This window comes from Variovorax paradoxus (assembly GCF_030811855.1).
Classification (GTDB): Bacteria; Pseudomonadota; Gammaproteobacteria; order Burkholderiales; family Burkholderiaceae_C; genus Variovorax; species Variovorax paradoxus_L.
In genome coordinates this window covers 1-54570 of record NZ_JAUSRN010000002.1, presented here as the reverse complement: position 1 = coordinate 54570, position 54570 = coordinate 1, and the positions used below count along the sequence as shown (strand labels likewise).

The following is a 54570-nucleotide window of genomic DNA, read 5'->3' as shown; positions in this document are numbered from 1 at the left end:
AACCGGTGAGGAAGCCGGCCAGCGGACCGGCATAGTCGGCCAGGCTGTCGGGCCAGACCGGAACGCCGAATGATTCGTAGGCGGACAGGTTGCGGTTGGCGTTGATCATGACTTCGCCGACCTGCATGCCCAAGCGCAGCACGGCATGCATGGCAAGCGGCGAGCCATTGAAGTTCTGCAGGCCCTTGTCGATGCCGCCCATGCGTGAGCCGCGTCCGCCGGCCAGCAGCAGGCCGGTGATCTCGCTGGGGGAAATGGAATCTTGTGTGGAGGTCATCCGCCGATATAGCTCATTTCGACGCGGCGCGGCGCCTTGTTGTTGTCGTTGCCGTCGGACTCAGCGCTGTCGGGGCCACGGAGTGCGCGCAATTCGGAATATCGGTCGGCCCGGCCCTGCCAGATGTGGCCGATGGCCGAGGCAATGTCTTCGTCGGTGGCGGTGCCGCGCAGCAGGGGCCGCAGGTCGTGGCCCGCGCTGGCAAAAAGGCAGAGGTAGAGCTTGCCCTCGGTCGACAGGCGAGCGCGGCTGCAGTCGTGGCAGAAGGCCTGCGTGACGCTGCTGATTACGCCAATTTCACCGCCGCCGTCGGCATAGGCCCACCTTTGGGCTGTTTCGCCCGGCGCGCTGGGCTCCAGCGGCACGAGCGGAAACTCGGCGCCAATGCGCGCGATGACTTCGGCCGAGGGCAGCACCTCGTCCATGCGCCAGCCGTTGGTGGCGCCGACGTCCATGTATTCGATGAAGCGCAACACCACCTTGCCGCCGTGGTTGTCGCGAAAGTAGCGCGCCATCGGCAGGATTTCCTGCTCGTTGGTACCGCGCTTGACCACCATGTTCACCTTCAGGGGGCCGAGGCCGGCGGCCAGCGCCGCGTCGATGCCGGCGAGCACGTCGGCCACCGGGAAATCGACGTCGTTCATGTGGCGGAACACCGCATCGTCCAGGCTGTCGAGGCTCACGGTCACGCGCTGCAAGCCGGCGGCACGCAGCGCGGCCGCCTTGCGCTGCAGCAGCGAGCCGTTGGTGGTGAGCGTGAGCGCGAGCGGCTCGCCGGCCGGGGTGCGGAGCTCGGAGAGCTGCTCGATCAGCCCCTCGATGTTCTTGCGCAACAGCGGTTCGCCGCCGGTGAGCCGGATCTTGCGCACGCCATGGGAGGCGAACAGGCGCGCGAGCCGGGTCATTTCCTCAAAGCTCAGCAGCGCGCTATGCGGCAGGTATTGGTAGTCCTTGTCGAACACGTCCTTCGGCATGCAGTAGCTGCAGCGGAAGTTGCAGCGGTCGGTCACGCTGATGCGCAGGTCGGTCAGCGGGCGGCCCAGGCGGTCGAGCAGGCTCCCCGTGGCGGGCACGGCAGTCTCCGGCACCGAGACGGCCGGGCGCGCGCGGCCGACCTCGGATAGCGGGATGACGGTGGTGCTTTTGCTGTTCATGGGGGCAGCGGCCAATTTACTCCATGGCGCAAGGGTCGACCCGGAAAGGGCTACTCGGCGGGGCGGCCTTGCCTGGACTAGACGCAGCGCGCGCCGTCGACCTCGATGCACACGCCGCTGATGAAGGCGGCTTCGTCGCTGGCCAGGTACAGCGCGGCGTTGGCCACGTCCAGGGCGGTGGAGAAGCGGCCGAGCGGAATGGTGGCGCGGAACTTGGCCTTGCGCTCTTCGGTCAGCGGGCCGCCCGCGAATTCGGCGGCCAGGCCGGTGTCCGGGTTGAACACCGGGTTGATGCAGTTGACCCGGATGTTGTCGGGGCCGAGTTCGGCAGCCAGCGACTTGCTGGTCGTGATGACCGCGCCCTTGGAGCCGTTGTACCAGGTGAGGCCCGGGCGCGGGCGCACGCCGGCCGTCGACGCGATGTTGATGAACGAGCCCCCGCCATTGGCGCGGAACGCCGGCACCGCGTGCACGGTGGCCAGATAGATGCTCTTCACGTTGACGGCATAGCACTTGTCGAACTCGTCTTCGCCCACTTCAAGGGCGGGGCGGTTGCGGTGCGTCCAGCCGGCGTTGTTGACCATGACGTCGAGCTTGCCGTGGCGCTCCACCGCGGCCTCGACCAGCGCCTTGACCTCGGCCGACTTGGTGACGTCGGCCGCAAAGAAAGAGGCCTTGCCGCCGTCACGCAGGATCGCTTCCACCACCTGCTGGCCCGCCGCCGGGTTGATGTCGTTCACGAGCACCTGGGCGCCCTCGGCCGCAAGCCGCTTGGCGATGCCTTCGCCGATGCCGCCGCCGGCACCGGTCACGATGATGGATTTGTCCTTGACGCGCACGGTTTTGTCTCCTGGAAAGGTACAGCGGGGCAGTGTATCGGGCGATGGCGCCGAGCGCCCCGCGAAGCGGCTGCCGATTCGGCTTCAGCCGTGCTTTATGGCAACGGTCTTGAGGGTGGTGAAGCCGTACAGCGCCTCAAAACCCTTTTCGCGGCCATAGCCGGACGACTTGACGCCGCCGAACGGCAGTTCCACGCCGCCACCGGCGCCGTAGTTGTTGATGAAAACCTGCCCGCTGCGCAACCGCTTGGCCATGCGGAACTGGCGCGCGCCGTCGGCTGTCCACACGCCGGCGACAAGGCCGAACTGCGTGGCATTGGCGAGCGCCACCGCTTCGTCTTCGTCGGCGAACTGCATCGCCGCAAGCACCGGCCCGAACACTTCTTCCTGCGCCAGGCGATGGTCGACGGGCACGTCGCGCAGCAGGGTGGGGGCCTGGTAGAAGCCGGTTTCGGGCGCTTCGTCGACCACGACGCCGTGGGCCACCATGGGAATGCCGGCGACCTGGGCATCGCTTAAGAAATCCCAAACGCGCTGCTGCTGCGTCTGGCGGATGAGGGGGCCGACGTCCAGGTCCATGGCCGCGGGGCCGACGCGCAGGGCCGCAAAGGCGTGGCCGAGGCGCTCCAGCAGCGGCTCGTAGATGCCGCGCTGGATCAGCACGCGCGAGCCGGCCGAGCAGGTCTGGCCGGCGTTCTGCACGATGGCATTGATGATCACCGGAATGGCCGCGTCCAGGTCGGCGTCGGCAAAGATGATTTGCGGGCTCTTGCCGCCGAGCTCGAGCGTGACCGGGCAATGCCGCTCGGCCGCCACCTGCTGGATCAGCGTGCCGATCTTGGGACTCCCGGTGAAGCTGATGTGGTCGATGCCCTCGTGCCGGGCGAGGGCGTCGCCCACTTCGTGGCCGTAGCCTGTCACGATGTTGAGCGCACCGGGCGGAAAGCCGACTTCGGCCGCCAGCTGGGCGACGCGGATCAGCGACAGGCAGGCGTCCTCGGCCGGCTTCACCACGCACACGTTGCCCGCCGCCAGTGCGCCGCCCACACTGCGCCCGAAGATCTGCATCGGGTAGTTCCAGGGAATGATGTGCCCCGTGACGCCGTGCGGCTCGCGCCAGGTGAACACGCTGTAGCCGTCCTGGTAGGGAATGGTCTCGCCGTGCAGCTTGTCGCAGGCGCCGGCATAGAACTCGAAATAGCGCACCAGCGCCAGCGCGTCGGCGCGTGCCTGCTTCACGGGCTTGCCGCAATCGCGCTGCTCGATCAGCGCGAGTTCATCGACGTGCTCGGCGATCTTCTGCGACAGCTTGTAGAGCAGGCGGCCGCGGTCGGCCGCGCTTACCTTGTGCCAGACGCCATCGAAACAATCGCGCGCCGCACGCACCGCCGAGTCGATGTCGGCGGCATTGCTGCGCTGGATCTCGTCGAAGGGCTGGCCGTCGGACGGGTCGAGCACCTGCAGGGTGCGGCCAGAGGAAGACGGGACGTCGGCGTTGGCGATGAAGTTGAGTTGCATGGGACGGGATTTTGCGCGAAGCGGTCAAACCCGCCCGCGCACACGGCTACCTGGGCGGCCGCGGCCGCGGCAGCGCCCGCAGCGCATTCAGCATGCGCTCCACGTGCTTGTCCGGATTCAGGTTCTGGTAGTAGTACGCCACCTTGCCGTCCGGCGAGATCACGTACGAGAGACGGTTGGCGAAGTCCGGCCGGGTCTGCATCAGGGCGTCGAACCCGTTGATCACCGACTTCGATTCGTCCGAGGCCACGGGAAAGCGGTTTTGGCAGGACTTGACCGAAAACTTGGAGAGGGTGTCGATGTCGTCGGCCGACACGCCGATCACTGTGGCGCCCAGCGCGGCGAATTGGTCGACGGCTTCGGCGAAGGCGTGAGCTTCTATCGAGCAGTCGCTGGAGTCGGCCGCTGGAAAGAAGTACAACACCACCGGCCCCTTGGCCAGAGCATCGGCCAGCGAGTAGCGGAAGGTCTTGCCGGCGAGGGCGGCATTGGCGGTGAACTTGGGTACCGGGTCGCCGATGTCGAGGGCGGCCCAGGCGGGCAGCGCCATCCCGGCGGCGACCAGCACCGCTGCGATGCGTGAGAGGATCGGTCTTGCCATGGCGTAACTCCGGACGGGGATGGGACGAATTCTAGGACGGGGAGCCAGTTTTTTTGGACTGCAGCCCGGCTGAAACCGAAACCGACATGGACTGGCGGGCGTACCCATGACAGGGAGCCAAAAAACAATTAGGTCTGCGAGATCGATCATCATGAATGCCTGGACTCGACTTTTGCGAATTTGCCTTGCCGGCGCCATGCTCGCAGCGCTGACGGCCTGCGGCTCGCTACCCCCAGCGCGCGAGCGGGCGGCGGTGCATGCGGCGGCGGTCGATCCGACCACCACGCTGGCCAAGATCGCGGCGGACTCGACGCCGCCGGGTGAGCACTCTGGCTTCCGGCTGATGCCGCTCGGCGTGTATTCGCTGGATGCGCGAGTGCAGCTTGCGCAGCGTGCCCAGCGGTCGCTGGTGGTGCAGTACTACCAGTTCGAGAACGACGCCACGGGACGTCTCTTGATGCGGGCGCTGCGCGAGGCGGGCGCGCGCGGGGTGAAGGTGCGTCTGCTCGTGGACGACCTTTACACGGTCAAGAGCCAGCAGCTGCTGCTGGCGCTATCTCAGACCCCCAATGTGGAGGTTCGGCTGTTCAACCCCTTCTGCTGCGGGCGCAACGGATTCTTGTCGCGCTTCGCGGCGTCGCCGCACGAGATCGGGCGGCTGAACCACCGCATGCACAACAAGCTTTTCGTCGCCGACGGAGTGATGGCGGTGGTTGGCGGGCGCAACATTGCCGACGAATACTTCGTGCTCAGCGAAGCGCAGAACTTCATCGACATGGATGCGCTGGTGGTGGGCAAGGTGCTGCCGCAACTCGAGTCGATCTTCGATGCTTACTGGAACAGCGAGCAGGTCTGGCCCGTGACCGACATCGTCCGGGGCGAGGGCGGCCGGATGCCAACAGCGGCAGACTTCGATTCCTGGATCGGCATGGCGGCGGCGCCGCCGAAGATCGTGCTTCCGCCTTCCGACGTCCTGGGTTACGGGCCCATTGCCGAGGAGCTCGACGGCGGCCGCATGGGACTCTTGTGGGGCGAGGCCCATGCCATTGCCGATCCGCCCACCAAGCCGACCACCATGACGGCCGACGAGGCCATTGCCACCAGCGTGACGATGAAGGTCTGGACGCTGCTGATGGACGCCAAGTTCGAGGTCGACCTGACCTCTCCCTATCTGGTGCCCGGCGAGCGCGGCATGGCAGCGTTCGAAGATCTGGCGAAGCGAAAGGTCAAGCTCACTTTGCTGACCAATTCGCTGGCTGCCAACGACGAGCCGCTGGTGCACACTGGTTACGCGCGTTACCGCGAGCGGCTGCTCAGGAGTGGCGCCGACCTGTACGAGCTGAGCCCGCAGCGCACCACCGCGGGAGAGCGCTTCGGCATGTTCGGTAAGTCGCTGGGACGGCTGCACTCCAAGACCGCCGCCATCGACAAGACGCGCATCTTCGTAGGTTCGATGAACCTCGATCCGCGCTCGGCGAGCCAGAACACCGAGATGGGCGTGGTGGTCGACAGCCCGCAATTGGCGCGCGAAATGCTGCGCGTCATCAACATCAGCAAGCTGCAGAACTCCTACCGCCTGCGCCTCGCCAAGGACACCGGCGTGCTGCAATGGCTCACGAACGATGGCGAAAAAGAAGTCATCCTGACGTCGGAGCCTGAATCGAGCTTTTTTCAACGGCTCCACAACCTGATCCTTGCGCCCCTGGTTCCCGAAATGCTGCTGTAGCCTCGGGGGATGGCGCAAACCTTTACTTCGTTGTCGGCACTCCAGGTGATGTTGTGGGGGTTGGTGTTTTTCGGCGGCATCTATCTAGGGTTCGGCGCTCTCAATTGGCTGCTGACCCATCGCGTGCTGCCGGCGCTCGGCGTCGGACGCGTGCTCGACCCGCGGCCGCTGCAGCCCGGGCAGGTACGCCGAGAATTGGCGCAGTCGGGGGTGTCGGTGCTCGTATTCGGGCTGGGCATGGTGTTTCCCTGGGGCCTGCTTCAATTGGGGTGGGCGCGGCTCGACGCCGACGCGGGCTGGCGCCAGATCGTGGCTGAAGTCCTGGTTCTCGCGATCTGGAACGACGTTCATTTCTGGCTCAACCATCGCCTGCTGCACACGCGCTGGCTGCGGCGCTTTCACGGGCCGCATCACCGCTCGGTCGTGACCACGCCCTGGGCAACGTACAGCTTTCATCCGATCGAAGCGGCAATGCTCGGCAACGTGATCCTGCTGCCCATGCTGCTGCACGATTTCAGCTTCTGGTCGCTCGCCTCGGTGCCGCTGTTCAGCCTGTTTTTCAACAGCGTCGGGCACTCGAACTACGACTTCTTTCCCCGGGTCTCTTACAGCCACTGGTTTGCCGCCAGCCGCCGCCACCATTTGCACCATGCCTGCCACGGCGGCAACTACGGATTCCAGTTCACTTTCATGGACCGGCTGTTCGGCACGCGCATTGCCGCCGATGCGGCGGAGCCGCAGTTCCAGGCATTTCGCTCGAAGCAGCAACGCCAGCAACAGCATGGCACGCCGGCCTGAGGGGCCCCGCTGGCTGGCACGGCTGCGCCATTGGCGCGACTGGCAGAGCCTTGCGTATCTGGCAGCGCTTCCGGCATTGGCGGCATGGCAATGGACGCATGGCTTCTCCGTGCTGCTCTATGGGCCGATGCTGTTCCTCACGCTTGGCGTGGGCGTGATCCACCACAACCACGTGCACCTACGCATGTGGCGGGGGCGGCGCATGAACCGCCTCACCGACTTCTGGATCACGCTGCTGCAGGGGCATCCGACCTTTGTTTTCTGGCCCGCGCACGTGGCCAATCACCATCGCCACCGGCACGGTCCGCGGGACGTGGCGCGCACCTATCGCTTCGGTGGCGACACCAATCATTTGCGAGGCTACCTGCTGCATCCGTTCCAGGCCGTGTGGGTGCTCATGCCGGTGTTCTTCGGTTGGCTGGGGCGGCTTCGCAGGTACCGGCCGGGCCCGTGGCGCTACTGCATGGCGCAGTACGCGCTGTGGCTCGGCAGCTGGAGCGCGCTGCTGCTGCTCGACTGGCGCAAGGCCATCCTGCTCGTGATCTTGCCGCAGTTGCACGGGCTGCATTGGCTGCTGGCCACCAACTATCTGCAGCACGCGCATGCCGACGGACGCCGGCCCGTGGCGGATGCGGAGGCGCCGCGCGATACCGCAGGTACCCGCCTGAACTACGCGCGCAATTTCGAGGGGCTGGTGAACCCGTTGCTGTTCAACATCGGTCTGCACACCGCACACCACGAGAACCCGCATGTCCATTGGTCCGAGCTCACGCAATTGCACCGCACGCTCTATCGCGCTCGGGTCGATCCCGCGCTCAACGAGCAAGGGCTGGTGGCCTACATGGTTCGCGTGTTCGTGCTGGGAGCGCTGTGGCCGCGTTTTTGCAGCCGCTCGCTGATGCCACCTGTGCCTCCCGAGTCTTCAACCCACTGAACCATGCCTGTTCCATTTCAACGCGTCTATATCGAGAGCACCGGCTATTTCATGCCCGGCGAGCCCATTCCCAACGAGCGCATGGATGCCTACATCGCGCCGCTCAACCGCATGTCGGAGCGCATCAAGCGGCGCATCCTGGCCGAGAACGGCATCCTCACGCGGCACTATGCGATCGACGAAGAGGGCGTGACGCGCCATACCAATGCGCAACTGGCCGCAGGTGCGATTCGCGATTGCCTGCAGCGCGGCGGGGCCGAGCTGTCGCGCGTGTCGTTGCTGGCCAGCGGATCTTCGGGCGGCGACACATTGATGCCGGGCTTTGCCAACATGATCCAGGGCGAGCTGGCGGCGCCGCCAATGGAAACGCTGTCGGTGCACGGCATCTGCGCCGCGGGCGTGTCGGCCATCCAGTCGGCTGCGCAGGGCATCGAACTGGGCGCGCACCGCACCGCGCTCGCGGTGGCCAGCGAAATGCCGTCGCGTCTTTTCAAGCGCTCGCGCTTCGCGGCGCGCGGCTACGAAACCGACTTCGATTCGCACTTTCTTCGCTGGATGCTTTCCGACGGCGCGGGCGCACTGCTGCTGTCCGACGGCGTGCCCGCGCTGGCCGGCAACCCCGGGCTGCGCCTGAGGCTGAAATGGGTGCACCAGCGCGCGTTCTCGGGCGACTACCCCGTGTGCATGCAGTTAGGGCTGACCGAAGACCGCGCCCGCGGCCATCTCGACTTCGGCTCCTGGGCCGAGGCGGAAGCGGCCGGTGCCCTGTCGCTGCGGCAGGACATTCGCCTGCTGCCGCACCTGTTCGACATCGGCATCCATGAATACGCGACGCTGGTGCGAGACGGATGGGTCGATCCGAAGCGGGTCGACCATTTCCTGTGCCACTACTCGTCGGAAAAGTTCATTCCGGTGGTCGAAGACCTGATGACGAAGGCCGACCTCGCCATTCCGCGCGAGCGGTGGTGGAGCAATCTGGCCTGGCGCGGCAACACCGGTGCGGCGTCGATCCTGATCATGCTGTCAGAGTTCTTGCACACCAAGGCGCTGACGCCTGGTGAGCAGATCTTCTGCTACGTACCGGAATCGGGGCGCTTCATGGCGGCTTACATGCTGCTGGAGGTCGAGGCGTCCGATGCGCCTGCCCGGGCGGTGGCCGTATCTCACAAGACGGCCGAGGCAGCGCCCGACGAAGAGATTGCAATTGCACCGCCGCACGATCCAGCCGCCGCGCCCGAAGGCCTGGGCGCACTGCTGACCGAGCTGGCCGGCATCTGGCACGACTACCGCTCGCGCGTCTGGCGCACGCCGCTGATCCGCCAGATCCGCGAGCGCCGCTTTGCAGCGCCCGACTACCTGAACTGGATGGAGCAGTGGGTTCCGCAGGTGCGCGAAGGCAGCCGCTGGATGCGCGAAGGCGCCGCTTCGCTGACCGGTCCGTACAAGACTCTCGCCGCGCTGATCGACGTGCATGCGGGCGAGGAGCAGGACGACTTCAACATCCTCTTCAGCGACTACAGGAAAGCGGGCGGCACCGTGGCGCGGATCGACGACCTGCGCCGCAACCCCGGCGGGGAGGCGCTCAATGCCTACCTGCACGGGCTGGCGGCTACGCGCGACCCCATCGGCCTGCTGGGTGCCATCTACATCATCGAAGGCACGGGCCAGCGCATCGTGCCCGCGCTGCTGCCGCTCATCAAGGCCGGCCTGAGGCTGCCGCCCGATGCATTCCGCTTTCTCGAGTACCACGGCCACAACGACGAGAACCACCTGAACCGCTGGCTCGCCGCTGTCGAGATGGTGATGGCGGTGGAGGCCGGCAAAGGCGGCCAGGACGGCCAGGACGGCCAGGACGCCACCGGACGGAGGAGGGCGGCCCGCCAGATCATCGATACCGCGCGCCATACGGCTGCGCTGTACCTGATGCAGTTTCAGCACATCACGGAGCGGATGCCACATGAGCCGAATGCCTGATTTCCTTGCGCAGGGGCACGACGAGCGCGATCCCAGTCCCTGGCTCGCGCTCTATCTCGACCAGAGCACACCGCTGCCGGACGAGGTCAAGGCGGCATGGCTCGCCGATTCCAGTTCGGGTTCACGCCAGTACCTGCTGCCGTTCCTGCGGCCGGTGGCGCGGCTGACGATCGTCCTGATCCAGGTGGTGAAGGTGTTCGTGCCGCGCAACTGGTCGCATTCGAAGCTGCTGCACCGGCTGCTGGCCTGGGGGCTGAAACGCTTTGTGTCGCCGGAGGCCAACTGGCTGATCCTGCGGCACTTTCACCTGGGGTCGCAGGTGCTGGGCTTCATCGGGCGCAATTCGCCCGCGCCGGTGAGCACCTCCCCGCTGGAGCCGGCCGACATCGATGCGCTCAAGGACGATATGTTCCTGAAGCACGACCTGAACCTCTTCAACTTCGTGATCCGCTTGAATCAGGCTCTGCGCGACAAGGGGCTGGTGCTGGGCAAGGCGCCGGCTGTCGACTTCTCGATGATCAAGGACCCTGGGTTGCGGCTATCGGACATGCCGCACGGTCGGCTCAATTTTTTGGACCTGCAGAGCGCCATCGAACTGTTCACGCCGCTGTACCAGCTGATGTTGACGGACAACGACTTCTGGCGCGCAGCCAATTCGCTGCAACTGGATGAAACCATCGGCATCTACGCGGCCACCCTGCTGGGTGCACCGGAGCACCTGATCCTGGTGAACAACAAGCATCCGCTGGTACCGCTGTCGACACTGCGCGCCGGCCACCGGCTGGTGATCCACGGGCTGTCGACAGAAATGCTCCACAGCCTGCTCCAGCGCATGCGGACTGCTCAGGAGACGGCCCCACCGCCGGAGCAGTCACTTGCATAAGCGTATGCTGCCCCCAGATGCAAACCATGAACACGACCGACCATCCGTCTCCCAAGACCGATCTGGCAGTGACCCACGTGCTGGCTCAATTGCTGGAACGGCTCGAGCACAGCGCCGTTCCCGTAAGCGCCGAGCAGTACCGCTCGGTGGTCGAGCATTTGGTGCACGAATTCAGCGACGTCGAACCGGGCGCCGACCTTGGGCGCCTGCTCGATGCTTATCCGGCCGCCGCCCAGGTGTACGAAAATCTCAATTACCAGCATGCTGGCCTGTGCCGCTCGGCGCTCGACGCCGCGCTTGCCGCCGAAGTCAGCGCCAGGAAAGCCATTGAACGCGCAATGCGCATTACCGAACCCAAAAAGGATAAAGCCGATGGCCAAAGCTGAGGTCAAGACTGCCGTTGTGGCCGACGGCCTGCGTTACAAGTCGAAAACACCGGGCTCCCCGTTCCGCGCCTCGGCGTCTTTCAGCGGCGCCACCATGTCCTGTTTCATGTGCGGCAAGCACCGGGTGCGCTCGCAACTGCGTACCCGCCAGGTGCTCGGCAAGTCCCAGACGGTGTGCGCGCCTTCGTGCAAGGCACTGGACGAATCGCTCGAATAAGTCGGAATTATTTCCGCTTGGGCCGTGCGTCGCATTTGCGACATGGCCGTGCACGCGTTGCAGATTTTCTTTCCAAAATGGTTGGAATCGATATACAGTTAGAAACAAATGATGCATCTAATTGCATAATTAAAAAGTTCTAAGTTGTGGTCGACGACAAATGATTTTGTACACAGGCAAAGACGTCCAGCGCCGGGCGATCTGCGGAAGGACTTGCAATGAGTAAGCCGCGTCATGTCGTGATGCAGGTGGTCAAGCGCTCCTCGGGCAGCGCGACGCACCATGTCGAATTCCTCATGGACGACAACTTTGCCGAGCGCTTGCGCCAGCTGCGTTCGCTGGTTCCGCCCCTTGGCAGTCTCAACAGACAGCGCGACCTTGTGATCGACAAGGTGCGCGTGCGGCTACCGAATGCCATCTGGCGCACCGGAAGCCAAGTCGACCATGGCGTGGAGGGCTCCTGCATCGTCATTGCGTCGGAGGGCTTTTTCAATTGCGGCGGAAAAGACCGCAATACGCGCGAAAAGCTCGTGACCTACAACTTCTCGATTTCGCGCCTCGTCGAACTTCATGCTGAGCGGGCAGAAGGCGAAACCCTCTACATCCGCGATGGCAACTTCGCGAACGACGAACCCGCCGACTCGCCCGCGGGCCTGTGGGTTGCCTCGTTGACCGAGGAGGAGACGGTGATGCGCGTTCCGGACGCTCCGTCTGACTTCGACACTCTGCACGAACTCACCCTGCGTCCCGAGCAGCGCGCAGGCTCGGGCGCATCCACGCAGCGAGCCACGTTCTACTGAAGCGCGGTTGCCGCCTCGGGCGCAGCGCCCACCGAGGTGAACTGCGCGCGGTTGTCTTCGAGCCAGAGCACTGAAAGGCTGCTGTCCTGCTGCGCCGGATGGAAGTCCGCGCGGAAATAGCTGCGCCACGCACTCCAGTTGCCACGAAGGAGGCCGCCCCGGCTCAGCAGAATTCTTGCGGCGCTTTTCCAGGTCGCCCATTGCCACAACTGCCCTTCGTGGCGCAGGTTGGCGACTGTTTGTCGCATCAGATCGCCCAGAAACATGAGCGTCACGCTCCGAAACCATCGTGTGCGCCACGGGTGCGAACCTCCCGCTGCCTTGTAGAGGTCGAAGGCGACAGCCTTGTGCTCCAGCTCTTCGGCGCTGTGCCAGAGCCACATGGTCCGTAGCCGTGGTTCGGCACCATCGAGCACTCCAGGGTGGGCCAGCAGCCACTCGCCAAACATGGCCGTGAAATGCTCCGTGGCCGCAGTAATTGCCAATGCGTGGCGGGGGTCGGTACCTTCCAGGAGCTGCATCCGCTTGGCGGCTCGTGGCGACCACCGGTCCGTCAAGCCTTGGCTCTCGAGGTGCTCGTTGAAAAGCGAATGGATGCGGCGATGCGTCGCCTCCTGGCCGATGAAGCCGCGCACGTCGGCTCGGTATTGTTCCTGCGCTTCGGGCGGCAGCGTGGCCGTGACGTCGCGCACGGCATCGATGAAGAACTGTTCGCCGAAGGGAAAGCTCATCGACAACGCATTGAAGAAGGCGGTCGAGAATGCGTCGCCCCCGCACCAGTTGCGGCCGAACGGTGTCTGCAAGTCGATCAAGAGGCGGCGTACGACAAGGTCGGTCATGAAAAGCGGTCCTCGAAATCAGCTGGTACACATTCGTACCGCTGCGTCGAATGGTGCGCACAACCGCTGGTACCGTCAAGTACCAAGACGTAGGAAAATGTCGTCCACATGAGCGCAGCTACTGAAGCCCTGGCCCGGCCCACCCTTTCCGGGGAAATGGCCCATGAGCACTATTCGCGACTGCTGGAAGGCATGGCACGTGCCGTGGCGGCCAAAGGCTACGCCGACACGACCATTGCCGACATCGTGCGAGAGGCAGGGGTATCGCGCCGCACCTTTTATGAGCATTTCACGACCAAGGCCGAATGCTTGGTATCACTCTACGAAGCTGCGAGCAAGCTGGCGTTGCGGGCGGTGGCCGAGGCCTTCGACTCCGCGCAACCTTGGCATCAGCAGGTGGAGCGGGCCATGACGGCGTACCTCGACTATCTTGCACAGGATCCGGTGCTGCTGCGCACGCTGTTCGTCGAGATCCTGGGCCTTGGAATGCCGGGGCTTGCCGCTCGGCGCCGGGTGAACGGCGAAATCGCCAGCTTCATCCAGGCGGCCATCAACAACACCACAAGTGGTGATGCACAGGGACCTGCTGCGCACCTGACGAGTGAAATGGCCATGACCGTGGTGGGCGGCGTCAACGAACTGGTGCTCCAGGCTATCGAACAGGACCGCGTCGGCGATCTGCGGCAGTTGGTCTCGCCAGCCACGCGCCTGGTGCGCGCGGTGGCGGCTGAAAGCCTCAGATAGTGTGCTTGCTGGGGCGGAGCAGGTTTCGGGTCCAGTTGCCGGTCAAGCCGGTTTGTTTTGCGCGGGGTCGTAGAAAAACTCTTCCTCCGCGATGCGGTCGCCCGCCCAGCGCTGCCACGCGAGTTCTTCCATGCGCATGGCCTTGCCGCCCTTGAAGCGGAAATCGAAAACCCAGCGGATCACCACGTGATCGCCGTTCACGAACGCGGGGCGCACGCAAGTGGAGACGACGGATTCGGTACGGTCGAGCACCGCCTGTTCGTGAGCAACCAGCGTGCCGCGGCCGCGCCGGGGCTCGGCCTGGTTCTCCCGCATGGTCGCGTCCTCGGTGTAGTAGTTCTCGATGGCCTTGGCATGCGCGCCGCTTTCGACGGCGGCGATGAAGGCCTCGAGTCGTTCCGCAGTTGGCATCAGGTCGTGCCTTTCACTTCACGGCACCTGACGCCACGGCCGCCGCCGGCGCAGCAGGTGCAAGTGCCGCAGGTGCTGCCGATGCAGCTGGGGCGGTTGCGGCCGGAGGCGTCTCGATCTTGTGCGGTACGGCCGCGCCTGCGTCGCCGGCATGGAACTTGACCACCAGCGGCACGATCAGCAGCGCCACGATGTTGATGATCTTGATGAGCGGATTGACCGCGGGGCCGGCCGTGTCCTTGTAAGGGTCGCCTACGGTATCGCCGGTGACGGCCGCCTTGTGCGCCTCAGAACCCTTGCCGCCATGGTGCCCGTCCTCGATGAACTTCTTTGCGTTGTCCCAGGCGCCGCCGCCCGTGCACATCGAGATGGCGACGAACAGCCCGGTGACGATGGTGCCCATCAGCAGGCCGCCCAAGGCCTTCGGCCCGAGCACGAGGCCGACGACGATCGGCACCACCACCGGAAGCAGTGAGGGAATCATCATTTCCTTGATGGCGGCGCCGGTGAGCATGCCGACGGCCTTGCCGTACTCGGGCTTGCCTGTTCCTTCCATGATGCCGGGGATCTCGCGAAACTGCCTGCGCACCTCTTCGACCACGGCGCCGGCCGCGCGGCCCACGGCTTCCATGGCCATGGCGCCGAACAGGTAGGGAATCAACCCGCCGATGAAGAGGCCGACGATCACCATCGGATCGCTCAGGTTGAAGCTGATGTTCAGCCCGAAGCTCTCCAGCTTGTGGGTGTAGTCGGCAAAGAGCACCAGCGAAGCCAGGCCTGCGGAGCCAATGGCGTAGCCCTTGGTCACGGCCTTGGTGGTGTTGCCGACTGCATCGAGAGGGTCGGTGATGTCGCGCACGCTGGCCGGCATTTCGCTCATTTCGGCGATGCCGCCTGCGTTGTCGGTGATGGGGCCGTAGGCGTCCAGCGCCACCACGATGCCCGCCATGCTGAGCATGGCCGTCGCGGCCACAGCGATGCCGAACAGCCCCGCGAGCATGTACGAGGCCATGATCGCGATGCAGACGAAGATCACCGGCCACGCCGTCGAGCGCATCGAGACCCCGAGGCCCGCGATGATGTTGGTGCCGTGGCCTGTGGTGGAGGCCTGCGCGATGTGCTGCACCGGCTTGTACTGGGTGCCTGTGTAGTACTCGGTGATCCACACCAGCGCGGCCGTGAGCGCCAGGCCCACGAAGCAGGCGCCGAACAGCTTCAGCTGGCTGCCGCTCGGGGCGATGGCGTTGTCGGGAATGAGCCAGCGCGTGACGAACCAGAACGCGATGAGCGACAGGATGCCCGCCACCGCCAGGCCCTTGTAGAGCGCCGGCATCACGTTGACCATGCCCGGCGAGGCCTTGACGAAGAAGCAGCCGATGATCGAGGCAATGATCGATACGCCGCCCAATGCCAGCGGGTAGAGCACCGCATTGACAGGCGCCGATGTGACCATCAACGCACCCAGCACCATGGTGGCGATGAGCGTGACCGCGTAGGTCTCGAACAGGTCGGCTGCCATGCCGGCGCAATCGCCTACGTTGTCGCCCACGTTGTCCGCAATCACGGCGGGGTTGCGCGGATCGTCTTCGGGAATGCCCGCTTCAACCTTGCCCACCAGGTCGGCGCCCACGTCGGCGCCCTTGGTGAAGATGCCGCCTCCCAGCCGCGCGAAGATCGAGATCAGCGAGGAGCCGAAGGCAAAGCCGATCAGCGGATTGAGGATGTTCGAAAGGCTCCGGTCCGGCGTGAGATTGCCGTTGCCCGCCAGGAACCAGTAGAAGACCGAGACGCCCAGGAGCCCGAGGCCGACCACCAGCATGCCGGTGATGGCACCTCCGCGAAACGCGACGTCGAGCGCCGGCCCAATGCCTTGCGTGGCCGCCTGCGCAGTGCGCACGTTGGCCCGCACCGACACGTTCATGCCGATGAACCCGCAGGCGCCCGAGAGCACCGCGCCCACCACGAAGCCGACGGCCGTGGTCACGTCGAGAAAGATGGCAATGAGGATGGCCAACACCACGCCCACCACCGCGATGGTGGTGTACTGCTTGGCAAGGTAGGCCGATGCGCCGGCTTGGATGGCCGCCGCGATCTCCTGCATGCGCGCATTGCCGGGGTCCTTGGCGAGAATCCAACTTCGTGCCCAGAAACCGTAGCCGACGGCCACGAGGCCGCAGACGATGGCGAGTATCAGGGGGGTGTTGCCGATCATGCTTTGCTTCTCCATTCGTTCGTTGTGACTTGTGGAGACGGACAGCATGGGTCCTGCGCGCAACGCGTACGGGACCCAGGTTTTCCGTCGCGTTGCTTCCTCGAAGCTCGCTGCACAAAGTGCGGAGCCGATTGGCCAACGGTTGCAATTTACAGGCAAAAACGTGTGCGTGTGCGACCCTGCCGTGACACGGAAAGTAAACTCCGGGTTTGTCCCCATCTCTCCTCATACTTTTCAACTACCCGAAAACGTCATGTCCTTCGACAAAGTCTCCCCCGGCAAGAACATCCCCGACGCCTTCAATGTCGTGATCGAAATCCCGATGAACGCCGACCCGATCAAGTACGAAGTCGACAAGGAATCGGGCGCGATCTTCGTGGACCGCTTCATGACGACGGCGATGTACTACCCGGCCAACTACGGCTACGTGCCGCAGACGCTGTCGGGCGACGGCGACCCGGTCGACGTGCTGGTGATCGCGCCTTATCCGCTGCTGCCCGGGGTCGTGGTGCCTTGCCGCCCGCTCGGCATTCTGATGATGGAAGACGAAGCCGGCGTGGACGGCAAGGTGCTGGCCGTGCCCACCGACAAGGTGCTGCCGATCTACAGCCACTGGAAGTCGGTCGACGACGTGAACCCGATGCGCCTGAAGGCCATCAGCCACTTCTTCGAGCACTACAAGGACCTGGAAGCCGGCAAGTGGGTCAAGGTGCTCGGCTGGGAAGGCATCGACGCGGCCAAGAAGGAAGTGATCGACGGCATTGCTGCCTACAAGAAGTAAGAAAAGCTTCAGTCCGCAAGGCGCGCCGCAGCCGCGGCGCCTTGCAATGGCGGTCGCCCGACTGCCTTTCAACCAGCCTTGAAGGGGCTGCGTTCGCCCAGGTGGTCCATGTAGTTCTCGATGCCTTCGCCCTCACCCTCGAGAAAGCGCTCGACCGCGTTGGCGAACGCGGGGTGCGCGAGCCAATGGGCGCTGGTGGTCTTCACTGGCATCAATGCGCGCGCCATCTTGTGCTCGCCCTGCGCGCCTCCCTCGAATCGCCTGGCGCCGTGTGCAATGCACCAGGCCAGTGGCTGGTAGTAGCACGCCTCGAAATGCAGGCAGTCGACGCGCTCGAGCGCACCCCAGTAGCGGCCATAGGCCACCAGCGCGTCGTCCGCGTGCGTTGACAGCGCAATCAGGCTCGCGGCAATCGGCTTGCCCGCACGCTCTGCGACGAAAAGCAGCCAGGCCTCGGGCATGGTGTCGGCCATGCGCCGGAAGAAGTCGCGTGAAAGGTAGGGCGGATTGCCATGCTCGCGATAGGTGCGTGCATAGCAGCGGTAAAAAAAATCCCAATCCGAAGGGGCGATGTCGGCCCCGCGAGACCAGCGAAAAGTCACGCCGGCCTCGGCCACCTTGCGGCGCTCCTGGCGGATCTTCTTGCGCTTGTCGTGGGACAGGCTGGCAAGGAAGGATTCGAAGTCTCTGTAGCCGGTTGTTCCGTCCGGCGCTTCCGGCGCGGCGTTCGTCCAGTGAAACTGCACCGTGTTGCGCAGCATCAGGCCCGCTTCGGTGCAGGCAGCGATGTCGGCCTCGGCGCCAAACAGCAAATGGAGCGACGAAAGTTCTTCCTTCTTGCACCAGGCTACCAATGCTTGCACCAGCAGCGTGCGAGCCTGCGCGTTGCGTGCCAGCAGCCGCGCGCCGGGCACTGGTGTGAACGGCACCGCCACCACCGCCTTGGGATAGTAGGCCAGCCAATGCTGCTCGTAGGCATTGGCCCAGGCCCAGTCGAAGACGTATTCACCGTACGAGTGGGTCTTGATGTACGCCGGGCAGGCGGCCTGCAGTTCGTCGCCGCGCCACAGGGTGATGAACTGCGGGGTCCATCCGCTCTCGGGCGTGGCGCTGCCGCTCTCGTGCAGCGCCGCGAGGTATTCGTAGCGCATGAAAGGCGACGGCTCCACTTCGGCCGAAAGCAGCCCGTTCCACGCTTTCGGGCTCAGGTCCGACAGCGACGCTGCCACCCGAATGACATAATCGTTCAAGCCTTGTTCTTCCTTCCGTAGTGACGCTCAGGTGCGCCGTCGCGCGATTCGATTTTGTGGTGGGCGAGTTCGCCGGCGCATTCACCGAAGGCTGTGATGATGCCGTGAAAGCCGGCATGCCGAACGGCCTCCTGGCACGCTACATGCAGGACGATGCGGGCATCCACAAGGTCGAGTGGGTGTGCGGCTCAACAAGATCAATGAATACGAACGGCGCCAGGCGCCAGTGGGTATCCGGGTGACACATCGAAGCTTCGGCAAGGATTGGCGTTACCCTATCACCAGAAAATTCAATGAAACCGCCGGAGCGCAAAAACCATGAAGCAGATCACCGCCATCGTCAAACCCTTCAAGCTCGAGGACGTGCGCGAAGCCTTGGCCGAAGTCGGCGTTACCGGCCTCACCGTCACCGAAGTGAAAGGCTTTGGCCGCCAGAAAGGCCACACGGAGCTCTATCGCGGTGCCGAGTACGTGGTCGACTTCCTGCCGAAGATGAAGGTCGAAGTGGTCGTCAACGAGGACGACGTGGAGCGCTGCATCGAAGCCATCGTCAATTCGGCGCGCACCGGCAAGATCGGCGACGGAAAGATCTTCGTCACCAGCGTGGACCGCATCGTGCGCATCCGCACCGGCGAAGAGAACGAAAACGCCGTCTGACGGCTCGCCGCCAATCGTCGCGCGGATGGACTGACTGCCGGACTAGAGGTTTTCGGCCAGTTTGTCGCCGCGGGGATGGAGCGGTACTTCGGCGCGCAGCGCGCTGAGCAGTTCGGTGGCGTCGGTGCCGCTGCGGATCAGTTCCATCTGCCATTCGCCCATGAAGCCTTCGCGCACGCTGTGCGCAAGAAAGCCCAGCAGGCCGTCGTAGTAGCCGGCGGTATTCAAAATGCCGGTTGGCTTGTCGTGGTAGCCGAGCTGGCGCCAGGTCCAGATCTCGAACAATTCCTCGAAGGTGCCGATGCCGCCGGGCAGCGCGATGAAGGCGTCGGCGCGCTCGCCCATCATGGCCTTGCGCTCGTGCATGGTGCCGACCACGTGGAGTTCGTCGCACAGCGGGTTGGCCAGTTCGCGGTCGACCAGTGCCTTGGGGATGATGCCGACGACGCGGCCGCCGGCGTTGCGAGTGGCCTCGGCCACAGTGCCCATCAGCCCGGTGCGTCCGCCACCGTAGACCAGTTGGCCGCGGTGCGCGCCGATCCACTGGCCGACCGCTTCCGCGGCCTTGGAAAACTCAAGCCGTTCGCCGGGGCGCGAGCCGCAATACACACAGATCGAAAATTCAGGATTCATGCCGCCATCATGCCTCGTGCGGCCGGCATCCTCATGACGCGAAGCGCTGCCACAAAGCCGCCAGCCAGATGCCGCCACACAGGGCGAGCGATAGCAATACGGCGGCGCTGCCCATGTCCTTGGCACGCTTGGAGAGGTCGTGCCATTCGGGCCCGATGCGGTCGATGGCTGCTTCGACCGCCGTGTTGAGCAACTCGACGATCATCACCAGGATGGCACTCCCGGCGAGCAGAGCCACCTCGACCCAGCCGCGGCCGAGCCAGAACGACGCTGGAATCATCACGATGGCCATCACCGCTTCTTGGCGGAAGGCCGGCTCGCTCCACCCCGCGCGAAGTCCGTGCAGCGAAATCAGCGTGGCATGCCACACGCGGTCCAGGCCCTTGCGGGTTTTCTGCGGGTTGACGGCGGGATCAGGAAGCTTGGGCAAGGCACTCATTGGCGGCTCATGGGCTTGGAGGTGATGAGCCGCGTGCCGGCCCAGGCGTCATGCCAGAACTGGCGCTCGGGGTGAAAGCGCGCCAGCAATGCCCAGACGGCGACCCATCCGAAGATCAGCACCGCCGATTCTCCTCCCGACAGCTTGAAAGGTGCGATGGCCGCCAAGGGCGGCAGGAACCAGATCCAGCTCAGCAGGTAGCGCACCAGGGCGCGGCGCTGGGTGAGGGGGCGCCCGTGCAGGTCGACGATGCGGATGTTCCAGGTCTTCATGGCCAGCGTCTGTCCGCGGGTCCAGAACCAGACGAAGTAGACGCCGAAAACCACGAAGAGAAACGCCTGCAGCAGGTGCCGGCGGGAGTCCATGGCGTCGCGCATCTGGCCGAGCGTGCTGAACAGCCAGCCCGCCATAAACACCACGGCAAACAGCAGCATGCCTTCATACAACCAACAAGCCATGCGGCGCCACAGGCCGGGCACTATTGAACGAGGAGCGCTGCTTGGAGATTCTGCGGACGATGAAGTGGGATCCGATTCCGAGCTCTCGGACGCATTTGAAACCATCGAAACCTTGGGAATCAGGGGGGCGTAGGCTGCTCGGCAGTCCGGCCTGAAGAATTGGAAGACGTCGGACCGGGGCCAGGCGGTGGCACCAGCACTTGGGCCTCGGCCGGGGGAACCGGCTGCGACGCCACGCCGGACGAGCCGGACGGGGCGGGCGCGGTCACGAGGGCTGGAACGCGCTCCGGCGGCGACGCCACCATGACGGCGGCCGCAGGCGACGTGGCCGGCATGGCCGAGAGTGTGGGCGGTGGGGCCAGCATGATGCGCGGCGTGTGCTGCCCCGCGGGCGTGACGGCGGGCACCGTCACGAGCTTCTGGGCGGGAACGGGACGCACCGGAATGGCCGCGCCGCGCGGCTTGGCTGGGGCGCGCTCCGCGAGCCGGCGCTTTTCTTCCTCGCTCAATGCCTGGTACTGCTCCCACTTGGCCTTGCGCTCGTCGGCAGGCACGCGCTTGACCTCGGCAAAGTTGAGGCGGGCCTGTGCGCGCTGCTGGTTGCTGAGGGCCGCCCATTCGATCATGCGGCTGTGCAGGGTTGTTCGGTCATCGGCCGACATGTTCGCGTAGTTGCGTGACAGTGCCAGCCATTTGCGCTTCTGGCCCGCGTTCAGGGTGTGCCAATGCGACGCGAGCGGGTGCAGCGCCTGCTGCTGCTCGGCCGTAAGTTCGCTCCAGTACGGTCTGGTTGCCTTTGGCGCGGAGGGGCTCGAGGCGGCCACTGGTGTAGCCTGGGCGGTCTCGGCCGGCTTGACTGACGGGGATTGGGGCTGGGCGCTGGCCAGCGTCAGGCCGAACGCCGCAACAGCGAGCGCGAACGCCCAAATGACTGCGCCCGACGTTTGCGGGCGCAGCGGCTGGGACGCGTCGGTGCGGGAAACGGAAGTGCGTCGCATGCGTTCGGCGGGATTTCAGTCGGAGGCGCCGTCAGCCTTGACCTTGAGGAACTGCGCGAACCCCGGATCGGTGTACGCGGCGGGCGGGAGGTCGTCCGTCAGCAGGGCCGAGTCGACTTCGGCCAGTTCGCTGGCGCGGTCTTCGTCCTGCATCACGCTGATGGTGATGAGGCCCGCGACCAGTGCGATCAGAGGGACCACCGAGCCAATGCGTGTCCACCAGCCGCCACCCATGGTGGCCACATGACCCGATTGCATGATGACCGAGGCCGCTCGCAACTGAGGAGCCTGCTTGCGCATGGCAACCGCCTGCGCCCGCGCCACGCGCAGCCGTTCGCCGATGTCATGCGGCAGCTCTTGGGTGCCGGCCGAAAGCCGCGCAGCCACTCGCTGGCCGAATTGATCTTCGACGGCGAAAGAAGAGGTTGAAACCTTAGTGTTCATAGCGAAATTCCCTTGGCTTTGAGCGCCTTGCTCAGGGCGTGCACGGCCCGCGAACAATGGGTTTTGACGCTGCCTTCGGAGCAGCCCATTGCAGCGGCCGTCTCCGCCACATCCATTTCTTCCCAGTAACGCATCAGGAAAGCCTCGCGTTGACGTCCCGGCAAAGCGGCGATCTGTTCTTCGATCTCGTGGAACACCTGGGCGCGTCGGGTGGTGTCCTCCGCGCTCTCCGTTTCTCTAGAGTCGGTTGGCGAGACGAAGTTCTCCAGCAGGTCGAAATCGCCTTCGTCGCCGGCGGCCTCGAAGTCGCCGAGGTTCGAGAACAGGGCGCGGCGGGTCTTTTGCCGGCGAAACCAGTCGAGCGTGCAATTCGAAAGAATGCGCTGGAACAGCATCGGCAGCTCTTCCGGCGGTTTGTCGCCGTAGTGCTGCGCCAGCTTCATCATGCTGTCCTGCACGATGTCGAGTGCCGCTTCCTCGTCTCGCACGTGGTAGACCGAGCGTTTGAAAGCGCGCCGTTCGACGCTCTTCAGAAAGTCGGAAAGTTCTTGTTCAGTGGCCAAACGAGAGGGGGCACCGTGGCGCCGCGTGGGAATGGGGTGTCTGGGAAACGCTTGTTTTTCTGTCGCGGATTATGCCCCGGGGCCTTTTCGCAAGGGTTTTCGCGTGGCGGGCGCCGCATCAATGTCATAATCCGCGCTGCAAGTCAAAAGGCAAACGGGTCACGGTCCGGCGGAACATCAGTCCGCTCATGGCTTTGGCCTCAAGTCCTGGCGCGGCCCCACAAGGGCTGGCAAGGGGCACCCAAGGTTTTTCGTTCCCGAAAAAACTCCAAAGGTTGATCATGGAAATCTCTAAGGCGGAACTCGCTTCCGCAGCAGCCGCGTCCTCTGGCGCCGGCAACCAAACGCAAGAACTCATGGGCGCTGAAGTGCTGGTCAAGGCACTGCAGGCCGAAGGCGTCCAGTACGTCTGGGGCTATCCTGGCGGCGCGGTTCTGTACATCTACGACGCCTTCTACAAGCAGGACACCATCCAGCATGTGCTGGTGCGCCACGAGCAGGCGGCCGTCCACGCGGCCGACGGCTATGCGCGCGCCACCGGCGACGTCGGCGTGGCGCTGGTCACTTCCGGCCCGGGCCTGACCAATGCGGTCACCGGCATCGCCACGGCGTACATGGACTCGATCCCGATGGTGATCATCTCGGGCCAAGTACCTACGGCGGCCATTGGCCTCGATGCCTTCCAGGAATGCGACACCGTGGGCATCACGCGCCCCATCGTTAAGCACAACTTCCTCGTCAAGGATCCCAAGGATCTGGCCATGACGATGAAAAAGGCCTTCCACATCGCACGCAGCGGCCGTCCCGGCCCGGTGGTGGTGGATGTGCCCAAGGACGTCTCCTTCAAGAAGACGCCGTATTCCGGCTATCCCGACAAGGTCGAGATGCGTTCTTACAACCCAGTGCGCAAGGGCCATGGCGGACAGATCCGCAAGGCGTTGCAGCTGTTGCTGAACGCAAAGCGCCCTTACATCTACACGGGCGGCGGCGTGCTGCTCGGCAACGCCTGCAACGAACTGCGCACGCTGGTCGACATGCTCGGTTACCCGGTCACCAACACGCTGATGGGCCTGGGCGCCTATCCGGCGAGCGACCGCAAGTTCCTGGGCATGCTGGGCATGCACGGCACCATCGAAGCCAACAACGCGATGCAGAACTGCGACGTGCTGCTGGCCGTAGGCGCGCGCTTCGACGACCGGGTGATCGGCAACCCGAAACACTTTGCGATGAACGATCGCAAGATCATCCACGTCGACATCGACCCGTCGAGCATCTCCAAGCGCGTAAAGGTCGACATTCCGATCGTCGGCGACGTGAAGGATGTGCTCACCGAACTGATCTCGATGATCCGCGAGAGCACCACCAAGCCCGATGCCGGCGCTCTCGCCGACTGGTGGAAGACCATCGAGGCCTGGCGTTCGCGCGACTGCCTCAAGTACGACCGCGGCAACAAGGACGTGATCAAGCCGCAGTACGTCGTCGAAACCCTCTGGAACATGACCAAGGACGCCGACGCGTACATCACGTCGGACGTGGGCCAACACCAGATGTGGGCCGCGCAGTACTACCGCTTCGACGAGCCGCGCCGCTGGATCAACTCGGGCGGCCTGGGCACCATGGGCGTGGGCATTCCCTATGCCATGGGCATCAAGCTCGCGAAGCCCGATTCGGAAGTGTTCACCATCACGGGCGAGGGTTCGGTGCAGATGTGCATCCAGGAGCTCTCCACCTGCCTGCAGTACAACACGCCGATCAAGATCTGCTCGCTCAACAACCGCTACCTGGGCATGGTGCGCCAGTGGCAGGAGATCGAATACTCCGGCCGCTACAGCCACAGCTACATGGATGCGCTCCCCAACTTCGTGAAGCTGGCCGAGGCCTATGGCCACGTCGGCATGCTGATCGAGCGTCCCCAGGACGTGGAGCCGGCGCTGCGCGAAGCGCGCAAGCTCAAGGACCGCACGGTGTTCATGGATTTCCGCACCGACCCCACCGAGAACGTGTTCCCGATGGTCAAGGCCGGCATGGGCATCACCGAGATGCTGTTGGGTGCCGAAGATCTCTGATCCGCGGCGCATTCGCTTAACTCTTCACTGACGAATCTATTGCCCGCCAAGCCCGCGCATTACCGTGCACGGGGGAGGGCGGCGAAAAGAGGAGTCACGCAAACATGAAACACATCATTGCAGTGCTGCTGGAAAACGAGCCCGGTGCTCTTTCCCGCGTGGTGGGCCTTTTCTCGGCCCGCGGCTACAACATCGAATCGCTGACCGTCGCGCCGACGGAGGATCCGAGCCTCTCGCGCATGACCATCGTCACCGCCGGCTCGGACGACGTGATCGAACAGATCACCAAGCACCTCAACCGCCTGATCGAAGTGGTCAAGGTCGTCGACCTGACCGAAGGCGCCTACACCGAGCGCGAGCTCATGATGGTGAAGGTGCGCGCGGTCGGCAAGGAGCGCGAAGAAATGATGCGCATGGCCGAGATCTTCCGCGGCCGCATCATCGACGTCACGGACAAGAGCTACACCATCGAACTGACCGGCGACCACGGAAAGAACGACGCGTTTCTCGAGGCCATCGAGCGCAGCGCAATTCTCGAGACAGTGCGCACCGGTGCCAGCGGCATCGGCCGCGGCGAGCGCATTCTGCGCGTCTAGTTTTTTTCAGCAATTACCACCCCCCGAATCAACGAAGGAGCATCGACATGAAGGTTTATTACGACAAGGACGCGGATCTGAGCCTGATCAAGGGCAAGACGGTCGCAATCATCGGTTATGGGTCGCAAGGTCACGCACACGCGCAGAACCTGAACGACAGCGGCGTCAAGGTCGTGGTCGGCCTGCGCAAGGGCGGCGCTTCGTGGGACAAGGTCGGCAAGGCCGGCCTCCAGGTCGCCGAAGTGGCCGACGCAGTCAAGGCCGCTGACGTGGTCATGATCCTGCTGCCCGACGAGCAGATCGCCAACGTCTACAAGAACGACGTGGCCCCGAACATCAAAGAGGGCGCTTCGCTCGTCTTCGCGCACGGCTTCAACGTGCACTACGGCTTCGTGCAGCCGCGCGCCGACCTCGACGTCTGGATGGTCGCTCCCAAGGCCCCGGGCCACACCGTGCGCAGCACCTACACCCAAGGCGGCGGCGTGCCTCACCTCGTGGCCGTGCACCAGGACAAAACCGGCAAGGCGCGTGACCTCGCGCTGAGCTACGCCACCGCCAACGGCGGCGGCAAGGCCGGCATCATCGAGACCAACTTCCGCGAAGAAACCGAAACCGACCTGTTCGGCGAACAAGCGGTTCTGTGCGGCGGTACGGTCGAATTGATCAAGGCCGGTTTCGAAACGCTGGTGGAAGCCGGCTACGCGCCTGAAATGGCCTACTTCGAATGCCTGCACGAGCTCAAGCTGATCGTCGACCTGATCTATGAAGGCGGCATCGCCAACATGAACTACTCGATCTCGAACAACGCCGAATACGGCGAGTACGTCACGGGCCCGCGCATCGTGACCGAAGAGACCAAGAAGGTCATGAAGCAAGTGCTCAAGGACATCCAGACCGGCGAATACGCCAAGAGCTTCGTGCTCGAGAACGCTGCCGGCGCACCGACGCTGATCAGCCGCCGCCGCCTGAACTCGGAGCACCAGATCGAAGTCGTCGGCGAAAAGCTGCGCGCAATGATGCCCTGGATCAAGAAGAACAAGCTGGTCGACCAGACCCGCAACTGATCCACCAGGAAGTGGGCGCCCCGGCGCCCGTTTCACGAGGGCCACCCGCTGGGGTGGCCTTTTTCATGATGGGGGCGAAATCCCCTGAACTACACTGCGAAACCATGCGATTTACAGATCAAGACGCTATCGAGCGGGTAGCCGTTCGTGCAGTGTCCACGAGGGACGGAGGCCAACTCAATGCATGACGACACGGTTCCCGACGAGGTGCCGCCGCGCAAGCGCCGCAAGGGCATCTACATACTACCGAACCTGTTCACGCTCGCTGCGCTGTTCGGCGGCTTCTATTCGGTCGTGATGGCCATGAACGCGCGCTTCGACCTCGCAGCGCTCGGCGTTTTTGCGGCCATGATTCTGGACAGCCTCGACGGCCGCGTCGCCCGCATGACCAACACGCAAAGCGCGTTCGGCGAGCAGATGGATTCGCTGTCCGACATGGTGTCCTTCGGCGCCGCGCCGGCACTCATCGCCTATGAGTGGTCGCTCAAGGGGCTGGGCCGCTGGGGCTGGATCGCGGCCTTCGTCTACTGCGCTTGCGCGGCGCTGCGGCTCGCGCGCTTCAACGTCAACACGGGCGTGGTCGACAAGCGCTGGTTCCAGGGTCTTCCGTCGCCGGCCGCAGCCGCGCTGGTGGCCGGTTTCATCTGGCTCATGACCGAGTGGGGCAAGCGGGGTGGTGAGGTGCTGTATCTCTCGTGGACGCAGATCACCTGGATCACCTTCGCTTTCACGCTCTATGCCGGACTTTCGATGGTCACCAATGCGCCGTTCTACAGCTTCAAGGACGTGCAGATGAAAAAGAGCGTGCCTTTCGTGGTGATCGTACTGATTGCGCTCGGCATCGCGGTCATCAACATCCACCCGCCTACGGTGCTGTTCGGCCTCTTCGTGGCCTACGGCCTGAGCGGCTACGTGGTGTATGCATGGCGCAAGGCCAAGGGGCAGCAGGCGAGCGTGATCAGCACCTCGACCGAGGAGCCGGACGAGCGCGGCTTGCATAACTGAACGCGGCTTGTGCTACATTCGGAACCCTCATGACCAAGATTTCGCTGCTGGCCCTACTAGCCCTCCCTCACGGGCGGAGACGGTAGCGCACGCGCAAATCCCTCACCACGGCCCGTTCGCACCAGCAACGGGCCGTTTGTTTTTGGGGTTGCTGGTTGATTACCAACCATCCAGAGAAATCGACATGCTCAAGCAACCTCAAGCCAAATACCGCGCATTCGCCCCGATCGGCCTCAAGGACCGCACCTGGCCCGATGCCGTGCTGACCAAGGCACCGATCTGGCTGTCGACGGACCTGCGCGATGGCAACCAGGCGCTGGTCGAGCCGATGGACATTGCCCGCAAGATGCGCATGTTCGAGACGCTCGTGGCCATTGGTTTCAAGGAGATCGAAGTCGGCTTTCCCTCCGCCTCGCAAATCGAATTCGACTTCGTGCGCAAGCTGATCGAGGAAGACCGCATTCCCGACGACGTGACGATCCAGGTACTGACGCAGGCGCGCGACCACCTCATTGCGCGTACCTTCGAATCATTGCAAGGCGCACCGCGCGCCATCGTTCACCTCTACAACGCCGTGGCGCCGGTGATGCGCCGCGTGGTGCTCGGCATGGACGAAGACCAGATCGTCGAACTGGCCAGCAGCCATGCGCGCATGTTCAATGAGTTTGCCGCCAAGCAGCCGGCCACGAAGTGGACCTTCCAGTATTCGCCCGAAATGTTCTCGGGCACCGACGTCGCGTTCTCCAAGCGCGTGGTCGACGCGGTCACCGAAGTCTGGGCGCCAACGCCCGAGCACAAGTGCATCGTCAACCTGCCCACCACGGTCGAGCACTCCACGCCCAACATCTTTGCCGACATGATCGAGTGGATGCATCGCCACCTCGCGCGGCGCGATTCCATCGTGCTGTGCGTGCATCCGCACAACGACCGCGGCACCGGCACCGCAGCCGGCGAGTTGGCCCTGATGGCGGGCGCCGAGCGCATCGAAGGCTGCCTCTTCGGCAACGGCGAGCGCACCGGCAACCTCGACCTCGTGAACGTCGCGCTCAATCTCTACACGCAAGGCGTCTCGCCGGAACTCGACTTCTCGAACATCGACGAGATCCGCGCGACTGTCGAGCACTGCAACCAGATCCCGGTACATCCGCGCCATCCGTATGTGGGCGACCTGGTCTACACCTCGTTCTCCGGTTCCCACCAGGACGCGATCAAGAAGGCCTTTGCGGCGCGCAAGGAAGGCGACATCTGGGACATGCCCTACCTGCCCATCGATCCGAAGGACGTGGGCCGCAGCTATGAAGCGGTGATCCGCGTCAACAGTCAATCGGGCAAGGGCGGGATGGCCTACCTGCTCGAGAGCGAATACGGCATCGAGATGCCGCGCCGCCTGCAGATGGAGTTCATGCAGACTGTGCAGCGCGTGATGGACGTCGCTGGCAAGGAACTCACCGCCGCCGATCTCTGGCAGCTGTTCGTGCGCGAGTACGGCCTCGAAGCCGCGCATGCATTGCAGCACCGCGTACTCCAGGAAGAAGGCGAGGGCGCCAATGCCTCCGTCGTGCTGCGCGGCGACCTGCCCTGGGACGGCGAAATCCGCGCCATCGAAGGCCGCGGCAACGGGCCGATCGACGCCTTCACCCAAGCGCTGAGCCAGGCCACCGGCCACACCGTGCGCGTGATGGATTACCACCAGCACGCCATCGGTGCCGGTGCCGATGCCAAGTCGGCCGCGTACCTCGAACTGCGCGTCGACGAGGCCCAGACACTGTTCGGCGTCGGCATCGACGCGGACGTGATCTCGGCGTCGCTGAAAGCCATTGTCTCGGGCGTGCAGCGTGCGCGAACCCGCGGCGCGCACAGCGCACAATCGGTGGTTGAGCTCGCCTGACGCAGTCCCCGCCGTCCGCGCAAGGTGCGAAACGATTAAAGGAACAAAGGAGTCCACGATGACCGACCAACTCATTATTTTCGACACCACCTTGCGCGACGGCGAGCAATCGCCCGGCGCTTCGATGACGCGCGACGAAAAGATGCGCATCGCCAAGCAGCTCGAACGGCTCAAGGTGGACGTCATCGAGGCCGGCTTTCCGGCCAGCTCGAACGGCGACTTCGATGCCGTGAAGGCCATTGCGAATGCGATCAAGGATTCGACCGTGTGTGGCCTGTCGCGCGCGAACGATCGCGACATTTCGCGTGCGGCCGAAGCCCTCAAGGGTGCGGCACGCGGCCGCATCCACACGTTCATTGCCACCTCGCCGCTTCACATGGAAAAGAAGCTGCGCATGTCGCCGGACGAGGTGCATGAGCAGGCAAGGCTGGCCGTGCGCTTTGCGCGCAACCTCGTGGCCGACGTCGAGTTCAGCCCCGAAGACGGCTACCGCAGCGACCCCGATTTTCTCTGCCGCGTGCTCGAGACCGTGATCAACGAGGGCGCCACCACCATCAACGTGCCCGACACCGTGGGCTATGCCATCCCTGAGCTCTACGGGAACTTCATCAAGATGCTGCGCGAGCGCGTGCCCAACAGCGACAAGGCGATCTGGTCGGTGCATTGCCACAACGACCTTGGCATGGCCGTGGCCAACTCACTCGCCGGCGTGAAGATCGGCGGCGCGCGCCAGGTCGAGTGCACGATCAACGGGTTGGGCGAGCGCGCGGGCAATTGCTCGCTCGAGGAGATCGTAATGGCCGTGAAGACCCGCAGGGACTACTTCGGTCTCGACCTCAACATCGACACCCAGCACATCGTGGCTGCGAGCCGCATGGTGAGCCAGACCACGGGCTTCGTGGTGCAGCCCAACAAGGCCGTGGTGGGCGCCAACGCCTTTGCGCATGCGTCCGGCATTCACCAGGACGGCGTGCTGAAAGCGCGCGACACCTACGAGATCATGCGGGCCGAAGACGTGGGCTGGAGCGCCAACAAGATCGTGCTGGGCAAGCTCAGCGGCCGCAATGCATTCAAGCAGCGCCTGCAGGAACTCGGCGTAACGATGGAGAGCGAGGGCGACGTCAACGCCGCGTTCCTGCGCTTCAAAGAACTGGCCGATCGCAAGTCAGAAATTTTCGACGAAGACATCCTCGCGCTCGTCAGCGCCGAAGAGCATTCGCACGTTAACGAACAGTTTGCTTTTGTTTCTCTGTCGCAGCACAGCGAGACCGGCGAACGCCCCCATGCAAAGGTCGTTTTCACTGTCCAGGGCAAGGAAGTCACCGGCGAGTCCGATGGCAATGGCCCGGTTGATGCTTCCCTGAAGGCCATCGAGTCACATGTCAAGAGCGGCGCCGAAATGGTTCTTTACTCGGTGAATGCAATAAGTGGCTCGACAGAAAGCCAGGGAGAAGTTACAGTTCGGTTACAAAATGCAGGGCGGGTGGTGAATGGAGTAGGTGCAGACCCGGACATCGTGGTCGCGTCGGCCAAGGCTTATTTGAGTGCGCTCAACAAGCTCCAGAGCCAAGCTGAGAGAGTGGCGGCACAAGGTTAGATTTACTGCCCATCCTAAGTTAAGAAAGGGATGCAAGTAACTGATATTGCGTGCCTTTTTTGATTTGGATACACTGCGGTTCTCATTTTCGCCGCTGGAGATTTATAAATGCCTGAAGCCCGTCTCCGCCGAGTTTCCAGCCAGCGGTTCCTGCCCGCAGTCAAATTGGTCGCCGTCGCGTTCTGCGCCACGGCGTTTTTGCTGTCCGGAGCCCAGGCCGCCAAGAAGGAAAAAACAACCGCCGTCAAAACCTCGCTGGCCAAGAAGGCCGCGGGTCCGGTGCCGGTGGAAGTCAAACGAACTGCCAAGGCAGACCGCAGCGAGAAAGTCGTTCGCGGTGGCCGCAATGTGGTGGCCTCCATTCGCCAGAAGAATGGGCGGACCGTGGTTGCCGTGCAGCGCCGTTCGGTGGTGCGCGTCGAAACGCCCGCACGCCAGTCCTTCGGCCAGTTGGCCGGCCTGCATGGAACCGACGACGCTCTCGACCTGAAGTCGAGCGTTGCCCTGGTGATCGACCAGGACACGCATGAAGTGCTGTTCAGCAAGAACGACCATGCGGTGCTCCCGATTGCGTCGCTCACCAAGTTGATGACCGGTCTGCTTATCAGCGAGGCGCGCCTTCCCAACGACGAACTGATCACCATCACCCAGGACGACGTCGACACCGAGAAGGGCAGCCGCTCGCGCCTGACGGTCGGCACCACGCTGTCGCGTGGCGAGCTTCTGCATCTGGCTCTCATGTCGAGCGAAAACCGCGCGGCGCACGCCCTGGGCCGCACCTATCCCGGCGGACTTGCAACCTTCGTGAGCATCATGAATGCCAAGGCCAAGATGCTCGGCATGAAGGACACGCGCTACGTGGAGCCCACGGGCCTGTCGAGCCACAACCAGTCGAGCGCGCAAGATCTGGCGCTGCTCGTCAATGCCGCCTATTCCGACGCCACGGTGCGTTCGCTCTCAACCTCGCCTGAGTACCAGGTCGAGGTGGGCAACCGCGTGCTGCAGTTCAACACCACCAACCGTCTCGTGAAGAGCCCGGATTGGGAAATCGGCGTGCAGAAGACGGGCTACATCTCAGAAGCTGGCCAGTGCCTCGTGATGCAGGCCAAGGTGGCCGGGCGCAAGCTGATCATGGTGTTCCTGGATTCGGCCGGCAAGTTCAGCCGTATCGCTGATGCGGAACGCGTTCGCCGCTGGGTCGAAGCCACCCATGCTTCCACCGGTGCGCCGGCTGCCGCGTCACGTCCTCCCGCCTATCAGGTGGCTGGCTGATCCATCAACAGCCCTGAAAAGGGCTGTTCGTTCGATCGAGGTTGCGAAGGGTCAGGCCGTGGCTGAAGAAGAAGACCCAGCGCCGCCATCGGCCGCAGACCCTCTCGCTGCCGCCGCGGCAGCGTCCTTGTAGCCGAGCGCTCCCGAGATTTCGTTGGCCGTGGCCTGCAGCTTGGGCAGCCATCCTTCGTCCAGCCGATCGGCAGGCGCGGAAATCGACAGTCCCGCCACCAGCTTGCCCTGGTCGTCGTAGATGCCGGCGGCCATGCAGCGCACGCCCAGTTCCAGCTCTTCGTTGTCGCGCGCAATGCCGTACTGGCGTGCCTTCGACAATTCACGTTCCAGCGCGGACAGCTGCGTGATGCTGTTGCGTGTGTGTCCCGCCAGGCCGGTTCGGGTGGCATAGCTGCGCACGCGCTGCGGATCGTCGGCAGCCAGGAACAGCTTGCCGGTCGACGTGAGGTGCAGGGCCGCGCGGCCGCCGATGGCGCGCACCACCTGCATGCCCGAACGCTCGCTGTAGGAGCGCTCGATATAGACGATTTCGTCACCCTGCCGCATGCTGAGGTTGACCGGCTGCTGCGTGAGCTTGTGCAGCTCGCGCATCGGTCCCAGCGCGGCGTCGCGCACGTTGAGCCGCCCCTTGACGAGGTTGCCCAGCTCCAGCAATCGCATGCCGAGCCGGTAACTCCCGGCCTCGGGCCGGTCGACAAAGCGGCCGACTGCCAGGTCGTTGAGGATGCGGTGCGTGGTGGAGGGGTGCAGGCCGGTCTTTTCACTGATTTCCTTCAGCGAAATAGCCTCCTCGCGCGAGGCGAGCACGTCGATCAGCGCGAACATGCGCTCGATCACCTGAATGACTGGAACGGCAGGAACGTCGGATTGGGTTTTTCTCATGGCGCGATGCGGTGTGGACCGGGCGCCATTTTACCTTGTGAAATCATCTGGCGCTTGCCAGCGTCCGTCTATCAGCAGTTCGTGGGGACTGAAGCGCGCCTTGTAGTTCATCTTGGCACTGCCTTCGATCCAATAGCCCAAGTAGACGTGCGGGAGGCCCAGCTTGCGCGCCTGCTCGATCTGCCAGAGCACGCTGTAGGTGCCATAGCCAGCGCCGCTCTCGGGCTCGTAGAAGGTATAGACCGCCGAGATGCCGTCGTTCAGAACATCCAGGATCGACACCATCCGCAGCGCACCGGCGCTGCCGTCGGGCAGCGTCTCGCGAAATTCCACCAGCCTGGAATTGACCCGGCTTTGGAGCAGGAACTGGGTGTACTGGTCGATGCTGTCGTGATCCATGCCGCCGCCCGCGTGGCGGCCGTTCTGGTAGCGGAGATAGAGTTGGTAGTGCTCGGGCACGAAGCACAGCTTGAGCACGCGGGCTTGCAATTCCTTGTGCTGCTTTGCGGCTCGGCGTTGGCTGCGGGTGGGCCGGAAGCTGTTGACCAGCACGCGCAGCGGGATGCAGGCGCGGCAGCCGTCGCAATAGGGCCTGTAGGTGAACATTCCGCTGCGCCGGAAGCCGCTGAGCACGAGGTCGGAGTAGGCGTCGTTGTGAATCAGGTGGCTGGGCGTGGCCACCTGCGACCGTGCCTGGCGATCGGGCAGGTAGCTGCAGGGGTAGGGCGCCGTCGCGTAGAACTGCAGCGTGTGAAGCGGAAGATCCTTGAGGTGCGTCACGTCGATTCAGAAGGCCGCGTGGAAAGGAGTTCTGCCCAGTATACGGGCTCGAAATGCCACTGTGGCCCCTGTTGTTCGCGTGCCTTCGCCACGTGCGCGACGAAGCTCGCGCGAGACATCTCCCGGGCTCCCAGGCTCGCCAGGTGCGAGGTGTTCTGCTGGCAGTCGATCATCCGCACCTGGAAGCGCCGGCACAGGCACACCAGTGCTGCCAGCGCAATCTTCGAAGCATCCGGGCGGCGCGTGAACATCGATTCGCCGAACACCGCACGGCCGAGTCCCACGCAGTAGAGCCCGCCCGCCAGCTTGCCGTCGATCCAGGTTTCCACGCTGTGCGCGTGACCGGCCTTATGCAGCGCCATGTAGGCGTTCACCATGTCCGGGACGATCCACGTCCCCGACTGGCCGATCCGCGGCGATTGCGAGCAGGCTTTGATGACCGCCGCAAAATCGTGGTCGATGCGCACTTCGCAGCCGGGGGTCTCTGCGAAGCGGGCCAGCGTCTTGCGCAGAGACCTGTGGAGCTTGAATTCGGCCACCTGGAGCACCATGCGTGGATCAGGGCTCCACCAGAGAATCGGCTGGTCTTCGCTGAACCACGGAAACACGCAGCGGCTGTAGGCCTGCACCAGCGTGTCCACATCGAGCGCACCTCCGGCGGCAAGCAGGCCGGGTACGGGGTCGGCCTCGCCCCAGGCGGATGAAGGGTCGGGCAGTGCGTCGCCGGGTTCGAGCCAGGGCAGTTGTTGCATGGCCGTAGGTATACACGGCTTCGCGGCGCGCTTCATCTGGCTGCAGAAAATGGCTGTTCTTCAGCGGGACGGCAACCGATTTCGCCGGCGAGCCGCAGGCTCCGCGCGCGCGGCGCACAGGAATATTCCAGAGCCCATATAGTGCTGCTTCCATTTGCTCTCCATGGCACCCTGCAAAGCCGGTGTTGCCTGGCGGGCTGCCAGCCCAAGAGGACCATCTCGTTGACCACTGAATCCAACCCCACGCGTTTCGGCAGCGGCCATGCAGTGCGCCGCCTCGAGGACGAGAGTCTGCTGGCCGGCCAAGGCCGCTACACGGACGACGTCACGCTTCCCGGCCAGGCACATCTGGTCTTCGTCCGGTCTCCGTATCCGCACGCGCGCATCGTCTCGATCGACGCCTCTGCCGCGGCCGCCATGCCCGGCGTGCTGCGCGTGCTCACCGGCGCAGAACTGGCCGAGGCAGGCGTCAAGCCGCTGCCGGGTGCCGCAGGCTTCAAGCGGGCCGACGGTGGCGATTGCGCAAGCGCCCCACGGTTTGCCATGGCGCACGAGAGAGCCCGCTTCGTGGGCGAGGCGGTGGCGGCGGTGGTGGCCGAAACGGTCCAGCAGGCACGCGATGCCGCCGAGGCCGTGGCGGTCGACTATGAGGAACTTCCGATGGTGGTCGATCTCCCAAGCGCAACCGCCGACGGCGCGCCGCTGCTGTGCGAGGAGGCCACGGGCAACATCGCCGCCGAGATGCGCCACGGCAGCAGCGACGCCGCGGCGGCCGCCTTTGCCAAGGCGAAACACGTGGTTGCGCTCGACGTGGTCAACCAGCGCGTCGTGGCGCTCACCATCGAGCCGCGCTCGGTGCTGGCCGCGCCCGATGCCGGATCCGGCCGCCTCACCATCCGAATGAGCACCCAAATGCCGTCGGGCGTGCGTGACTCGATCTGCGCCGCGATCGGCCTTCCCAAGGAAAAGGTGCGCGTGGTGGTAGGCGACGTCGGCGGTGGTTTCGGCATGAAGACCGGCGCCTATCCCGAGGACATCGCTGTGGCCTATGCCGCGCTGCAGGTCATGCGCCCGGTGAAGTGGGTGGCCGATCGCAGCGAGGAATTTCTTTCGAGCGCTCACGGCCGTGACATCGAGGCCAAGGCCGAACTCGCGCTCGATGCCGATGGAAAAATTCTTGGGCTGCGCATCAAGACGCTCGCCAACGTTGGGGCCTATGCCACCGGCACCGGCGTCGCAATCCAGCTTCTCATTGGCCCCTGGGTGCAGACCAGCGTCTACGACATCCAGACCATCGACTTCCATTTCAAGGCGGTGCTCACCAACACCGCGCCGACCGGCGCCTATCGCGGCGCGGGCCGGCCAGAGGCCATCTTCACCATCGAACGGCTGATGGATGAAGCCGCGCGCCAGACCGGCATTGACCGCGTTGAACTGCGCCGCCGCAACTTCATCCGCCCCGAGCAGATGCCCTACACCAACCCGATGGCGCAGACCTACGACACGGGCAAGTTTGAGTCGGTGATGGACCAGGCGCTGGTGCTGTCCGACTGGAACGGCTTCGAGGCCCGCGCGGCCGAGTCGGCCGGCCGGGGCAGGTATCGCGGCCTCGGCATTGCGACCTTTCTGGAGTGGACAGGCGGGAATGTGTTCGAAGAACGCGTCACGGTCTCGGTGCAGGCGGACGGCGTGATCGAGGTGTTCTCCGCTGTCAACGCCATGGGCCAGGGCATTGCAACCTCGCTCGCACAGCTGGCCGTCGATGCCTTCGGCGTGCCGATCGAGAAGGTGCGCGTGGTGCTCGGCGACACCGATCGCGGCGACGGCTTCGGAAGCGCCGGTTCCCGCTCGCTGTTCACCGGCGGCTCGGCAGTGCGCATTGGCGCCGAACGCACCATCGACAAGGCACGCGAACTCGCGGCGCAAGAGTTCGAGGCGGCGGTCGACGACGTGACCTACACGAGCGGCGTGTTCACCGTGGCCGGCACCGACCTGGCGCTCGACCTGTTCGAACTGGCGGGCAAGCAGCCCAAGCGCGAGATCTTCGTCGACTCCACCAGCACCGTGGCCGGCCCGACCTGGCCCAACGGCTGCCACATTTGCGAGATCGAGCTCGATCCGCCGACCGGCGAGATCGCCGTGGTGGCCTACAGCTCGGTCAACGACGTGGGCCGCGTGATCAACCCGTTGATCGTGCGCGGCCAGCTCGAAGGCGGCGCGGTGCAGGGCATTGGGCAGGCGCTGTACGAGCAGGTGGTGTACGACAAGGAAACAGGCCAGCCCGTCACCGGCAGCCTGATGGACTACGCCGCGCCGCGCGCGGACATTGTCCAAACCCTGTTCCACATGGAAATGGACGAGTCGACCCCGTGTGCCAACAATCCACTGGGCGTGAAAGGCGTGGGGGAGCTGGGCACCATCGGGGCCACGCCAACCATCGTCAACGCCGTCGCCGATGCCCTCGCGCGCAATGGCCTCGCGAAGGGCACGCAGCGCCTGCACATGCCGCTGAGCCCGTCGCGGGTATGGCAGGCCATGCACACTGCGGATTGAGGCTGGCCCCTCGCGCAGCATCGCTCTCAGGGGGCGTGCAATTACAGGTGAATTGGAATGCTCGTCACCACCCAACTGCAGACCGAACCCATCCGCGTGTCGAGCTACCGCTGCGATGCGGGTCCGGATGCGCAGCCGTTCACCGAGATGCACGTGGATTACTCGGTTTCGTACGTGCGAAAGGGGAGCTTCGGCTATCGCACGCGCGGCCGCGCCTATGAGCTGGTGGCTGGCTCGGTGCTCGTGGGCTGCCCGGGCGAGGAATACGTCTGTACCCATGACCACCATGTCTGCGGCGACGAATGCCTCGCATTCCACCTGTCGCCCGGCTTCGTCGACCTGATCGGCGGCGACCCGCGGACATGGCGCACCGCGGGACTGCCGCCGCTGCCCGAACTCATGGTGCTCGGCGAACTCGCGCAGGTGGCGACCGAGGGCCAGACCGACATCGGCCTAGACGAACTCGGCATGTGCTTTGCCAGCCGTTTCGTCGAGGTGGCGAGCGGGCGCGGCAAGCCGGCGCCGAAGTCGGCCTCATCGCGCGACAGGCGCCGCGCGGTGGATGCCGCCTTGTGGATCGATGCGCACTCGCACGACGACATCGGCCTGGAAGGCGCGGCTTCCGAGGCGGGCCTGAGCTCGTTTCATTTTCTGCGCCTGTTTTCGCAGGTGCTCGGCGTTACGCCGCACCAGTACCTGGTTCGCTCACGGCTGCGCCATGCGGCGCGCCTGCTCGCAGACGATGACCGGCCGGTGACCGCCGTGGCCCTGGACGTTGGCTTTGCCGACCTGAGCAACTTCGTTCGGACCTTCCACCGAGCCGCCGGCGTGTCGCCGCGCGGCTTTCGCCAAGCCGCCAAGGGCGACCGCAAGATTTTCCAAGACCGGTTGGCAGCCCTGCTCGAAGATGACCGCCTGATTCATTCATCGAGGGCGAACCGCCACTGAGGCGCACAACCATGGCAACGATTTACAAGGAATTCATCGTCGAGGCCGACGCCGCGAAGGTGTGGGACGCATTGCGCGATTTTGGCGCGGTGCACACGCGCCTCGCGCCCGGCTTCCTGACCGATTGCAAGCTCGACGGGCAGGGCGCCCGCATCGTCAGTTTTGCCAACGGCCTGGTGGCGCGCGAACTGCTCGTGGGCATCGACGAGCCGAACCGTCGCCTCGCCTACACCGTCACCGGCGGCAAGGCCAGCCACCACCATGCCTCGGCCCAGGTGTTCGCACACGGCGAAGGCCGTTCGCGCTTCGTCTGGATCACCGACGTGCTGCCCGACGAATTTGCCGCCTACATTGGGTCGATGATGGACCAGGGCGGCGACGCGATGAAGAAGACTCTCGAGCAAAAAAGCCCGGCCTCGCCGGCGGGCTAGAAGTCTTCGAGCGGGAGACCCACGTAGTTCTCCGCCAGCGCGGTGGATGCTGCCTTCGAATGCACGAGGTAGTCGAGCTCGGCTTCCTGGATCTTCTGGCCGAAGGCACCGGTCTCCGGGAAGCGGTGCATCAGCGAGGTAAACCACCACGAGAAGCGCTCGGCCTTCCAGACCCGGCGCAGGCAGAGGTCCGAATACCGGTCGAGCGCGGAGGGCGATTTTTCGCCGTAGAAGATCTCGAACGCACGCGACAGGTAGCCCACGTCGGCCGTTGCAAGGTTGAGTCCCTTGGCGCCCGTCGGCGGCACGATGTGCGCCGCGTCGCCAGCCAGGAACAGCGAACCGAAACGCATCGGCTCGGCGACGAAACTGCGCAGCGGCGCAATGCTTTTTTCGAGCGAAGGACCGGTCACGAGCCGCTCGCGCGCTTCGGGGTCCAGCCGCGCGCGCAACTCGTTCCAGAAGGCCTCGTCGCTCCAGTTTTCCACCCGTTCTTCGGTCGGCACCTGCACGTAGTAGCGGCTGCGCGTGGCACTGCGCATGCTGCACAGCGCAAAGCCGCGCGCGGTGTTGGCGTAGATGAGTTCGTGTGACACCGGCGGCACGTCGGCCAGCACGCCCAGCCAGCCGAAGGGGTAGATCTTCTCGTAGGTCTGGATGGCGTCCGCGGGCACGCTGGCGCGGCTCACGCCGTGGTAGCCGTCGCAGCCGGCGATGAAGTCGCACTCGATCTCGTGCGTCTGGCCGTCTTTCTCGTAGCGCACGCGGGGGCGCTGCGAATCGAAGTCGTGAAGGCTGACATTGGCCGCGCTGTAGACGGTGGTCAAACCTTCGGCCGAACGCGCCTCCATCAGGTCGCGCGTCACCTCGGTCTGGCCGTACACGGTTACCTGCTTTCCGCCTGTAAGACCATGCAGGTCGATGCGGTGCCGCGCTCCCTTGAACAACAGCTCGATGCCTTCGTGCGGCAGCCCCTCGGCTTTGGCGCGCGCATCGACCCCCGCGCGCGCCAGCAGATCCATGGTGACCTGCTCGAGCACCCCTGCGCGGATGCGCCCCAGCACGTAGTCGCCGCTCTGGCGCTCCACGATGATGTTGTCGATGCCCGCCTGGAAAAGCAGCTGCCCGAGAAGCAGGCCGGCCGGGCCCGCGCCGATGATCGCGACCTGTGTTCGCATGTTCGTGTCTCCGTTGAGGTTTTCCCAAGCGTAGGACGTTGGGGGCATCCCGGCGCGGCGCTTTGAGAGGCACTGTGCGATCATGCGAGTGGCTGCGCGATGATCGCGCAACACTTCGCACCTTGACTCGCATGACCATCGCCAAAGCCGACTTCATCGAGGGCATTGCCAAGGGAATGGCGGTGCTCGAAAGCTTCGATACCGAGCGCCAGCGGCTCAATGCCACCCTGGCGGCCGAGCGCGCGGGACTCACGCGCGCCGCCGCCCGCCGGCACCTGCTCACGCTGGCCCACCTGGGCTATCTGGAAACCGACGGCAGCTATTTCTGGATGGCGCCCAAGGTGCTGCGCTTCTCGGGCAGCTACCTGGCGTCGTCACGCCTGCCGCGTGCGCTGCAACCCACGCTCAACCGGCTCGCGGCACAAACGGGTGAGTCGTTCTCGGCCGTGGTGCTCGACGGCGAAGAGGTGGTCATCATCGCGCGCAGCGGCAGCTACGGCACGCCGACCCGCGTGCTGGCGTACGGCTTGCACCTGGGCGCGCGGCTGCCCGCGCACGCCACCTCGACAGGGCGGGTGTTGCTCGCGGCCATGGCGCCAGCCCAGCTCACGCAGTGGCTCAAGGGGCGCCACCTCGCGCGGCTGACACCGAACACCACCACCCAGGCGCGCGGCCTGCGCCAGCTGGTGTCCCGCGTACGCAAGAACGACTACTGCTTTGCCAGCGAAGAACACGAGCTCGGCGTGCAGGCGCTCGCGGTGCCGCTGCGCGACATGCAGGGCCATACGGTGGCCGCGCTGAACGTGGTGCTCTCGGGCACGCGCTACCAGGAAGAAACGCTCCAGCGCGAGATGCTGCCGCTGCTCTTCGAGGCGGCGCGCGAGGTCAGGTCGCTGCTGTGATCTGAACTTCCGCGCTGCCGCCGCCTCGAATCCCGAAAACGCACACCACAACCATGCGACTCCTGCTTCTCGAAGACGACGTGATGATCGGCGAAGCCGTGCTCGACCTGCTGCGCGCCGAGCAATACGCCGTGGACTGGGTGAAAGACGGCGATGCGGCCGAGTCCGCCTTGCGCACCCAGCAGTACGACCTGGTGCTGCTCGACCTGGGCGTGCCGCGCCGCGACGGGCTCGAGGTGCTGCGGAGCCTGCGGGCCCGCAAGCAGCGCATGCCCGTACTGATTGCCACCGCACGAGACTCGGTGCAGCAGCGCATCGAAGGGCTCGATGCGGGCGCCGACGACTACGTGCTCAAGCCCTACGACCTGGACGAACTGCTGGCCCGCATCCGTGCCTTGCTGCGCCGAGCCGCCGGACGCGCCGAGCCGGTGTACGAGCACATGGGCGTGAGCATCAACCCGGCCACGCGGGAGGTCACGGTGGGCGGGCAGCCGGTGGTGCTGTCGGCGCGCGAATGGGCCGTGCTCGAGCCGCTGATCGCGCGGCCGGGAATGGTGCTGTCGCGCGCCCAGCTCGAAGAAAAGCTCTACAGCTGGAAAGACGAGATCAGCAGCAATGCCGTCGAGGTCTATGTGCACGGCCTGCGCAAGAAGCTCGGTGCCGAGCTGATTCGCAACGTGCGCGGCGTGGGCTACATGGTGCCGAAGGCATGATGCGCGCGCTGACCGGGTCGCTGCGCGCGCGCCTGCTGTGGTTCCTGCTTGCGGCCATCGTCCTGGCCGCCGGCGCGCAGGCGCTGGTAGCCTACCGAACGGTGTTGAAAGAGGCCGACGACATCTTCGACTATCACATGCAGCAGATGGCGCTCTCGCTGCGCGCGGGCTTGCCGCCGAGCGCGGCGGTCGGCGGCATCGGCAGTGGAGAGCAGAACTTCGATTTCGTGGTGCAGGTGTGGACCGCCGACGGCGTGCGCATTTTCGAATCCGCCGAGCAGGCGGCACTGCCGCAACTGGCGGTGCTGGGCTTTGCCGACGTGCGTGCACGCGGCACCACCTACCGCGTGTTCTCGATGCAGACGAGCGGGCTGGTCATTCAAGTAGCGCAGGACATGGCGGCGCGCCGCAACATGGCCGGGTCGCTGGCGCTGCGCACCATCGCGCCGGTCGCGTTGATGGCGCCGCTGCTCATGCTGGTGGTCTGGTGGGTGGTAAGCCGCTCTCTTGCGCCGGTGGCGCGCGTGCGCAAGCAGGTTGCCTCCCGACAAGCCGACGATCTTTCCGCAGTGAGCGAGGAAGACCTGCCCGACGAGGTGCGTCCTCTCGTGCAGGAGCTCAACCTGTTGTTCGACCGGGTGCGCCACGCCTTCGATGCGCAGAAGCACTTCGTGGCCGATGCGGCGCACGAGCTGCGCTCGCCGCTCGCTGCGCTGAAGCTCCAGGTGCAGGGCTTGCAGCGTGCGCCCGACGCCGCAGCGCGCGATCTGGCTGTGAGCCGGCTGGTCGCGGGCATCGATCGCGCCACGCGGCTTGTCGAGCAGATGCTGGCCCTGGCTCGGCACGAGGCCAGCATGGCCGCCGGTGCTAAGCCGCAGCCGGTCGACCTTGCCGAGGTGGCGCGCCTGGCGATTTCAGATGCCGTCGCGGCCGCGCAGGCCCGCCGCATCGACATCGGTGTTTCGCACGCCGACCCTGACGCCGTGGTGAGCGGCCAGCCCGAGGCGCTGCGCATGCTGCTGCGCAACCTGATCGACAACGCCGTCAAGTACACGCCTGAAGAAGGCCGCGTCGACGTCGGCATTGCGACGCTCGACTCGGGGGTCGAGCTCAGCGTGGACGACAGCGGGCCGGGCCTGCCCGAAGAAGAGCGCGAGCGGGTGCTCGATCGCTTCTACCGCTCGGGCGAGCCGCAGGCGCCGGGGAGCGGGCTCGGCCTTGCCATCGTCAAGTCGATTGCCGACCTGCACGGTGCCACGGTGACGCTTGCCGCGTCTCCGAGCCTGGGCGGGTTGCGGGTGCTGGTGCGCTTTCCCTCCAAGGCCTGAACTCGCTTCGAGCACTGGCTTGCTGTTTAAGCCGCGCTTAAGCCAGCGCACCGACATTCCTTTCATCGTATTTGCGTACAGACGCATTGAAAGGAAAGCCAGAATGAACACCCGCCTCACTTCTCCCCATGCCCTGGTCGTTGCCTTGGCGACCGCCGGGGTGATCGGTGCCGTCGGTGCCGGCGCCTACACCAGTGCCCGTGCCGTGAATGCGCCGACCAACGCAGCGAGCGTGGCGCCAGCCGCGATGGTGACGCTGCCCGACTTCTCGACCATCACTTCGCGCGATGGCCCCGCGGTCGTCAACATCAGCGTGACTGGCACCGCGAAAGCGTCGGACGCCGAAGCGGCCGAGATGCAGGGCATCGACCCCGATGATCCGATGTTCCAGTTCTTCCGCCGCTTCCAGGGCCAGATGGGCCCACGCGCTCAGCAGCGCGACGTGCCGGTGCGGGCGCAGGGCTCGGGCTTCATCGTGAGCCCTGACGGCCTCATCATGACCAACGCGCATGTGGTGAAAGACGCCAAGGAGGTCACCGTCAAGCTCACCGACCGGCGCGAATACCGCGCCAAGGTGCTGGGCGCCGATGCCAAGACAGACATCGCGGTGCTCAAGATCGACGCGAAGGACCTGCCCACGCTGGCCCTCGGCAACACCAAGAACCTGAAGGTCGGTGAATGGGTGCTGGCCATCGGGTCGCCCTTCGGTTTCGAGAGCACGGTCACCGCCGGTGTGGTGAGCGCCAAGGGCCGCTCGCTGCCTGACGACAGCTACGTGCCGTTCATCCAGACCGACGTGGCGGTGAACCCCGGCAATTCGGGCGGCCCGCTGCTCAACACGCGCGGCGAGGTGGTCGGCATCAACTCGCAGATCTACAGCCGCAGTGGCGGCTACCAGGGCGTGTCGTTCGCCATTCCGATCGACGTGGCCGTGCAGGTGAAGGACCAGATCGTTGCAACAGGCAAGGCCACGCACGCGCGCCTTGGCGTGGCGGTGCAGGAGGTGAACCAGGCTTTCGCAGACTCTTTCAAGCTCGACAAGCCCGAGGGCGCGCTCGTCTCGAATATCGAGAAAGGCGGCCCCGGCGACAAGGCCGGCATCAAGGCCGGCGACGTGATCCGCAAGGTGGACGACCAGCCCATCGTCTCCTCGGGCGACTTGCCCGCGGTGATCGGCCAGATGACGCCCGGCAAGAAGGTGACGATTGAATTGTGGCGCCAAGGCGAGCGCCAGGAACTCTCGGCCAAGCTGGGAGATGCGAGCGAAAAGCCTACCCAGGTCGCGAAGAACGAAAGTGCAGCGGGGCAGGGCAAGCTTGGCCTGGCGCTGCGGCCGTTGCAGCCGCAGGAAAAGCGCGAGGCCGCGATCGAGAACGGCCTGCTGATCGAAGACGTCGCGGGGCCGTCGGCCTTGGCCGGGGTGCAGGCGGGCGACGTGCTGCTGGCTATCAACGGCACGCCCGCCAAGAGCCTGGAACAGGTGCGCGAGGTGGTGGCCAAGGCCGACAAGTCGGTGGCGCTCCTGATCCAGCGCGGCGAAGACAAGATCTTCGTACCGGTGCGGATTGGATGAGCGGCGGCAACAGGTGCCAGGGCGAAACGTGACCTCATCGACCGGCGGCCTTTCGGCTCACATCCTGCCCACGTCGGCCACCATGATAGGCGTGTGCATGACGGTGATGTCGATCGGCCACCTGGGGCCGCGCGACGATTTGCGGCTCGTCATCGACCGCATGCTGGCCATCGACGCGCTGGTCTTCCTGGCCAGCGCGCTGCTGTCCTTCATCGCGATGCGATCGCGCAGATCAGGCGTTCGGCTGGAGGCCTGGGGCGAGATGGTCTTCATCGCCGGGCTCGGGCTGCTGGCGTTGGGCGCCGTGACGTTGGCGTTTGCCTTGCGCTGAAGCTAAAGCCGCGCGGCCTTGTCGAGCCGCGCCGCAACTAGCGCGAGATGCCCAACCAGTTCCTTGGGTGACTCGATCTCGAAATCGTGTCCCAGGCAGGCCAGCCACACGGCCAGGGCGTCGAGCGAATTGGCGCCGGTTTCGATGCGCGTGCGGCGTTTATCCACGACTTCTGGAGTGCCGCCGACCCAGGCCATGTGCGCCTCGAGCGCCTCGACGGGCGCGTGCACCACCACGCGCGCATGGTGCAGGAACGGCGACACCGTGAGCGCACGCCGCATGTAGGCCTCGATGTCTCCGTGCGGCAGCCTTCGCGCCGTGAACCGGGCGCCCGTATGAACGGGGTCTCCGATGCGGTCGAGGCGGAAAGTGCGCCAGTCCTGGCGCGCCGTGTCCCACGCCAGCAGATACCAGCGCTGCCCCGTCTGCACCACGCGATGCGGCTCCACCGTGCGTGCGCTGACGGTGGAGTGGTGGTCGCGGTAGCTGAAGACCAACTCCAGTCTTTCGGTGCAGGCTTCGGCCAGGAGCGACACTGCTTTCAGACGGACACCCGGCTTGCCGCGCATCACGGGCACCACCGACGCGCGCACGCTCTCCAGGCGCCTCCGGAGCCTCGGCGGCATCAGTTGCTCCAGCTTGGCCAGTGCACGCATGGAGGCGGTTTCGATATCGCTCAGCGCGCCGCCGGCCGTGGCGCCCAGCCCCAGCGCGACTGCAATGGCTTCCTCGTCTTCGAGCAGCAGCGGTGGGAGCGAGGTGCCGGCACCCAGGCGGTAGCCGCCGGCGACACCGGAAGTCGAGTCGACCGTGTAGCCCAGACTGCGCAACCGGTCGACGTCGCGGCGCAGCGTGCGCTCGGTAATCTCAAGCCGGGCGGCCAACTCGGCGCCGGTCCAGGAACGTTGGGCCTGGAAAAGCAAAAGGAGCCGGATGAGGCGTGCGGAGGCAGACAGCATGGCCGGCATGATGCCTGCGAGATCGAGGACAGGAACTGTCCGCAATGGGTCTTAGCCTTGGGTCTTCTTTAATCACCCGGGACATGACACATGAAGAAGACATACAGCGGAAGCTGCCACTGCGGCAAGGTACGGTTCCAGGCGGACATCGACCTGAGCCAAGGCACCGGCAAGTGCAACTGCTCCATCTGCACCAAGACCCGCGCCTGGGGCGCCATCGTCAAGCCCGAGGCCTTCAGGCTTCTGTCGGGTGAGGAGGCGCTTTCGCTTTATCAGTTCAACACGCACAGCACCGAGCATCTGTTCTGCCGGCATTGCGGCGTCCGTTCGTTCGGCCGCGGCAATGTGCCGGAGATCGGCGGCGCCTACGTGAGCGTGAACGTCACCTGCCTGGACGATGCGGCGGTCGAGGAACTGGCTTCAGCGCCGGTTCGATACATGGATGGGCGCAATAACAACTGGTTCGAATCGCCGGCCGAGACGAGGTATCTCTGATCGACGGGAACCCGATGGCCGCAACGAGCAGGCATCGAGAGGAATCAGCCGCGCCTACAGCTCCTTGCTGTCGTTGTCTGGAAGCTGGGCGTCGAGTTCGTCCTTGATGGTCCGGTCGCCGCGGATCGCCAGGTACAGCACGGCGCCGAGCCCCAGCACCACGACGACGATCACGGCGAAGAAGCCGCTTCCAAAGGTCCACCACCAAAACAAGCCGCTTGCAAGGAGCAGAAGCGCAACCAGGAGTAAAGAGTTCAAGTGCATGGACCGCGCAAATAGTACGTGGCGGTAATGTACGCGGCGTTGGCTGCCCGATGCCTGACTTTAGGTTCGGGAAATACCCTCTTTTCTGGTTTTTGCGAGTTCATTGAGCGCAGCCTTGGCTCGGCCAGGAGCCAGCCGCGCGTGGCTGCCGCGCATCACTCGCCTGCAACGGCTGCGACGTCATAGGTTCTGCGGAGAGTGTCCAGCTTTTCCTGCGCGATGCGAAAGCACTCACGGAGTTGCTCCGGCGTGGGCTCCGGATAGCCCGGTGGCGGCTGCAATGCGTTGTCGAGACGTTCCCATGCCGCTTCCCACGCCAGCTTTGCGACGGTACGTGCATCCGAAGACCTCGGCATCATCTTCCTCCGATTTTTCTGGTCGCCTGAATGATGTGGGCGAGCGGCCCGGATTCAAGAGGCGCGCGACGGTGCGGCCGGTCTAGCCGTATTCCAGGGCGAGTTCGTTGATGCCTTCTGGCGTGATCTTCTTCACCACCGCGCTCTCGTAGTCGCCGAAGGAGCGGCGCAGATCCAGCGGCGGCGAGATTTCCGCCTCCACACAGCCAAGCGCGGTGAGAACCGCAATGGCCTGGATGACCTCCGGGTCTCGAACGTGGACCGGGAAGCTGGCGTGCTCGATTTCGAGCAGGTACTCGATGGGTGTTGCTGGCACTGTCGAAACATATTCATCGAACAGTGGCAGTTTGGGGAGAGGCCGAACCCGATGCCGTTGTGCGGATCACACCCTACGGAATGTCGGACGGAAAGCACGGCCCATGCGGCGGGCGGAAAGCAGATCGTTCGAATCAGGTCGCAGGCCCAGGCGACCCAAAGTAGCGCGCCGCCGCGCGGCCCAGGTTCGTGACTTCGCTCACTGTCGCGCAGAGCGGCACGGCGCTGTGGGGCGGCGAGAACGCGACCTTGATGTACCCGGCATCGCGCAGGTCCCTGAGGCGGTCTATCTCGGACGGATGTGAGAACTGCATGGGCAGCTGCGATGCCAGGATCCGGTTGAAGAGCGCATACGCCAAGGTGCATCTCCCGATGGAAAGGGGAATTCAAGCGGCTTGCCACCGCCCGGGCTTCGACCTGGATCGACGATGCAGGCTCGCACCCCTCCCATGCGGTCGCGTCCGAAAGATACCCTGGCCGAGGCCGCCTATCGATTCCACGTCCGGCATAGGCCTTGGCGCGAGCCAAGGCTGCGGCAGACAATTCAAACAGGGTACTTACGAGGGATTTCATACTCGGGAACAGCGGCCTATGCTTTCGCCACCATGACCGCATCCCTGATGGATTTCGATTTGCCCGAAGGCTGGAGCTGCGCGGTGGAGCTCGAGCTCGCGGTCGAAGGCGTCTATGCCGGAAGGGCCGAACTGCGGCATGAACTCACGCAGTGCTGCGTGCTGGTGGTCACCCAGCAGCCGACCCGTGAAGCCGCGCTTCAATGCATGAAGTTTCAAGCCGCCCGTTTCGTGGAGGAATGGAGCTCACGGCTGACGCAGCCTTCCTAGGCTGGACGCATCGCACCGATTCAATCGCACTCTCGCTGCCCGCAGTGAGCCGTCTATGTGCCGGAGCGAGCCACGCCGCTGTGGCGAGATGAAGCGGTACCGGCTCGAGCGCTGTTCGACCTTGTAGCAGTGCAGCGGGGAAACCCGCGGCAAATCCCCCAGGCAAGGCCCTTGGAAGGGCCAGCAAGGCCGCATGGCGCGTGGCATGGTCATTGCCCTTGACTCTCGTGGAGGCATGCCCCTGGGCACGCTCGATCCGCCATCCACACCCACGAGGAGACACCCCATGCAATTGAAGCTCTTGAACGCGCTCATGGCCATCGGCCTGGCCGCGGCCGGCAACGCCGGCGCGCAAGTCACGGACAAGATGATCCAGTCCGAAGCCACGAAGAACGGCAGCGTCCTGACCTGGGGTGTGAACACCCAGGGCCAGCGCTACTCGCCGCTGAAGCAGGTCAACACCAGCACCGTGTCCCGGCTTGTCCCGGCATGGGCCTTCTCCTTCGGTGGGGAGAAGCAACGGGGCCAGGAGGCTCAGCCCGTGATCCACAAGGGCAAGATGTTCGTCACTGCCTCGTACTCGCGCATCTACGCGCTCGATGCCACCACCGGCAAGAAGCTGTGGAAGTACGAGCACCGCCTGCCCGAGGGCATCATGCCCTGCTGCGACGTGGTGAACCGCGGCGCCGCGCTCTACGACAACCTGGTGATCTTCGCCACGCTGGACGCGCAGCTGGTGGCGCTCGACCAGAACAGCGGCGACGTGGTCTGGAAGGAGAAGATCGACGACTACGCGGCAGGCTACTCGGCCACCGCCGCGCCGATCATTGCCAACGGCCTGATCCTCACAGGCGTCTCGGGTGGCGAGTTCGGCATCGTCGGCCGCGTCGAGGCGCGCGACGCCAAGACGGGCCGCATGGTCTGGTCGCGCCCCACGGTCGAAGGCCACATGGGCTACACCTACGACAAGGACGGCAACAAGCAGGAAGCGGGCGTTTCGGGCACCGCCAACAAGAGCTGGCCGGGCGACCTCTGGAAGACCGGCGGCGCCGCCACCTGGCTGGGCGGCACCTTCGATGCCAAGACCGGCCTGGCGTACTTCGGCACCGGGAACCCGGCACCGTGGAACAGCCACCTGCGCAAGGGCGACAACCTGTTCTCGTGCTCGACGGTGGCCATCGACGTGAAGACCGGCGAGATCAAGTGGCACTACCAGAACACGCCCAGCGACAGTTGGGACTTCGACGGCGTGAACGAGTTCGTCACCTTCGACATGGACGGCCGGCGCGTGGGCGGCAAGGCCGACCGCAACGGCTACTTCTACGTGAACGACGCCACCACCGGCCAGCTGCTCAACGCCTTTCCCTTCGTGAAGAAGACCACCTGGGCCGACGGCATCGACCTGAAGACCGGGCGGCCGAATTTCGTGGCCGAGAACCGTCCGGGCAACCCGGTCGACGGCGACGGTGGCAAGAAGGGCAGTTCGGTTTTCGCGGCGCCAGGCTTCCTGGGCGGCAAGAACCAGATGCCAATGGCCTATAGCCCTGACACCAAGCTGTTCTACGTGCCCGCCAACGAATGGGGCATGGACATCTGGAACGAGCCCGTGGCGTACAAGAAGGGCGCGGCCTACCTCGGTTCGGGCTTCACCATCAAGCCGCTCAACGATGACTACATCGGCGCGCTGCGCGCAGTTGATCCGAAGACCGGCAAGATCGCGTGGGAGATCAAGAACGGCGCGCCGCTGTGGGGCGGCGTGCTCACCACCGGAGGCAACCTGGTGTTCTGGGGCACGCCCGAGGGCTACCTGAAGGCGGCCGACGCCAAGACGGGCAAGGTGCTGTGGGAGTTCCAGACCGGCTCGGGCGTGGTCGCGCCGCCGGTTACCTGGCAGCAGGGCGGCGAGCAGTATGTGGCCGTGGTCTCCGGCTGGGGAGGCGCGGTGCCGCTGTGGGGCGGCGAAGTGGCCAAGAAGGTCAACCTGCTGGAGCAGGGCGGCATGGTGTGGGTCTTCAAGATCCCTTCCGCCGGCACAACGCGCACCGCGGGTGCGGGCGACGTTCGCGTGGCTTCCCCACTGAGGAGCGCGGCATGACGAATCGCAAGACTGAAGGGGGCGGCGACGCCTCCCGCCGGAACTTCGTCGGCCGCGCAGCCGGTGGCGCCTGCCTGCTGGCGGCGCTGCCGGTGAGCGTCGTATGGGCCGCACCGCCGCGCGTCGAGGAAAGCGACGAGATGGCGGTGCAGTTGGGCTACAGGCACGACACGAAGACGGTCGACAAGAAGAAGTACCCACGCCACGCGGTCACGCAGGAATGCGTGAACTGCGCCATGTGGCAGGGCACACCCGCCGATGCCTGGGCGGGCTGCGCCATGTTCGGCCGCAAGCAGATCGCGGCCAAGGGTTGGTGCCAGGCATGGGCGGGAAAACCCGCCTGAGCGGGCTTGAATGCGACATCGGCCCGCGCGAGTTGCTCCAGGCCGGAACAGCGCCGTGCCGCGCTGGTACAGGGATTTCCCCAGGGGGCCTTAGATGGGCCCTGTCATTCGACCTTGTTCCAGCGCAGCTTGCGATAGATGGTGTTGCGGCTGATGCCCAGCCGTTTGGAGGCGACGGAGATGTTGCCGTCGGCGGCCGCGAGGGCGCTGCGGATCATGTCGATCTCGGCTTCACCCAGCGTGCGCGAGGCTTCGGGCAGAGCGGCGGGCACGGGCTCGGCCTCGCGCGAAGGAAGCATCGCGTATTCGGGCGCGGCGGCAGCGTTCGCAGGCTCTGACAGAGCGGTCGCCTGAGGGGCGACTGGCATCGGAGCCTGCGCCGGCGCAGTCGGCGACGCATGGGACCGCACGCGCCGCACGTCCTCCAGGAAGTCGTCCGACAAGTGGTGTTCGCAGATGTGGCTTTCGCCTGCGCCCATCACGGCCGCGGTGCGCAGCACGTTGGCCAACTGGCGCAGGTTGCCCGGCCACGCATAGGCCTTGAAGAGTGCCAAAACCGAAGGTTCGATCTCGGGCGTGTCCTGCGGGCATTCGGCCAGGAGGATGCGCCGTGCCACCACGTCCAGGTCGCTGCGATCGCGCAGCGCCGGCAGCCGCACCACGAGGCCATTGAGGCGGTAGTAGAGGTCTTCGCGGAAGGTGCCTGCGCCGATCATCTCTCGCAGGTTGCGGTGCGTGGCGCCGATCACGGCAATGTCCACCGGAATCGACTTGAGGCTGCCCAGCGGCGTGACGTTGCGTTCCTGCAATGCCCGCAGCAGGCGGGCCTGCAGCGAAAGCGGCATGTCGCCGATCTCATCCAGGAACAGCGTGCCGCCATGGGCCTGCACGATGCGTCCGACCGCGCCTTTTCGGCGCGCGCCGGTGAAGGCGCCTTCCTCGTAGCCGAACAGTTCGGCCTCGATCAGCGACTCGGGAATGGAAGCGCAATTGACCGCGACGAAGGGCTGCCGGGCGCGGTTCGAGTCCTGGTGCACCGCGCGCGCAAGCAGCTCCTTGCCCGTGCCGGTCTCGCCCATGATGAGCAGGGGAATGTCGCGGTTGATGACGCGCCGCACCTTCTGCAGCGTGGCCGCGATTTGCGCATCACCGGTGTCCAGGTAGTGCAGGCCGGAGAAGGACGGGTTCGAGGCCGGGCAAGGCTGTCGCGCGGTTGCGGCGTCATCGCCGCGCGCCGCGGGTGTTGCACGGGCACCAGCCTCGCCGGACATGCGCGCCTCCACCGAGGTCACCGGCATGTCCAGCACCATTCCGCGCTGCGGCCCGTTGAACCGGGCGCTGACGTGGAACAACTGTCCGCTGGCCGCGTGCAGCATCATCGGCGCGGGCAGCGGCGAGCGGAAATGGTCGAACACGGCCGAGGCCGTGATGCCGAACAGGCTCGCCAGGCTCTGCATGCGCAGCGCGGCGATGCTCATGCCGAGCTGGTCCAGCGCGCTGCGGTTGGCGCCCAGGATCTTGCCGTCGGCACCGACGACGATGATCCCTTCGAGCAGCGTGCCGATGAACTCCGCGCGGCCATGGAAGTGCAGCCGCAGGCGATTGCCGTAGTCGTCGGACAACCACTGGTTTTCGATCATGCGCGCCGACATCCGCACCAGGCCCATGGTGTGCTGGTGATAGGAGTGCTGATCGCCGGTGACGTCGAGCACGCCCAGCATCTCGCCGCGGGGGTCGAAGATCGGCGCGGCCGAACAGGTGAGGAAGTTGTTGGCGTGGATGAAGTGCTCGCCGCCATGCACGACCGTCGGCGTCTCCTCGACCAGCGTGGTGCCGATGGCGTTGGTGCCCTTGGAATGCTCGGCCCAGCTCACCCCTGGCGTGAGCGCCACCTTGTTTGCGCGCTGCAAGAACCTGTCGTCTCCGACCGAGTGGAGGATGGTGCCGGTGGTGTCAGCCAGCACGATCATGCTGTCGGTGTCCACGATCTGCTCGAGCAGCATCTCCATCACCGGCGCCGCGTGCGTGAACAGCCGCTGGTTGCGCTCACGCGCCACCACGAGATCGCTGCGCTGCATCGGCTCGAAGTCCGGGCGTTCGACGCGCGACAGGCCCAGAGCAGCGCAGCGCTGATGCCATTGCTCGATCAGTTCAGTGCGGCCGGCTCCGGGTGGAGCGACGGCCAGCGCCGACGGCGCGGTCCAGCCCTGGGGAGGGCTGGCTGGGGCTTGGAGGGCGTCAACCATCTTTTGTCTCCTGTCCTGCTTCTTTGAGCCGGCAACTTGTCTCTGGCCAGTTCGAATGCTCTCACTGGTTCGCTTCATTTTGGAACATCTCCAGGGGCGAAGTGTTCGAAGCCGACGCTGCCGAGGCAAGCATGCCACAGCAATCGGCCCTTGGGGCACTGTCCCGGCGCCGGGACGGTACAGCTAAGGCAATTTGTGTTCCCGCTTGAAGCAATGGGGCGTTGGCACAGCGATTGCGCATTCGTGCGGGTTCCCCATCACCACAACGGAGACCTTCATGATGAATCCCGATCCACGAACCCTGCGGCCCCTGGTGCGTACGCCGAGGCTGCGCAAGGCGGCCGGTGCTCTGCTGGCGGCAATGCTGACCGCCGTCGCTTCCGGCGCTGCCTGGGCCCACGGCGACGTCACGCCGCAGGCCGTCGATACGTCGTCCCTGCCCAAGCTGGGCGACCAATGGCGCGCGGAGAATCCGTTCCGCGGCAACGGCGGGGCCGTCCAGATAGGCACGTCGGCCTACAACCAGAACTGCGCGCGCTGCCACGGCATCGACGCCATCTCCGGCGGCATCGCGCCCGACCTGCGCAAGCTCGACAACGACTGCGCCTCGCTCAAGGACGCGGCGCGCAAGGCGGCCTGCGTCAAGGAGATCGACGACTTCTTCCTCACCACCGTGCGGCGCGGCCGCACGCGCAATGGCGCCGTCTACATGCCGCCGTTCGAAGGAACGATGAACCAGGAGGCGATCTGGTCCATCAAGTCGTACCTGGAGACGCGGCGCGACAAGCCGTTGTGAGGCAGCTGCCATGCACACACTTCCTTCTTCCGTGCAGCTGTCGCGCCGCAACTGTCTGCGCTGGGCCGCGGCCGCCGGCGTGGCCGCGCTCGCCGGCACGGCGCGCGCGGGAGCGATCGAAAAAATCCGCGCACGCGGCACGCTGAGCGTAGCGATCTACCAGGAGATGCCGCCGTTCCACGTGGCCGGCCAGGGCATCGATGTGGAGCTGGCGCAAGCGCTGGCAGGCGCGCTGGACGTGAAGCTCTCGCTGCTGCCGTTCCAGGCCGACGAGAACATGCGCGACGACCTGCGCAACATGGTGTGGCGCGGCCACTACCTGGGTTTCGGCCCGGCCGATGTATTGCTGCATGTTCCGGTGGACCGCCCGCTGATGAACGACACGCCGCAGGCGCTCATCTTTGCGCCGTACTACCGCGAGCGCGTGGTGCTGGCGCGGCGCCTCGACCGGCTGCCGCAGATGGAAACGCTTTCGTCGCTGGGCGATGCGAAGGTTGCCGTGTCCGGCAAGACGCTGGCGGGCTGGCTCATGATCGGCGCCGACAACGGCGCTTACCGCGGGCAGCTCGACACCCAGCCGAAGGACGGCGCCGAGGCCGCGCGCGCACTTCAGCGCGGCGAGGTGGCGGCCGCCGCGGGGCTCGCCTCCGAGATGGAGTCGGTGCTGCACGGCGACGCGCGCTTTGCCATTGCGCCGCTGCCTTCGGTACGCATCCAGCGCAATGGCTGGGCGGTGGGCATGGCGGTGAAGAAGGACGCAACCGACCTGGCCCAGGCGCTGCAGGCCAGCGTCAATGCGCTGGTGCAGGGCGGACGTCTGCAGAAGATGTTCGAGGGGGGACACGTCGCATGGCAGGCGCCATGAGTTGACGCATCGAGCCAGCGCATTCCATCGGATACGAACGACAAACATCAACGACGGACGACGTGTCCGAAAACTACATGAGCATGCCCAACCCCATCGAATCCGTCCTTGTCGAGAACCGCGTGTTCCCGCCCGACGCCCGCGCCACCCAGGGTGCCCGCATCTCCGGCATGCCCGCCTACGAGGCCCTGTGCCAGGAGGCCGAGCAGGACTTCGAGGGCTTCTGGTCCCGCCTGGCCAAGGACAACCTCGCGTGGACCAAGCCCTTCACCAGGACCCTGGATGAGTCGAAGGCGCCGTTCTACGAATGGTTCGGCGACGGCGAACTCAACGCCAGCGCCAACTGCCTGGACAAGCACATCGGCACCCCCGTGGAGCACAAGACCGCCATCGTCTTCGAAGCCGACGACGGCGCCGTCACCCAGGTCAGCTACAAGGAACTGCTCGCCCGCGTGAGCCAGTTCGCCAATGCCCTGAAGGCCGCCGGCATCCAGAAGGGCGACCGCGTCATCGTCTACATGCCCATGACCGTCGAAGGCGTCATCGCCATGCAGGCGTGCGCCCGCATCGGCGCCACCCACAG

The 54570-nt window shown here is 65.1% G+C and carries 59 protein-coding genes (1 of these 59 only partly in view); 33 read left to right on the top strand and 26 right to left on the bottom strand.

From position 1 onward, the window contains the following. From mobA to J2X92_RS05090, 5 genes are all read right to left on the bottom strand, one after another. Positions 1–277, bottom strand: partial view of a molybdenum cofactor guanylyltransferase MobA gene (gene mobA, locus J2X92_RS05110; protein WP_055799991.1) — the start only. The gene continues 371 nt to the left of window position 1, outside the view; the window shows 277 of its 648 coding nt (coding positions 1–277); its start codon is at positions 275–277; its stop codon lies beyond the left edge, outside the window. After that, the gene (moaA, locus tag J2X92_RS05105; protein ID WP_082517488.1) at positions 274–1431 is read right to left on the bottom strand and encodes a GTP 3',8-cyclase MoaA; all 1158 of its coding nucleotides are present in this window, start codon (positions 1429–1431) and stop codon (positions 274–276) included. Before moaA ends, mobA begins: the two co-directional genes overlap by 4 nt. A gap of 77 nt (positions 1432–1508) precedes the next feature. Next, complete coding sequence (locus J2X92_RS05100) at positions 1509–2270, bottom strand: SDR family oxidoreductase (protein ID WP_307573954.1); 762 nt, start codon at positions 2268–2270, stop codon at positions 1509–1511. A gap of 84 nt (positions 2271–2354) precedes the next feature. Next, positions 2355–3788, bottom strand: coding sequence for an aldehyde dehydrogenase family protein (locus J2X92_RS05095; RefSeq protein WP_307573952.1), 1434 nt, complete (start codon positions 3786–3788; stop codon positions 2355–2357). A 46-nt stretch (positions 3789–3834) separates the two neighbouring features. Further along, complete coding sequence (locus tag J2X92_RS05090) at positions 3835–4389, bottom strand: peroxiredoxin (RefSeq protein ID WP_307573949.1); 555 nt, start codon at positions 4387–4389, stop codon at positions 3835–3837. A 151-nt stretch (positions 4390–4540) separates the two neighbouring features. On the opposite strand from J2X92_RS05090, the gene J2X92_RS05085 reads away from it, so the two are divergent. The 8 genes from J2X92_RS05085 to J2X92_RS05050 all read left to right on the top strand — a co-directional run bounded on the left by J2X92_RS05085 (position 4541) and on the right by J2X92_RS05050 (position 12107). Continuing rightward, entirely contained in the window at positions 4541–6115 is a 1575-nt protein-coding gene (locus J2X92_RS05085) for a phospholipase D family protein (RefSeq protein ID WP_307573947.1), read from the top strand. A 9-nt stretch (positions 6116–6124) separates the two neighbouring features. Further along, the gene (locus J2X92_RS05080) at positions 6125–6913 is read left to right on the top strand and encodes a sterol desaturase family protein (protein WP_307573945.1); all 789 of its coding nucleotides are present in this window, start codon (positions 6125–6127) and stop codon (positions 6911–6913) included. After that, positions 6897–7847 carry a fatty acid desaturase gene (locus J2X92_RS05075; RefSeq protein ID WP_307573943.1) on the top strand — a complete coding sequence of 317 codons (951 nt, stop codon included), beginning with the start codon at positions 6897–6899 and terminating at the stop codon, positions 7845–7847. Before J2X92_RS05080 ends, J2X92_RS05075 begins: the two co-directional genes overlap by 17 nt. 3 nt (positions 7848–7850) lie before the next feature. After that, positions 7851–9821 (top strand): beta-ketoacyl-ACP synthase III, encoded by a 1971-nt coding sequence (locus J2X92_RS05070; protein WP_307573942.1) that lies wholly within the window; start codon positions 7851–7853, stop codon positions 9819–9821. After that, entirely contained in the window at positions 9805–10704 is a 900-nt protein-coding gene (locus J2X92_RS05065) for a DUF6999 family protein (RefSeq protein ID WP_307573941.1), read from the top strand. The genes J2X92_RS05070 and J2X92_RS05065 overlap by 17 nt, the downstream gene beginning before the upstream one ends. Before the next feature lie 17 nt (positions 10705–10721). Beyond that, positions 10722–11090, top strand: a complete 369-nt coding sequence (locus J2X92_RS05060) for a hypothetical protein (RefSeq protein WP_307573939.1) — start codon at positions 10722–10724, stop codon at positions 11088–11090. Further along, the gene (locus J2X92_RS05055; protein ID WP_055800144.1) at positions 11077–11307 is read left to right on the top strand and encodes a hypothetical protein; all 231 of its coding nucleotides are present in this window, start codon (positions 11077–11079) and stop codon (positions 11305–11307) included. Before J2X92_RS05060 ends, J2X92_RS05055 begins: the two co-directional genes overlap by 14 nt. A gap of 218 nt (positions 11308–11525) precedes the next feature. Next, complete coding sequence (locus tag J2X92_RS05050; RefSeq protein ID WP_307573938.1) at positions 11526–12107, top strand: hypothetical protein; 582 nt, start codon at positions 11526–11528, stop codon at positions 12105–12107. Here J2X92_RS05050 and J2X92_RS05045 read toward each other — a convergent pair. Next, the gene (locus J2X92_RS05045) at positions 12101–12946 is read right to left on the bottom strand and encodes a metal-dependent hydrolase (protein WP_307573936.1); all 846 of its coding nucleotides are present in this window, start codon (positions 12944–12946) and stop codon (positions 12101–12103) included. The two genes, J2X92_RS05050 and J2X92_RS05045, sit on opposite strands and share 7 nt — an antisense overlap. A gap of 108 nt (positions 12947–13054) precedes the next feature. Between J2X92_RS05045 and J2X92_RS05040 the strand changes: the two genes are divergently transcribed. Then, entirely contained in the window at positions 13055–13690 is a 636-nt protein-coding gene (locus tag J2X92_RS05040) for a TetR/AcrR family transcriptional regulator (RefSeq protein ID WP_307573934.1), read from the top strand. 42 nt (positions 13691–13732) lie between these two features. Here the strand turns inward: J2X92_RS05040 and J2X92_RS05035 are convergent, their stop codons facing one another. Then, the gene (locus J2X92_RS05035; protein WP_307573932.1) at positions 13733–14101 is read right to left on the bottom strand and encodes a nuclear transport factor 2 family protein; all 369 of its coding nucleotides are present in this window, start codon (positions 14099–14101) and stop codon (positions 13733–13735) included. Positions 14102–14114: 13 nt separating this feature from the next. Continuing rightward, a complete protein-coding gene (locus J2X92_RS05030; protein WP_307573931.1) occupies positions 14115–16313 on the bottom strand; it encodes a sodium-translocating pyrophosphatase in 2199 nt (732 codons plus the stop codon). A gap of 253 nt (positions 16314–16566) precedes the next feature. Between J2X92_RS05030 and ppa the strand changes: the two genes are divergently transcribed. Continuing rightward, a complete protein-coding gene (gene ppa, locus J2X92_RS05025; protein WP_093019105.1) occupies positions 16567–17094 on the top strand; it encodes an inorganic diphosphatase in 528 nt (175 codons plus the stop codon). A gap of 68 nt (positions 17095–17162) precedes the next feature. On the opposite strand, the gene J2X92_RS05020 is transcribed toward ppa, so the two are convergent. Further along, positions 17163–18344, bottom strand: coding sequence for a GNAT family N-acetyltransferase (locus J2X92_RS05020; protein ID WP_307573929.1), 1182 nt, complete (start codon positions 18342–18344; stop codon positions 17163–17165). Further along, positions 18341–18511, bottom strand: coding sequence for a hypothetical protein (locus tag J2X92_RS05015; protein WP_307573928.1), 171 nt, complete (start codon positions 18509–18511; stop codon positions 18341–18343). The genes J2X92_RS05020 and J2X92_RS05015 overlap by 4 nt, the downstream gene beginning before the upstream one ends. 151 nt (positions 18512–18662) lie before the next feature. On the opposite strand from J2X92_RS05015, the gene J2X92_RS05010 reads away from it, so the two are divergent. Next, entirely contained in the window at positions 18663–19001 is a 339-nt protein-coding gene (locus J2X92_RS05010; RefSeq protein WP_055800053.1) for a P-II family nitrogen regulator, read from the top strand. A 42-nt stretch (positions 19002–19043) separates the two neighbouring features. Here J2X92_RS05010 and J2X92_RS05005 read toward each other — a convergent pair whose 3' ends face one another. From J2X92_RS05005 to J2X92_RS04980, 6 genes are read right to left on the bottom strand one after another with little or no spacing between them, the layout of a single operon-like run. Then, positions 19044–19634 (bottom strand): LOG family protein, encoded by a 591-nt coding sequence (locus J2X92_RS05005; RefSeq protein ID WP_307573926.1) that lies wholly within the window; start codon positions 19632–19634, stop codon positions 19044–19046. A gap of 31 nt (positions 19635–19665) precedes the next feature. Beyond that, the gene (locus J2X92_RS05000; protein ID WP_055800059.1) at positions 19666–20073 is read right to left on the bottom strand and encodes a diacylglycerol kinase; all 408 of its coding nucleotides are present in this window, start codon (positions 20071–20073) and stop codon (positions 19666–19668) included. Next, complete coding sequence (locus J2X92_RS04995) at positions 20070–20636, bottom strand: RDD family protein (RefSeq protein WP_307573924.1); 567 nt, start codon at positions 20634–20636, stop codon at positions 20070–20072. Before J2X92_RS04995 ends, J2X92_RS05000 begins: the two co-directional genes overlap by 4 nt. Before the next feature lie 14 nt (positions 20637–20650). Further along, a complete protein-coding gene (locus tag J2X92_RS04990; protein ID WP_307573922.1) occupies positions 20651–21529 on the bottom strand; it encodes a DUF3106 domain-containing protein in 879 nt (292 codons plus the stop codon). Positions 21530–21544: 15 nt separating this feature from the next. After that, a complete protein-coding gene (locus tag J2X92_RS04985; protein WP_307573920.1) occupies positions 21545–21973 on the bottom strand; it encodes a DUF3619 family protein in 429 nt (142 codons plus the stop codon). After that, positions 21970–22536: an RNA polymerase sigma factor gene (locus tag J2X92_RS04980; protein WP_055800071.1), complete on the bottom strand. Its 567-nt coding sequence runs from the start codon at positions 22534–22536 to the stop codon at positions 21970–21972. The genes J2X92_RS04985 and J2X92_RS04980 overlap by 4 nt, the downstream gene beginning before the upstream one ends. A 281-nt stretch (positions 22537–22817) precedes the next feature. Between J2X92_RS04980 and J2X92_RS04975 the strand changes: the two genes are divergently transcribed. The 7 genes from J2X92_RS04975 (at position 22818) to J2X92_RS04945 (ending at position 32024) form a co-directional block, all read left to right on the top strand. Further along, on the top strand, positions 22818–24602 hold the full coding sequence (locus tag J2X92_RS04975; protein ID WP_307573917.1) for an acetolactate synthase 3 catalytic subunit: 1785 nt from the start codon (positions 22818–22820) through the stop codon (positions 24600–24602). A 104-nt stretch (positions 24603–24706) separates the two neighbouring features. Continuing rightward, entirely contained in the window at positions 24707–25198 is a 492-nt protein-coding gene (ilvN, locus tag J2X92_RS04970; protein WP_055800077.1) for an acetolactate synthase small subunit, read from the top strand. Between the two features lie 47 nt (positions 25199–25245). Beyond that, on the top strand, positions 25246–26262 hold the full coding sequence (ilvC, locus tag J2X92_RS04965) for a ketol-acid reductoisomerase (protein ID WP_307573914.1): 1017 nt from the start codon (positions 25246–25248) through the stop codon (positions 26260–26262). A gap of 180 nt (positions 26263–26442) precedes the next feature. After that, on the top strand, positions 26443–27267 hold the full coding sequence (gene pssA, locus J2X92_RS04960) for a CDP-diacylglycerol--serine O-phosphatidyltransferase (RefSeq protein ID WP_021007106.1): 825 nt from the start codon (positions 26443–26445) through the stop codon (positions 27265–27267). Positions 27268–27451: 184 nt separating this feature from the next. Further along, entirely contained in the window at positions 27452–29155 is a 1704-nt protein-coding gene (gene leuA, locus J2X92_RS04955; RefSeq protein ID WP_307573913.1) for a 2-isopropylmalate synthase, read from the top strand. A gap of 58 nt (positions 29156–29213) precedes the next feature. Then, the gene (locus J2X92_RS04950; protein WP_307573912.1) at positions 29214–30752 is read left to right on the top strand and encodes a 2-isopropylmalate synthase; all 1539 of its coding nucleotides are present in this window, start codon (positions 29214–29216) and stop codon (positions 30750–30752) included. A gap of 108 nt (positions 30753–30860) precedes the next feature. Beyond that, positions 30861–32024 carry a serine hydrolase gene (locus J2X92_RS04945; RefSeq protein ID WP_307573911.1) on the top strand — a complete coding sequence of 388 codons (1164 nt, stop codon included), beginning with the start codon at positions 30861–30863 and terminating at the stop codon, positions 32022–32024. A gap of 51 nt (positions 32025–32075) precedes the next feature. Here J2X92_RS04945 and J2X92_RS04940 read toward each other — a convergent pair whose 3' ends face one another. Genes J2X92_RS04940 through aat form a run of 3 tightly spaced genes read right to left on the bottom strand, consistent with a single transcriptional unit; the run spans position 32076 to position 34453 of the window. Then, the gene (locus J2X92_RS04940) at positions 32076–32921 is read right to left on the bottom strand and encodes an IclR family transcriptional regulator (RefSeq protein ID WP_307573909.1); all 846 of its coding nucleotides are present in this window, start codon (positions 32919–32921) and stop codon (positions 32076–32078) included. A 30-nt stretch (positions 32922–32951) separates the two neighbouring features. Beyond that, complete coding sequence (locus tag J2X92_RS04935; RefSeq protein WP_307573908.1) at positions 32952–33701, bottom strand: arginyltransferase; 750 nt, start codon at positions 33699–33701, stop codon at positions 32952–32954. Further along, entirely contained in the window at positions 33698–34453 is a 756-nt protein-coding gene (aat, locus tag J2X92_RS04930; RefSeq protein ID WP_307573907.1) for a leucyl/phenylalanyl-tRNA--protein transferase, read from the bottom strand. Before aat ends, J2X92_RS04935 begins: the two co-directional genes overlap by 4 nt. Before the next feature lie 222 nt (positions 34454–34675). Here aat and J2X92_RS04925 point away from each other — a divergent pair, with 222 nt between their 5' ends. Genes J2X92_RS04925 through J2X92_RS04915 form a run of 3 tightly spaced genes read left to right on the top strand, consistent with a single transcriptional unit; the run spans position 34676 to position 38385 of the window. After that, positions 34676–37006, top strand: coding sequence for a xanthine dehydrogenase family protein molybdopterin-binding subunit (locus J2X92_RS04925; RefSeq protein ID WP_307573905.1), 2331 nt, complete (start codon positions 34676–34678; stop codon positions 37004–37006). 57 nt (positions 37007–37063) lie between these two features. Further along, positions 37064–37954: a helix-turn-helix transcriptional regulator gene (locus tag J2X92_RS04920; protein ID WP_307573903.1), complete on the top strand. Its 891-nt coding sequence runs from the start codon at positions 37064–37066 to the stop codon at positions 37952–37954. Between the two features lie 11 nt (positions 37955–37965). Further along, complete coding sequence (locus J2X92_RS04915) at positions 37966–38385, top strand: SRPBCC family protein (protein ID WP_307573902.1); 420 nt, start codon at positions 37966–37968, stop codon at positions 38383–38385. Here the strand turns inward: J2X92_RS04915 and pobA are convergent. Next, positions 38382–39563 carry a 4-hydroxybenzoate 3-monooxygenase gene (gene pobA / locus J2X92_RS04910; RefSeq protein WP_307573900.1) on the bottom strand — a complete coding sequence of 394 codons (1182 nt, stop codon included), beginning with the start codon at positions 39561–39563 and terminating at the stop codon, positions 38382–38384. The two genes, J2X92_RS04915 and pobA, sit on opposite strands and share 4 nt — an antisense overlap. Before the next feature lie 131 nt (positions 39564–39694). Between pobA and J2X92_RS04905 the strand changes: the two genes are divergently transcribed. The 5 genes from J2X92_RS04905 to J2X92_RS04885 all read left to right on the top strand — a co-directional run bounded on the left by J2X92_RS04905 (position 39695) and on the right by J2X92_RS04885 (position 44410). Then, on the top strand, positions 39695–40465 hold the full coding sequence (locus tag J2X92_RS04905) for an IclR family transcriptional regulator domain-containing protein (protein WP_307573899.1): 771 nt from the start codon (positions 39695–39697) through the stop codon (positions 40463–40465). Positions 40466–40518: 53 nt separating this feature from the next. Further along, the gene (locus tag J2X92_RS04900; protein ID WP_307573898.1) at positions 40519–41178 is read left to right on the top strand and encodes a response regulator; all 660 of its coding nucleotides are present in this window, start codon (positions 40519–40521) and stop codon (positions 41176–41178) included. Then, positions 41175–42506 (top strand): ATP-binding protein, encoded by a 1332-nt coding sequence (locus J2X92_RS04895; RefSeq protein ID WP_307573896.1) that lies wholly within the window; start codon positions 41175–41177, stop codon positions 42504–42506. The genes J2X92_RS04900 and J2X92_RS04895 overlap by 4 nt, the downstream gene beginning before the upstream one ends. Before the next feature lie 103 nt (positions 42507–42609). Continuing rightward, positions 42610–44079, top strand: coding sequence for a DegQ family serine endoprotease (locus J2X92_RS04890; RefSeq protein WP_307573895.1), 1470 nt, complete (start codon positions 42610–42612; stop codon positions 44077–44079). Positions 44080–44107: 28 nt separating this feature from the next. Further along, on the top strand, positions 44108–44410 hold the full coding sequence (locus J2X92_RS04885) for a hypothetical protein (protein WP_307573893.1): 303 nt from the start codon (positions 44108–44110) through the stop codon (positions 44408–44410). A 2-nt stretch (positions 44411–44412) separates the two neighbouring features. Here the strand turns inward: J2X92_RS04885 and J2X92_RS04880 are convergent, their stop codons facing one another. Continuing rightward, positions 44413–45414, bottom strand: a complete 1002-nt coding sequence (locus J2X92_RS04880; protein ID WP_307573891.1) for a helix-turn-helix transcriptional regulator — start codon at positions 45412–45414, stop codon at positions 44413–44415. A gap of 45 nt (positions 45415–45459) precedes the next feature. Here J2X92_RS04880 and J2X92_RS04875 point away from each other — a divergent pair, with 45 nt between their 5' ends. After that, positions 45460–45864: a GFA family protein gene (locus J2X92_RS04875; RefSeq protein WP_307573889.1), complete on the top strand. Its 405-nt coding sequence runs from the start codon at positions 45460–45462 to the stop codon at positions 45862–45864. 54 nt (positions 45865–45918) lie between these two features. Here the strand turns inward: J2X92_RS04875 and J2X92_RS04870 are convergent, their stop codons facing one another. From J2X92_RS04870 to J2X92_RS04855, 4 genes are all read right to left on the bottom strand, one after another. Beyond that, positions 45919–46128 carry a hypothetical protein gene (locus J2X92_RS04870; RefSeq protein ID WP_307573887.1) on the bottom strand — a complete coding sequence of 70 codons (210 nt, stop codon included), beginning with the start codon at positions 46126–46128 and terminating at the stop codon, positions 45919–45921. Positions 46129–46283: 155 nt separating this feature from the next. After that, the gene (locus J2X92_RS04865) at positions 46284–46484 is read right to left on the bottom strand and encodes a hypothetical protein (protein ID WP_307573886.1); all 201 of its coding nucleotides are present in this window, start codon (positions 46482–46484) and stop codon (positions 46284–46286) included. 82 nt (positions 46485–46566) lie between these two features. After that, entirely contained in the window at positions 46567–46800 is a 234-nt protein-coding gene (locus J2X92_RS04860; protein ID WP_307573884.1) for a hypothetical protein, read from the bottom strand. Positions 46801–46933: 133 nt separating this feature from the next. Continuing rightward, positions 46934–47158, bottom strand: coding sequence for a hypothetical protein (locus J2X92_RS04855; protein WP_307573883.1), 225 nt, complete (start codon positions 47156–47158; stop codon positions 46934–46936). 246 nt (positions 47159–47404) lie between these two features. On the opposite strand from J2X92_RS04855, the gene J2X92_RS04850 reads away from it, so the two are divergent. The 3 genes from J2X92_RS04850 (at position 47405) to J2X92_RS04840 (ending at position 50080) form a co-directional block, all read left to right on the top strand. Continuing rightward, entirely contained in the window at positions 47405–47641 is a 237-nt protein-coding gene (locus J2X92_RS04850) for a hypothetical protein (RefSeq protein ID WP_157634425.1), read from the top strand. Positions 47642–47927: 286 nt separating this feature from the next. Next, positions 47928–49736, top strand: coding sequence for a PQQ-dependent methanol/ethanol family dehydrogenase (locus J2X92_RS04845; RefSeq protein WP_307573881.1), 1809 nt, complete (start codon positions 47928–47930; stop codon positions 49734–49736). Next, a complete protein-coding gene (locus tag J2X92_RS04840) occupies positions 49733–50080 on the top strand; it encodes a high-potential iron-sulfur protein (protein ID WP_307573879.1) in 348 nt (115 codons plus the stop codon). The genes J2X92_RS04845 and J2X92_RS04840 overlap by 4 nt, the downstream gene beginning before the upstream one ends. Positions 50081–50184: 104 nt before the next feature. Here J2X92_RS04840 and J2X92_RS04835 read toward each other — a convergent pair whose 3' ends face one another. Continuing rightward, entirely contained in the window at positions 50185–52326 is a 2142-nt protein-coding gene (locus J2X92_RS04835) for a sigma-54-dependent Fis family transcriptional regulator (RefSeq protein WP_307573877.1), read from the bottom strand. A 277-nt stretch (positions 52327–52603) separates the two neighbouring features. On the opposite strand from J2X92_RS04835, the gene pedF reads away from it, so the two are divergent. From pedF to J2X92_RS04820, 3 genes are all read left to right on the top strand, one after another. After that, entirely contained in the window at positions 52604–53122 is a 519-nt protein-coding gene (pedF, locus tag J2X92_RS04830) for a cytochrome c-550 PedF (RefSeq protein WP_307573875.1), read from the top strand. Positions 53123–53132: 10 nt separating this feature from the next. Beyond that, entirely contained in the window at positions 53133–53987 is an 855-nt protein-coding gene (locus J2X92_RS04825; protein ID WP_307573873.1) for a substrate-binding periplasmic protein, read from the top strand. Between the two features lie 77 nt (positions 53988–54064). Continuing rightward, positions 54065–54570: acetyl-coenzyme A synthetase N-terminal domain-containing protein (locus J2X92_RS04820; RefSeq protein ID WP_307573871.1), on the top strand; the 506-nt coding region annotated here is incomplete at its 3' end.

Excerpts from the sequence above, each read along its gene's own strand:
- moaA (WP_082517488.1), bottom strand. The coding sequence starts at position 1,431 with ATGAACAGCAAAAGCACCACCGTCATCCCGCTATCCGAGGTCGGCCGC.
- J2X92_RS05095 (WP_307573952.1), bottom strand. The coding sequence starts at position 3,788 with ATGCAACTCAACTTCATCGCCAACGCCGACGTCCCGTCTTCCTCTGGC.
- J2X92_RS05090 (WP_307573949.1), bottom strand. The coding sequence starts at position 4,389 with ATGGCAAGACCGATCCTCTCACGCATCGCAGCGGTGCTGGTCGCCGCC.
- J2X92_RS05085 (WP_307573947.1), top strand. The coding sequence starts at position 4,541 with ATGAATGCCTGGACTCGACTTTTGCGAATTTGCCTTGCCGGCGCCATG.
- J2X92_RS05080 (WP_307573945.1), top strand. The coding sequence starts at position 6,125 with ATGGCGCAAACCTTTACTTCGTTGTCGGCACTCCAGGTGATGTTGTGG.
- J2X92_RS05075 (WP_307573943.1), top strand. The coding sequence starts at position 6,897 with ATGGCACGCCGGCCTGAGGGGCCCCGCTGGCTGGCACGGCTGCGCCAT.
- J2X92_RS05070 (WP_307573942.1), top strand. The coding sequence starts at position 7,851 with ATGCCTGTTCCATTTCAACGCGTCTATATCGAGAGCACCGGCTATTTC.
- J2X92_RS05065 (WP_307573941.1), top strand. The coding sequence starts at position 9,805 with ATGAGCCGAATGCCTGATTTCCTTGCGCAGGGGCACGACGAGCGCGAT.
- J2X92_RS05060 (WP_307573939.1), top strand. The coding sequence starts at position 10,722 with ATGCAAACCATGAACACGACCGACCATCCGTCTCCCAAGACCGATCTG.
- J2X92_RS05055 (WP_055800144.1), top strand. The coding sequence starts at position 11,077 with ATGGCCAAAGCTGAGGTCAAGACTGCCGTTGTGGCCGACGGCCTGCGT.
- J2X92_RS05050 (WP_307573938.1), top strand. The coding sequence starts at position 11,526 with ATGAGTAAGCCGCGTCATGTCGTGATGCAGGTGGTCAAGCGCTCCTCG.
- J2X92_RS05045 (WP_307573936.1), bottom strand. The coding sequence starts at position 12,946 with ATGACCGACCTTGTCGTACGCCGCCTCTTGATCGACTTGCAGACACCG.
- J2X92_RS05040 (WP_307573934.1), top strand. The coding sequence starts at position 13,055 with ATGAGCGCAGCTACTGAAGCCCTGGCCCGGCCCACCCTTTCCGGGGAA.
- J2X92_RS05035 (WP_307573932.1), bottom strand. The coding sequence starts at position 14,101 with ATGCCAACTGCGGAACGACTCGAGGCCTTCATCGCCGCCGTCGAAAGC.
- J2X92_RS05030 (WP_307573931.1), bottom strand. The coding sequence starts at position 16,313 with ATGATCGGCAACACCCCCCTGATACTCGCCATCGTCTGCGGCCTCGTG.
- ppa (WP_093019105.1), top strand. The coding sequence starts at position 16,567 with ATGTCCTTCGACAAAGTCTCCCCCGGCAAGAACATCCCCGACGCCTTC.
- J2X92_RS05010 (WP_055800053.1), top strand. The coding sequence starts at position 18,663 with ATGAAGCAGATCACCGCCATCGTCAAACCCTTCAAGCTCGAGGACGTG.
- J2X92_RS05005 (WP_307573926.1), bottom strand. The coding sequence starts at position 19,634 with ATGAATCCTGAATTTTCGATCTGTGTGTATTGCGGCTCGCGCCCCGGC.
- J2X92_RS05000 (WP_055800059.1), bottom strand. The coding sequence starts at position 20,073 with ATGAGTGCCTTGCCCAAGCTTCCTGATCCCGCCGTCAACCCGCAGAAA.
- J2X92_RS04995 (WP_307573924.1), bottom strand. The coding sequence starts at position 20,636 with ATGGTTTCAAATGCGTCCGAGAGCTCGGAATCGGATCCCACTTCATCG.
- J2X92_RS04990 (WP_307573922.1), bottom strand. The coding sequence starts at position 21,529 with ATGCGACGCACTTCCGTTTCCCGCACCGACGCGTCCCAGCCGCTGCGC.
- J2X92_RS04985 (WP_307573920.1), bottom strand. The coding sequence starts at position 21,973 with ATGAACACTAAGGTTTCAACCTCTTCTTTCGCCGTCGAAGATCAATTC.
- J2X92_RS04975 (WP_307573917.1), top strand. The coding sequence starts at position 22,818 with ATGGAAATCTCTAAGGCGGAACTCGCTTCCGCAGCAGCCGCGTCCTCT.
- ilvN (WP_055800077.1), top strand. The coding sequence starts at position 24,707 with ATGAAACACATCATTGCAGTGCTGCTGGAAAACGAGCCCGGTGCTCTT.
- ilvC (WP_307573914.1), top strand. The coding sequence starts at position 25,246 with ATGAAGGTTTATTACGACAAGGACGCGGATCTGAGCCTGATCAAGGGC.
- pssA (WP_021007106.1), top strand. The coding sequence starts at position 26,443 with ATGCATGACGACACGGTTCCCGACGAGGTGCCGCCGCGCAAGCGCCGC.
- leuA (WP_307573913.1), top strand. The coding sequence starts at position 27,452 with ATGCTCAAGCAACCTCAAGCCAAATACCGCGCATTCGCCCCGATCGGC.
- J2X92_RS04950 (WP_307573912.1), top strand. The coding sequence starts at position 29,214 with ATGACCGACCAACTCATTATTTTCGACACCACCTTGCGCGACGGCGAG.
- J2X92_RS04945 (WP_307573911.1), top strand. The coding sequence starts at position 30,861 with ATGCCTGAAGCCCGTCTCCGCCGAGTTTCCAGCCAGCGGTTCCTGCCC.
- J2X92_RS04940 (WP_307573909.1), bottom strand. The coding sequence starts at position 32,921 with ATGAGAAAAACCCAATCCGACGTTCCTGCCGTTCCAGTCATTCAGGTG.
- aat (WP_307573907.1), bottom strand. The coding sequence starts at position 34,453 with ATGCAACAACTGCCCTGGCTCGAACCCGGCGACGCACTGCCCGACCCT.
- J2X92_RS04920 (WP_307573903.1), top strand. The coding sequence starts at position 37,064 with ATGCTCGTCACCACCCAACTGCAGACCGAACCCATCCGCGTGTCGAGC.
- J2X92_RS04915 (WP_307573902.1), top strand. The coding sequence starts at position 37,966 with ATGGCAACGATTTACAAGGAATTCATCGTCGAGGCCGACGCCGCGAAG.
- pobA (WP_307573900.1), bottom strand. The coding sequence starts at position 39,563 with ATGCGAACACAGGTCGCGATCATCGGCGCGGGCCCGGCCGGCCTGCTT.
- J2X92_RS04905 (WP_307573899.1), top strand. The coding sequence starts at position 39,695 with ATGACCATCGCCAAAGCCGACTTCATCGAGGGCATTGCCAAGGGAATG.
- J2X92_RS04900 (WP_307573898.1), top strand. The coding sequence starts at position 40,519 with ATGCGACTCCTGCTTCTCGAAGACGACGTGATGATCGGCGAAGCCGTG.
- J2X92_RS04895 (WP_307573896.1), top strand. The coding sequence starts at position 41,175 with ATGATGCGCGCGCTGACCGGGTCGCTGCGCGCGCGCCTGCTGTGGTTC.
- J2X92_RS04890 (WP_307573895.1), top strand. The coding sequence starts at position 42,610 with ATGAACACCCGCCTCACTTCTCCCCATGCCCTGGTCGTTGCCTTGGCG.
- J2X92_RS04875 (WP_307573889.1), top strand. The coding sequence starts at position 45,460 with ATGAAGAAGACATACAGCGGAAGCTGCCACTGCGGCAAGGTACGGTTC.
- J2X92_RS04870 (WP_307573887.1), bottom strand. The coding sequence starts at position 46,128 with ATGCACTTGAACTCTTTACTCCTGGTTGCGCTTCTGCTCCTTGCAAGC.
- J2X92_RS04865 (WP_307573886.1), bottom strand. The coding sequence starts at position 46,484 with ATGCCGAGGTCTTCGGATGCACGTACCGTCGCAAAGCTGGCGTGGGAA.
- J2X92_RS04850 (WP_157634425.1), top strand. The coding sequence starts at position 47,405 with ATGACCGCATCCCTGATGGATTTCGATTTGCCCGAAGGCTGGAGCTGC.
- J2X92_RS04845 (WP_307573881.1), top strand. The coding sequence starts at position 47,928 with ATGCAATTGAAGCTCTTGAACGCGCTCATGGCCATCGGCCTGGCCGCG.
- J2X92_RS04840 (WP_307573879.1), top strand. The coding sequence starts at position 49,733 with ATGACGAATCGCAAGACTGAAGGGGGCGGCGACGCCTCCCGCCGGAAC.
- J2X92_RS04835 (WP_307573877.1), bottom strand. The coding sequence starts at position 52,326 with ATGGTTGACGCCCTCCAAGCCCCAGCCAGCCCTCCCCAGGGCTGGACC.
- pedF (WP_307573875.1), top strand. The coding sequence starts at position 52,604 with ATGATGAATCCCGATCCACGAACCCTGCGGCCCCTGGTGCGTACGCCG.
- J2X92_RS04825 (WP_307573873.1), top strand. The coding sequence starts at position 53,133 with ATGCACACACTTCCTTCTTCCGTGCAGCTGTCGCGCCGCAACTGTCTG.